This is a genomic window from Streptosporangium sp. NPDC023963, assembly GCF_040639135.1.
GTDB lineage: Bacteria > Actinomycetota > Actinomycetes > Streptosporangiales > Streptosporangiaceae > Streptosporangium.
This window is the reverse complement of record NZ_JBEZZK010000017.1, coordinates 113782-167632: the sequence shown is the minus strand read 5'-3', so window position 1 is coordinate 167632 and position 53851 is coordinate 113782. Positions and strand designations below refer to the sequence as shown.

Sequence of the window (53851 nt, the reverse complement as noted above, 5' to 3'; positions counted from 1 at the left end):
CCCCCGCGCGGTCGACCGATTGCTGGACGGCCTGCGGGAAGTGGGGGCCCACGAACAGGTCACGGCACTGGCCGACCGAGCCGCCCGGCACACCGCGGTCGACGACCCCCGCGCGGTCGACCGGCTGCTGGACGGCCTGCGGGAAGTGGGGGCCCACGAACAGGTCACGGCACTGGCCGACCGAGCCGCCCGGCACACCGCGCTCGACGACCCCCGCGCGGTCGACCGATTGCTGGACGGCCTGCGGGAAGTGGGGGCCCACGAACAGGTCACGGCACTGGCCGACCGAGCCGCCCGGCACACCGCGCTCGACGATCCCCGCGCGATCGGCCGGCTGCTGGACAGCCTGCGAAGAGTCGGGGCACACGGGCAGGTCGCGGCACTGCTCGGCCGCGACCCCGCCCGGCACACCGCGCTCGACGACCCGCGCGCGGTCGGCTGGCTGCTGGACAGCCTGCGAAAGGTGGACGCGCACGAGCAGATCGCGGCACTGCTCGGCCGCGACCCCGCCCGGCACACCGCGCTCGACGACCCGGACGCGGTCGGCTGGCTGCTGGACAGCCTGCGAAAGGTGGACGCGCACGAGCAGGTGGCGATACTGGCCGGCCGAGCCGTCCGGAACGCCACGCTCGACGACCCGGACGCGGTCGGCCGGCTGCTGGACAGCCTGCGGGAGGCAGGGGCGGACGAGCAGATCGCGGCACTGGCCGACCGAGCCATCCGGCACACCACGCTCGACGACCCGGACGCCGTCGGCCGGCTACTTGACCGCCTGCGGAGAGTCGGGGCGGACGAGCAGATCGCAGCACTGGCCGACCGAGCCGCCCGGCACACCGCGCTCGACGACCCCCGCGCGATCGGCCGGCTGCTGGACAGCCTGCGAAGAGTCGGGGCACACGGGCAGGTCGCGGCACTGCTCGGCCGCGACCCCGCCCGGTACACCGCGGTCGACGACCCGCGCGCGGTCGGCTGGCTGCTGAGCAGCCTGCGAAGGGTCGGGGCGGACGGGCAGATCGCGGCACTGGCCGACCGAGCCGCCCGGCACACCGCGCTCGACAACCCGCGCGCGGTCGGCTACCTGCTGGACAGCCTGCGGGAGGTGAGTGCGGACGAGCAGATCGCGGTACTGCTCGGCCGCGACCCCGCCCGGCATGCCACGGTCGACAGCTCGGACGCGGTCGGCCGGCTACTGGACCGCCTGCGGAGGGTAGGCGCGCACGAGCAGATCGCCGTACTGTCTCGCCGCCTTCCTGCACTCGGCCTGTTCGAGTTCTACTGCGACATCGGAGACAGCCCGTCGTTGAAAACGTTCGGCTGCCGGCCTGACGGTTCCCCCGCGCGGCGATGGGACTGGGATGACCTGATGTGAGAGGTGTCGGGAACCGACCCCTTGAAGATCATGATCAACCGATGGCGTCTTCGGCTCCACAGCTTTGTCGATCATGAGTGAGATCGGAGGCGCTCAGCGCGAACACGGGCGCCATCGCCTTTCACGAACGGCACGGCGTCCGCCGCACGGACGAGCGGATGTGCCGTTTCCCGCGGGATTTCGAATCACCCGAGTTCGAGTACGCCCGGCCGATGAACCGATCGGCCAGGCGCGCACCGGGACCCTGTAAGGATCCCGCCGTCTCACAAGCGCCCGCGAGGTTACCGCGGTCCGTCACACCGGTTCGACGGGCAGCCACAGCTCGCATGTCGCGGTGCTGAAGTCGTCCGCCCGCTCGAGGACCGCGACGATCGAGGGACCTGGCCGCAGACGCCACGGGTTGGAGGGGAACCACTCGGTCGCGGTCGCGGCCCAGGCCGTCTGCAGGGCCTGCGGATGCGGTCCGGCGGTGCGGAAGACCGCCCACATGCCGGCCGGCACCTCGATGGCGTCGAGGTCGTCGGGGACCGGCGTGTCCCGAGAGACGGCGACCCCGTGCAGGTAGGTCAGCTCGCTCCCCTCCGCGCTGTCGGGGTCGAGGTCGTCGGAGACCTGCAGCAGGCCCCTCGGTTCGGTGTCGCTGAGGGCCTTCAGCCGGAGATGCTCCTCCTGTGGCAGTGCGGCGATGTGCCGCTGGATGTGCGGGTTGACGCCCCGGTGGATGAGCGGAACCCGGGCTGCGTGTCCGACCAGCCGGAACGCGGGGCGGTCGACGATGCGGGTGTCCATGGGGATGCTCCCTTCGACGGTCAGGCGGAACCTGAGCTGCGGTTGTGTGCGCAGGGGGCCTCCGTCGCGGCGCACGTCGCCGGGACCGGAGCCGTGGACCGCGCGGAACGCGCGTCCGAACGCCTCGGTCGAGCCGTATCCGTACCGGACGGCGATGCTCAGCAGATCGTCCTCGCCCCGGACGACGTCGGCGGCGGCGACGGTCATGCGGCGGCGGCGCACGTACTCCGACAGCGGCATGCCGGCCAACGACGAGAACATCCGGCGCAGGTGGTACTCGGTCGTGCCGAGTTCCCTGGCCAGCCCGTGGATGTCGAACTCCTCGGCGAGATGCTTCTCGACGAGATCGACAAGTTGGTTGAGCGCCGAGATCACGAGGCCCCCTTTCGGTGTCAACCCTGCCGGAAGAACCCCGGCCGTACCCGACCGCTGCGGTCCGATCCGATCAGGTGCCCGGACGGACGTGGGGCCGGCGCAGCTGCTCATGCCGCCTGTCCCTCACGGCAAGTGCCAATGCTGTCAGACGAGCGGGGCGGCTCGGGGATCGAGGTGAGCCGGCGGGGGTTCGGCCGTGAGCTTGGCCAGGCCCGCGCGGGCGAAGCCGGGTACGAGGAACGGCTCGCCACTCGGCGGAAGCGGCGGCCCGTCGCGCCGGCCGCGTTCCGGTGATCCGCCGTGTCCGGCGGCCTGCGCCCCGATGTGCGTGCTGCGGTGCCGGCCACATGCCGTGGCCGACGGTCCCTCGCCGGCGCCCCCTGCGAGCCGGTCGCCGATCACCGGACGTCCCTGCGGGCGATCGCGACGGCCGCCGCGCCGAGGGCCGCGACGACGTACAGGGCCATCACCGCCAGCGCCGCCGCCGGGGACAGCCCGATCCCGCCGGGCGCGTCGCCGAGCCCGACCGCCAGGGGCGGCTCGCCCGCGGCCTGCCGGGTCAGGTCCTCCAGCAGCACCGAGCCGACCCTGGCGTTCCACGGGGCGGGCAGCGCGGTCGCGAACCTCGGCAGGACGTACAGGTACGCGACGACGCCGGTGATCGCCCCGGCGGTGGAGCGCAGCACGGCGCCCGCGCCGAGCCCGACCATGGCGAGCACCACCGCCGACAGCCCTGCGGCGAACATCCCGGGGAACTCCTCGGGCAGCGACGAGGCGAAGCCCGGGATCGGGCGGTCACCGATGATCAGCCGGCCGGCGGCGAACGTCACCAGCCCGCTCCCCTGCCCCACGGCGAACGCGACGGCGGCCACGACCGCCGCCCTGGCCGCCAGCACCGCTCCGCGCTGCGGCACCGCCGTGAAGGTGGTGCGGGCCATGCCGGTGGCGTGCTCGGAGGTGAACGCGAGGACCCCGAGCACGGCCATGCAGATCTGCACCGGCAGCAGCAGGAGCTGCTCGGGCCGCGCGGCGCGCAGGGTGGCCCGCCGTTCGGGAGGCAGCCCGTCCCACAGGCCGCCCACGTAGAGGGTGAACACCGCCATGAGCGCGACGGAGGCGGCGACGGCGGCCAGGACGTACCAGGTGGAGCGGACCGTGCGCAGCTTCAGCCACTCGGCGGCCAGCACGTCGGCCGCCAGGCGGCTCCCCGCCGCCTCGCGCCGCGGGAGACGCGGGAGACGCGGGAGACCGGTCATCGCCCGCCCGCCCGGTACTCGGTGCTGTCGCCGGTCAGCTCCATGTACGCCTCCTCCAGCGAGGCGCCGCGCGGGGTGACCTCGTGCACGGCGAGGCCGGCGGCCGCGGCCAGGTCCCCGATCCGCGCGATGTCCAGCCCCCTGACGACCAGTCCCCCGCCCGGGTCCGTCCCGACCGTCGCGCCGGCGGCCTCCAGCACGCCGGTGAGTTCGGCGGCGCGCGGGGAGCGCACCAGCACACCCCGGTCGCGGCGGGCGGCCAGGTCCCCGGCCGTGGTCTCGGCGACCAGCCGGCCGCGCCCGATGATCACGAGGCGGTCGGCGGTGAGCTCCATCTCGCTCATCAGGTGGCTGGAGAGCAGCACGGTGCGCCCCTCGGCGGCCAGCGAGCGCATCAGGTGGCGGATCCACCGCACGCCCTGCGGGTCGAGCCCGTTGACCGGCTCGTCGAACATCAGCACGCCCGGGTCGCCCAGCAGTGCCGCCGCGATCCCCAGCCGCTGCCGCATGCCGAGCGAGAGGTCACCGGCCCGCCTGCGGGCCACGCCCGCCAGGCCCACCCGCTCCAGGACGCCGGCCACCCGCGAGACCCCGATCCCGTTGCTCCGCGCCAGGCAGCGCAGGTGGTCGTAGGCGCTGCGCCCGCCGTGCACCGCGTTCGCGTCGAGCAGCGCGCCGACCTCGTGCAGGGGGTGCCGCATCGTCGCGTAGCGGCGCCCGTTGACGAGCCCCTGGCCGGAGGTGGGGGCGTCCAGCCCGAGCAGCACGCGCATCGTGGTCGACTTCCCCGCGCCGTTGGGGCCGAGGAACCCGGTGACCAGGCCCGGCCTCACCTGGAACGACAGCCCGTCCACCGCGACGGTCGCGCCGTGGCGTTTGGTCAACTCCCTGACTTCGATCATGTCGTCGAGGCTCTCGCGGGGCGGGCGCCGGGCGCGTCGGGCCAGGGCGGGCACTTCGCGGTCGGCCCCGGGTCCGACGGCGGCGCCCGCGGCGCGGGAGGGTCGGCCCCGGGGATGACGTCCCGTGGGAGGAGGCGGGGACGCGACCTTGGCGGATACGGTCTCATCGTGGACCTCACCGTGGACGACTCGCTCTTCCCGCGGCACTGGAGCCGTGCCCGGCTCGTCCGCCTCGACACCCTGGGGGCGGCGGGGTACGCGCTCGCGCTGCTGCTGTTCGGCGCCGGGCTCCCGGACCCGGCGGTGCCCGCGTGGGCGCGGTTCCTGATCCTGGCCGGGATCACCCTGCCGCTCGCGGTACGGCGGCTGTGGCCGCTCGCCGTCTTCTGCGCCGTCTTCGCGACGTCGCTGGTGTCCCTCGTCGTGCTCGGCACGGTGCACGACAGGTTCGCGGCGGCGGCCTTCGCGCTCTACCTCGTGGCGCTCACCCGGCCCCGGCCCCGGTGGGAGCCCACGATCGCGATCGGCGCCTGCGGCGCGGTGGCCGTCCTGCTGCTGTCGGCGGTGGGCACCCCCGCCCCGGCGCCCGGCGTCGCCGGGCCGCTGCTGGTGGGGGTGGCGTTCATGGGCGGCGCCTGGGTCGCGGGCCGCGCCGTGCGGGAGCGGCGGGCGTACACGGCGCGGGCGGCCGAGCAGCTCGCGGGCCGGGCGGTGGCCGAGGAGCGGCTGCGGATCGCCCGCGAGCTGCACGACGTGGTGGCGCACAGCATGAGCCTGATCGCGGTCAAGGCGGGCGTCGCCCACCACGTCGCCGCCGTGCGGCCCGAGGAGGCCACGGACGCGCTGCGCGTCATCGAGACCGCCAGCAGGGGCGCCCTGGCCGAGATGCGCCAGCTGCTGGGAGTGCTCCGCTCCGACCTCGACGCCGGCCACGACGCCGGCCACGACGCCGATCTCTGCGCGCCGCCCGCCCTCTCCCCCTCCCCCGGTCTCGCGGGTCTCACCGGCCTCGCGGAGCGGGCGTCGATGGCCGGGGTGCGCGTCGAGCTGGACGTCCGGGCGACCGGCCTGCCCGAGGGAGTGGAGCTGTCGGTCCACCGGATCGTCCAGGAGGCGCTGACCAACGTCGTCAGGCACGCCGCCCCCGCCCGGTGCCGGGTCTGGGTCGAGGCGTCCGGGGGCGAGGTCCGGATCGAGGTCGCCGACGACGGGCCCGGCGAGCGGGTGCTGCCCGGCGGGCCGGGGCACGGCCTGATCGGGATGCGCGAGAGGGTGGCCGTGTACGGCGGGAGCTTCACTGCCGGGCGCCGCCCGGAGGGCGGGTTCGGGGTCTCGGCCCGCATCCCGTACGAGGAGACGCGCGTGCCGCACCGGGAGGCGCGCGCACCGGGCGAGGGGACGTGCCCGCCGCCCCTGGGAACCCACCCGGCGCGCGTGCCGCACGGGGAGACGGCCGGGTCACCCGGCCCGGCGCGCGTGCCGCACGAGGAGGCCCGGTGATCCGGGTGCTCGTCGCCGACGACCAGGCGCTGCTGCGCGGGAGCTTCCGGGTGCTGGTGGACACCGCGCCCGACCTGGTGACGGTCGGCGAGGCCGGGACGGGTGCCGAGGCGGTGGAGCTGGCGCGCGGCGAGTCGCCGGACGTCGTGCTCATGGACGTGCGGATGCCGGAGATGGACGGCATCGAGGCGACCCGCCGCATCTGCGGCCCCGCGGGCGTCCCGGGGGTGCGGGTGCTCATGCTCACCACGTTCGACCTGGACGAGTACGTCTACGCGGCGCTGCGGGCCGGGGCCAGCGGTTTCCTGCTCAAGGACACCCCGCCGGGCGACCTGCTGGCCGCGATCCGGGTGCTCGCCTCCGGCGAGGCGCTGCTCGCGCCGACGGTGACGCGCCGGCTCATCGCCGAGTTCTCCCGGCGCCCCGAACCGGCGCGCCCGACGGCCCGCGAGCTCGACGGGGTCACCGGGCGGGAGCTCGACGTGCTGGCGCTCGTCGCCAGGGGACTGTCCAACACGGAGATCGCCGATCACCTGACCCTGAGCCTGGCGACCGTGAAGACGCACGTGGGCCGCCTGCTCGGCAAGCTCGGCGCGCGCGACCGGGCCCAGCTCGTCATCGTCGCCTACGAGACGGGCCTGGTCACGGCGGCCCGTCCGCCCCGCTAGGCCGGACCCCACGGCCCCACCGTGACGGGCCCCTTCCGGTATCGGACCGGCCGGTCCCCCGCCGTCCCCCGCCCTCGCGCGGCGGGGGACGGTCCGGTCAGCGGGGCTCGCCGGTGCCGGTCGCGCGCTCCAGGACCTCCAGGACGGTCCCGGCGAGCAGCGCGAGCTTGTAGGAGTCGCGGGCCGCCGGGGCGCACCGGGCGGTGGCCAGCCCGGCCGCCCGGTCCAGGGACTCGCCCGCCAGGAGCGCCTCCTCGACCTCGGGCAGGCGGACGGGGACGCGGGCGACGCCCCCCGCGGCCACCCTGGCGAAGGTGATCCCGCCGCCGTCGACGACGAGCCGCGCCACTGCCTCCACCAGCGGCCACTCGGCCTCCGACCTGCCGATCGCCCGGTGGTAGGCGGCCCGCTCCCCCGGCACGGGCGGCGGCAGGACGACGGAGAGAAGGATCTCCCCCGCGGCCAGCAGGTGGTCTCGGGAGGGGTCCGAGCCGTCTCCGTACAGCTCGGCGATCGGGAACGCGTCCCTGCCGTGCACCTCGACGGAGGCGTCGCAGGCGAGCAGGGCCACCGCCAGCGACGACGGGTGCGGAGCGACGCACGGGCCGGTGCCGAGGATCGCGGCGTTCGGGGCGAGCCCGGCGCGGGCCGGGCAGTGGTCGCCGCCGTCCTGGTGGCAGGAGAAGGCCGGGTTGCGGAAGTACGTGCAGCGGTTGCGCTGCAGCAGGTTGCCCCCGACGGTGGCCACCTCCCGGATCTGGGGGGTGGCCAGGGCCGCCGCCGTCAGCGCCAGGCAGGGGTGGCCGGCGGCCAGGCGCGCGTCGCGGGCCACTCCCGCGACCGTGGTCAGCGCGCCGATCCCGGCGGAGCCGTCCGGCCGCCAGGTGACGCCGGACAGATCGGGCAGGCCGCGCAGGTCCACGTGCGGCCCCGCCGTGCGGCGGCCCATCAGGTCGGTGCCTCCGGCGCGGAACTCGCCCCCGCGCCGCACGGCCTCGCCGAGGTCGGTGAGTACGGTCATCGAACACCTTCCAGTGCAGGGATCATCGAACACCCTCCGGCGCGGATCCGCGGGAAGGGGATCACCGGGCGATCCCCTCGAGGAGCCGGTCGGGGCGGATGGGCAGGTCGTGGGGGCGCCAGCCGGTGGCGTTGTGGACGGCGTTGCCCACCGAGGCGGCCACGCCGACCGTGGAGATCTCGCCGACCCCGACGCCGTGGCCGTTGACGTGGTCCCATCCCTCCTGGTGGAAGTGGACGGTGATCTCGGGGGTGTCGCCGATGCCGGGGACGCGGTAGTCGTCGAGGTTGGCGGTCAGCACGACTCCCGTCACCGGGTCGACCAGGCGCTCCTCGTACAGGGCGTAGCCGATGCCCTGCACGACGCCGCCCTCGCACTGGCTGCGCGCCAGCCGCTCGGCGTAGATGTGGCCCACCGCGATCCCGGCCCACACCCGCAGCGGCCTGACGACGCCCAGGCGGGTGTCGACCTCGACCTCGGTGACGTGGACCGAGCCGCTGAACCCGCGGCCGATCGCCATGCCGCCCACCGGGAACGGGGTGACGTAGCCGCGCCGGTCGCGGCGGCGCCCGCCGACGGCCCGGGCGCCGTCGGTCACGCCCAGCTTCCGCAGGCGCCGCGCGGCGTCGCGCGCGGCGGGGGCCACCGAGACCGTGGTGCGGCTGCCGATCGAGGCCGGCCCGTGCACGGTGCCCGTCCTGCCGATCTCGACGCGGACGCGCCCGGCGGGCAGCCCGAGCTCCTCGCGCACGACATCGGCGATGACGGTGCGGATGCCGGTCCCGATGTCCTGGGTCGTGGTGCGGGCCACGACCACGTCGCCCTCGACGCGCAGCTCCACCTCCGTGCCGGGGTCGAGCATGTAGGCCCAGTTGGCGGCGGCCACCCCGACACCCCGGCGGAAGCGGCCCGTCTGGGAGCCGGTCCGCGGCCTGGTCGTCCATCCGGGCAGGGCCGCGGCCACGTCGTAGAGGGCGTGCCGCTTGCGGTTGCCGTCCCAGCGGCGGCGCAGCGCGATCGGGTCCTCGCCCAGGCGGTGGGCGGCCTCGTCCACCGCCTGCTCCAGCGCCCAGAGCATGGGCGGCGCCCCCGGCCCGCGGAACGGGGTGCCCGGCGGCTCGTTGGTGACCACGTCGTAGTCGCGGAGCCGCCGGGGCGCGGTGCCGTACATGAGGCGGGCCATCACCGCGACGGCCGACCCGATGGCCACCCCGCCGCGCCCGTGGACGTCCATGGTGAGGGCGGCGAGGTCGCCCCGGTCGTCGGTGAGCAGTTCGAGGGTGGTGCGGGTGCCGGGGCGGTTGCCCGCGTCGGTGAGCTCCTCGGCACGGCTGAACACCACGCGCACCGGCGCGCCGCAGGCCCGCGCGAGCTCGACGGCGGCGATCGTCTCCGTGCCGACGCCGCTCTTGGCCCCGAAGCCGCCGCCGACGTGGTCGGCGACGACGTGCACCCGCCCGGCGGGCAGGTTCCACCGCTTGGCGGCCTGCTCGGCGGCCATGCCCACGGTCTGGGTGGACAGGTGCAGGTGCAGGTCGCCCTCGGCGTCCCAGCGGGCGACGCAGGCGTGCGGCTCCAGCGGGGTGTGGACCTGGACGGCGGTGGTGAAGGTGCCGGTCACCAGGCGGGGGTCGGCGTCGCGGCGGGCGGCCTCGATCCTCTTGACGGCGGTGCGCCCGCGCCAGCTCGCCCTGGTGAAGGGGCCGCGCACGTTGCCGTTCCAGTCGCCGGGCAGCTCCAGCCCCTCGCTGGAGCTGGGGACGTGCTTCTTGGCGGCCTCGTCGTAGACGGGCGGGGCGTCCGGCGCGTCGTCGAGCGCGGCGGGCATCGGGTCGTAGCCGATCTCGGCGGCCTCCGCGATCGCCAGCGCCTCGCGGCGGGTGGGGGCGGCGACGGCGGCGACGGGCTGGCCCGCGTAGCGGACGGTACGGTCGGGCGGCAGCAGGTCGACCACGTGGGCGGCGTCCACCGTGACCGAGGTGACGCGGGCGTGCGCCCTCGTGGAGCGGATGATCACCCCTTCCAGCCGGCCCTCGAGGCGTACGTCGGTGGTGTAGCGGGCGCGGCCTGTGACCTTGTCCATCGCCTCCACCCGGGCGGGCGTCCCCGCGGCGCCGTCGTGCTCTCCCCGGCAGGCGGCGGCGATCGCGGCGTGGATCCCCTCGTACGCGCCGCACCTGCACAGGTGACCGGCGAGGGCGGCGGCGACCCGCTCGCGCGGCGGCGCGACGTCGCCGTGCTCGGCGCGCCAGGCGTCGACGAAGGCGGCGCCCTCGACCGCGAACCCGGGCGTGCAGTAGCCGCACTGCAGGCCGTCGTGGACCGCGAGCGCCCGCTGGACGGGATGGTCGAGACCCTCGGCGGTGGTGATCTCGCGATCCTCCAGCGCGGCGGACGGCAGCAGGCAGCTCGCCTGGGGAACCCCGTCCACCATGACCGTGCACGCGCCGCAGACTCCGGTACGGCAGGCGGCCTTGGCGCCGGTGAGGCCGAGTCCGTCGCGCAGGACGTCCACGGCGGCGTCGTCGGGGCCGGCGTCCACCGTGGCGGGCAGCCCGTTCACCGTGATCTTCATAGCTCTCCGGTTGACGTCGTCAACATCATGTTGACAGTGTCAACCAGGTACGTTGACGTTGTCAACACTCGAGGCCCGGGAAGGTGGACCCGCATGGTGGACGACACCAGGACCCGCCTGGTCGACAGCGCGCTGAGGCTGCTGCGCGAGGGAGGGCTCGACGCCGTGACGCTGCGCGCCGTCGGCGACCTGGCCGGCCTGTCCCGTACGGCCCCCTACCGGCACTTCGACGACAAGACCGCGCTGCTGGCGGCGCTCGCCGTCCGGGTCATCACCGACCTCAGCGCGCACGTCGCCGCGGCGACCCTGGAGGGGACGAGCCCGCGCGACCGGCTGCGGGCCTTCTACCTGAGCTACGTCGAGTACGCCACGACGCACCGCGAGGAGTACCGGCTGGTGTTCGCCGCGGAGTTCCTCGCCGGGCACCACCCGGAGCTGGAGACGGCGATCGACCAGGTGACGAGCGCGCTCGGCATGCGGGGTCCCTGGGACGGGCCGGCGTCCAAAGCCCGGGTGATGGCCCTGCTCTCGACCGCCCACGGCCTCGCGGAGTTCGCGGTGGCGGGACAGTTCACGCACAAGGAGATCGGGTACGCGGACATCGTCGACGTCCTCGTGACCCGCGAGGGCGAGCCGTGACGGGCGGGCCGCCGGCGGGTCAGCCGGGAACGGCGTCCCTGGGCTCGCCGGCGACGCGCACCCCGGAGGCCGGAGCCCGGCCCCCGGGAGGGACGGGCAGGACGCCGCGCTCGGCGGCCTTCGCCACGTTGCGCAGCATCGGCCCGAAGATCAGGCTGTGGAAGGGCGCGACCGACCACCAGTAGAGGTGCCCGGCCAGGCCGTGGGGGTGGAAGATCGCCCGCTGGCCGTAGACGGTCTCCCCCCGGTATGTGAGCACCCGCATCTCCAGCCAGGCGAGGCCGGGCAGGCGCATCTCCGCGCGCAGCCGCAGCAGGCGCCCCGGCTCGACCTCCTCGACCCGCCAGAAGTCGACCGAGTCGCCCACCCGGAGCCGCTTGGGGTCGCGGCGCCCCCGGCGCAGGCCCACGCCGCCGACCAGCCGGTCGAGGAGGCCGCGCAGACTCCAGGCCAGCGGCAGGGAGTACCAGCCCGATTCCCCGCCGACGGCCTCGACGACCGCCCACAGGGCCTCCGGCGAGGCGCCGACCCGGCGGGCCCGCGCGTCGACGTACAGGCTGCCGCCCGCCCAGTCGGGGTCGGTGGGCAGCGGGTCGCTCGGCGCGCCGGGGATGGAGGCCGAGGACCAGCGGGTGACGACCTTGGCCTCCTTGATGCGCTCCAGGGCGAGTTCGATCGCCCGTCTCAGCCCGGTCAGGCCGCCGGGCGGGTCCTCGACGTGGCGGGCGATGTCGTGCTCGCCGCAGACGGCCTCGTTGCGCAGCGACTCCACCAGCGGGCGGGCCAGGCCCGCCGGGACCGGGGTGACCAGTCCCACCCAGTGGCTCGACAGGCCGGGGCTGAGCACCGGGACCGGGATGATCAGCCGGCGGGGCAGCCCGGCGACCTCCGCGTAGACCCGCATCATGTCGGCGTAGGTGAGCACGTCCGGGCCGCCGATGTCGAAGGAGCGGTTCACCTCCTCCTCGACGGAGGCCCAGGCCACGAGGTAGCGCAGCACGTCGCGGATCGCGATGGGCTGCGTCCTGGTGGCGACCCAGCGCGGCGTCGTCATCACGGGCAGCCGCTCGGTGAGGTAGCGCAGCATCTCGAAGGAGGCGGAGCCGGATCCGATGATGACCGCCGCCCGCAGCACCACCGCGGGCGTCGAGGAGCGCAGGAAGATCTCCCCCACCTCGACGCGGGAGCTCATGTGCGGCGAGAGCTTCTCGCCCGGCGCGGGGGCGCCGGGGTGGGGGCGCCCGTCGCCCGGGACCAGGCCGCCGGGGTGGGAGGGCCTCTCCTCCGGGACGAGACCGCCGAGGTAGACGACGCGGCGGACCCCCGCGCGCTCGCACGCGGCGGCGAAGGTGGTGGCCGCCGCGCGGTCGGCGGCGGCGAAGTCGCTCCCCCCGCCCATCGTGTGGATGAGGTAGTAGACGACCTCGATGCCCTCCAGGGCCCTGGCGGCCTGCTCGGCGTCCGACGCGTCCGCCTGGGCGACCTCGACCCGGGAGGCCCACGGCTGGTCACGCAGGCGGCCGGCCGACCTCACCATGCAGCGGACCTCATGACCCGCGTCGAGCAGTTCGGGGACGAGCCGCCCTCCGATGTATCCGGCCGCGCCGGTCACGAGACATCTCATGCCCACATCTTCGTACGGCGCCGCCCGGCGGTTGCGGCCGGGCCGCGTCACGGGCCCGGGGCTCCGCGCAAGGCGCCCGCCCGGCGGTCGCGGCCGGGCGACGTCACGGGCCCGGAGACCCCGCGTTCACCGGTCCCGTGAGCCCCGTTTCCGGATCGTTCAACGATCCCGTGAGGTTTCCGGATCGTTCAACGGTCCCATGAGCCCCGTTTCCTGATCACAGCCTCCGCTGGAACTCCTCGCGGATCCCCAGGAGGATCTCACGGGTGCGCGTGGCCGGCTCGGCCTCGATGCACAGGCGCTCCATGACCTCCAGGTAGCTGTCGACGTCGTCGCGCTTCTCCAGGTAGACGGCGCTGGTGAGCTGCTCCATGTAGACGACGTCGGGCAGGTCGGGCTGGGAGAACCGCAGGATGCTGAAGGGCCCGCCGGCCGCGGCGTGGCCGCCGACGCTGAAGGGCACGATCTGGACGGTCACGTTGGGCAGTTCGAGCGCCCGCAGGATGTGGTCGATCTGCTCGCACATCTCCTGGACCCCGCCGAGCGGGCGGCGCAGCACGGCCTCGTCGAGCACGGCCCACAGGTGGGGCGGGTCCGGGCGGCGCAGCAGCCGCTGGCGTGCCATGCGCAGCTTCACCCTGCGGTCCAGCTCGTCGTGGGAGGCCGAGGGGAAGCCCAGCCGGATGACGGCCCGCGCGTAGCCCTCGCTCTGCAGCAGGCCGGGCACGAACTGCACCTCGTAGTTGCGGATGCCGGCGGCCGACTCCTCCAGGCCCACGTACGTCTCGAACCAGTGGGGCAGCACGTCGTTGTAGTTGTGCCACCAGCCGGTGAGGTTGGCCTTCTCGACGAGGGACAGCAGCGGCTCGCGCTCGGCGTCGCTGGTCACCCCGTACAGGGTGAGCAGGTCGGCCACGTCCCTGATCCGGAAGCTGACCCTGCCGAGCTCCATGCGGCTGACCTTGGAGTGCGAGGCGCGGATGGAGTGCCCCGCCTCCTCCAGCGTGATGCCCCGCTGCTCGCGCAGGCGGCGGAGCTGCGCGCCCAGGACGATCCGCAGCACGGTGGAGCTGCCTCGCGGCGCGGCCATCGAGGTTGGGCTGACCGGCGGGCCGTCGGCGTCGGGTGTGATCATCTGCAGTCCTTCGGGCGCGGAACGCGAGCCTCTGCACACTCTTTGTGGCGATCGCGAGCCTTCACGGTACTCCGCTCACCGCGTCCAGACCATAGAGAGTTTTATTTTTCAACCACGGCCCGGAAACTCAGATGATCAGGTCGTCGAACTCCCCGCCCTTCACCCCGCGGACGAAGTCGCCGGCCTCGCGGCGGGTGTAGATCAGCGCGGGGCCCTCCGGATCGCGGGAGTTGCGCATCGCGACGCTGCCGTCGGGGAGCTCCGCGAGTTCCACGCAGTTGCCGCTGGGGTTGCTGAAATGACTCTTGCGCCACACGACGCCGTCCATCAGGGCGGCCGACATGCCGCTGTACAGCTGGTTCATCCTCGCCTCTCACCGGTCGGGGAGGGAAACAACACTCCGAGCATAGAGCTTTTTGTGCAGATGCACGTGCATCTGTACTTGCCTATGCACATTACGGAGGGCAAGATGACTAGACGGATCAACCTCGCCATACGATCGCCCCCCTCCGCAAGGTCGCCGATGACTGGTTACCAAAGACACGAAGCCACACCTGTCCGAGCTGAGATCGGCGGGTGGGAACGGTGGTTGTCGATGCTTGATCACCTACTTCCCCCGAGCGGCCTGCCCCCCTGGGCCGGCGACGAGGGCCACGCCGGCCAGTTGCAGATGGCCGTGCGCAGCCTTCGTTACGACCCGTGCGCGGCACGGACCGCCCGCGAGTTCACCACCAGGTCGCTGCGGGCCTGGGAGCTGGAGCCGCTGATCGACGACACCGGTGTCGTGGTCTCCGAACTCGTGACCAACGCCCTGCGCCACGGCACCCGCGGCGTCCTGCACGCCCGCCCCTTTCCCGAGGTCAAGGTGATCCTCTGCCACACCGAGCGCTCGGTGCTGTGCGCGGTCACCGACCCCAGCGACCAGGGGCCCTGCCTGCGTGAGCCCGACTACGAGGCGGAGAACGGCCGGGGACTCCAGCTGGTCGACGGCGTCAGCGAGACGTGGGGCTGGGCCCCGCTGGAGAGCCGCGGCAAGGCGGTGTGGGCGGCCTTCGCCCTGCCCCCGTCGGGGGAACGTCACCTGGAGGCCTGCCACTGACGGCACCCGCCCGCCGACGACACCCGAAAGGCCCGCCGCCGGCGGCGCCGGCGAACCCGTCCCGGCGGCCTGCCCGCCACCGGCGAGGGAGACGCGGAGCAGGGGTGCGGAGCGCCGAGTGTTCAAAAAGTGACATGAGCGGAAGGAGGCTCTGGCAAGAAATACAGCACAGCGTGGGCGGAAGGTCGATAATGTCCGCTGGAACCGCATGGCTGGACGGAGGACATCATGGCGTCGCCACAACCTGAGCGCCTCAGGTTCGACCCCACGATCCCGAACGCGGGCCGGATAACCGACTACTTCCTGGGCGGCAAGGACAACTTCGCCACCGACCGGGCCGCCGCGCAGGCGGCACTCGCGATCGCCCCCGAGCTCCCCGCCATGTCGAGGGAGGGGCGCAGGTTCCTCGACCGCGCCGTACGGTTCCTCGTGCAGGCCGGCATCCGGCAGTTCGTCGACATCGGCTGCGGCCTGCCGACCCAGGGCAGCGTGCACCAGATCCTGCGCGGCGTCGCGCCCGAGGCGCGGGTCGTCTACGTCGACAACGATCCGATGGTCGTCGTCCACGCCCAGGCCCTCCTGAAGGAGAACAGCCCGGCCGCGGTCGTCGAGGCGGACATCCGCGACCCGGAGCGGCTCCTGGCGCATCCCGGCCTCACCGACATGATCGACCTCGACGAGCCCGTGGCGATCCTGCTGTTCTCGGTGCTGACCGACCTCTCCGACGACATGCAGGCCATGCAGATCACGGCCGCCCTGCAGAAGGCCGTCGTGCCGGGCAGCTACCTGGCCCTCTCCCACGCGGTCTCGGACCTGTGCCCGGAGAGGACCGCGAGGCTCGCCGCCCTCTTCCAGGACAGCGGGTCGATCACCGGTCCCCGGCGGGCGAACCTGCGGACCAAGGCCGAGGTCGAGCTCTTCCTCGACGGGCTGCGGCCGGTCGAGCCGGGTGTCGTCTACATCCCGGAATGGCGGCCGGAGGGCGCGGCGCCCCACCGGCCGGACTCCATCTGGGTCGTCGGCGGCGTTGCCCGCAAGGAATAGACTTTCTTGGCAAATAACCGCGTTTTTCATGTATAAACCGCGTCTTGACACCTGTTCACGCATCGTGCGGTTCTTTATTGTCACAGGAAAAGGGGGAGCCGACACATGAGCGATGCGTCCCGGCGGCCGGGGGCGGGCCTGGACACCAGCGTGCCCAACATCGCCAGAATGAACAACTACTTCCTGGGCGGTAAGGACAACTTCGCCGCCGACCGCAGGGCGGCCGAGGAGGTGCTGGCCATCGCGCCCGAGGTCAGGGACATGACACGCGAGGCCCAGGCGTTCCTCGGCCGGGTGGTGCGCTATCTCGTCGAGGAGGGCATGACCCAGTTCGTCGTCATCGGCTCAGGGCTGCCCAACCAGCGCAACGTCCACCAGGTGGCTCAGGAGATCGTGCCCGAGACGCGCGTGGTCTACGTCTCCGACGACCAGGTGGTGCTCTCCCACGCCCGCGCCACGCTGGCCACCAACCCCTTCACCGGCGTCGTCGAGGGTGACGTGATGCATCCCGGCGAGCTGCTCGCCGACCCGGAGCTGCTGCGCCTGGTCGACCTGGACCTGCCGGTGGCCGTGCTGATCCTGTCGGCCCTGCAGTTCATCCCCGACGAGGACGACCCGCACAAGAGCGTGGCCGTCCTTCGCGACGCGGTGCCGGTCGGCAGCCACTTCGCCATCGGCCACGTCGTCTTCGACACGCGCCCGGACGCCCAAGGCCCGATAGTCGAGATCTTCAAGCGGATCCTCAGCCGCGGCGAGGACGCCTCGCGGCGGAGCGAGCAGGTGCTGCGCTTCTTCGACGGGCTGGAACTGGTCGACCCCGGCCTGGTCTACGTACGCCACTGGCGCCCCGACAACCCGCTCGCCGCGCAGGGCCGCGACAGGACGTGGACGATGGGCGGGGTGGCCCGCAAGTCCGGGGGCTGACCCGGCTCCGGCCCCGCGGGCCCCGCCCGCCCCGCCCGCCCTGCCCAGCCCGCGACGCCTAGCCCGCGACCAGGAGGTCGTCGCGCTCGACGGCCTCCAGGGAGAGCGTCTTGTAGCCGACCTCGTCGAACAGCACGGTGATCCGGTCGCTCTCCCTGCTCATCACCATCCCCGGTCCCCAGGCGCTGTGCCGCACCCTGGCGTGCATCGCGAAGGGCCCCTCCTCCCCCGCCCCCGTCACGGCCTCCTGCTCGTCGGGGAGGCCGGCGCGGCAGGTGTCGCAGGCGTCGCAGCCGCGCTCGCGCGGCTCGCCGAAGTACTCGAGCAGGAAGCGGCGGCGGCACCCCGTGGTCTCCGCGTACGCGCGCATCATGTCGATCCGGGAGTCGTCGATGCGGCGCCGGGTGTCGTCCAGCTCGACGGCCCGCGCCGCGGCCGCCTCGGGCTCGGGCCCCTCGGGCACCCCGCGCAGGTCGCCCTCGCCGGTGACCTCGATCGCGCTCGCCCGCTCCAGCAGGTTGACCAGCCGGGTGAGCCGGGTGGCGCCGACGCCGAGCAGGGTGCGCAGCTCCCCCGCCGGTACGGTGCCGCCGTGCTCGTGCACCAGCGTGGCGACGCGCAGCAGGAGCTCCTCGTCGGCCCGTCCCCCGGCGAAGAACCTGCGCAGCCCGAGGTCCTCCGAACGGTAGAACAGCACCGCGGCGGCGGGCTCGCCGTCCCGCCCGGCACGGCCGATCTCCTGGTAGTAGGAGTCCGGCGACTCCGGCGGGGCGGCGTGCAGCACGAACCGCACGTCCGGCTTGTCGATGCCCATGCCGAACGCCGAGGTCGCGACCACCACGTCCAGCTCGTCGTCGCGGAACATCTCGTGGATCCTGTGGCGCTCGGCCGCCTTCATCCCCGCGTGGTACGGCTCGGCCCTGCGACCGGCCTCGCGCAGCGCGGTGGCGTACTCCTCGGCGGCGCGGCGGGTGGCGACGTAGACCAGCCCGAGCCCGGAGCGGGACGCCGCGTCCTCCACCAGCGCCCGCCTCAGGTCCTCCTGGGTGACGAAGCGGCGCACCTCCAGGTCGATGTTGGGCCGGTCGAAGCCCCGCACGATCTGGCGGACGTTCCTCAGGCCGAGGGCGGTGATGATCTCCTCGCGCACCGCGGGGGCGGCCGTCGCGGTCAGCGCCACCACCGGCGGATGCCCCAGCCGCTCGATGACCTGGCCCAGCCTCAGGTAGTCGGGCCGGAAGTCGTGCCCCCACGCCGACACGCAGTGCGCCTCGTCCACGGCGATCAGCGAGGGACGCGCGGCGCGCAGCCGCTCGACCGTCTCCGGTTTGGCGAGCTGCTCGGGCGAGAGGAACACGAACTCGGCCGCGCCCGCGCGTACGGCCTCCAGGGACGCCTCGCCGCCGGACTGGGCGGAGTTGACCGCGACCGCGCCGCCCGCGTCGGCCTCGGCCAGCCCGGCGACCTGGTCGCGCTGGAGGGCGATGAGCGGTGAGACGACGACGGTGGGCCCGTCGAGCAGCAGGGCCGGTACCTGGTACACGGCCGACTTGCCGCTGCCGGTGGGCATGACCACGAGGGCGTCGCCGCCGCCCAGCAGGTGGCGCATGGCGTCGAGCTGCCCGGGCCGCAGGTCCCGCCAGCCGAAGACCTTGCGGGCCACCGCCCGCAGCCTCCGCGCCCTCGGCCCGAACCTGTCCTTGATGTTCATGCCCTCCGCCTTCCCTCCGTGTGACGGCCAGTTACCCGTGGATCGGGGCGCTAGTCGCACGACGTCCCCTTGATCGCCGGACGGCACGAGACGGGTATGGGCGGGCGGCGCACACGGATGAGAGACGGACACGGATGAGAGACGGACACGGATGAGAGGCGGACACGGATGAGAGACGCGGGCGGGGCCGTGGGACAGGGCACGCGTGCGGGGCACGGGTGAAGGACGCGCGTCGGGGTCGTGGGGGCGGGGCACGCGGGCGGAGCCGTGGGTGGAGGGCACGCGTGCGGGGCCACGGGTGAGGGACGCCGCACACGGGCACCCCCTCCTTCGGCCGGATCATCCCGGCCGCTCACGACCCGGCCGATCACCAGGCCGGATCACGACCCGGCCGGCCGGGCCACGACGGCCACCGGGACCGTCGTGGCCGTCGCGGCGGTCACTTCGGCATGAGCACCGTGTCGACGAGGTAGACGACGGCGTTGGAGGTCTGGATGTTGCCGCAGACGACCTTGGCGTCGTTGACGGTGAAGTCCTCACCGGAGCCCGTGACGTTCAGCGTTCCTCCCTGCATCGTGGTCAGGTCGCCGCTGCTCAGGTCCTCGGGAGCCTTCTTCCCCTCGACGACGTGGTAGGTCAGGACCTTGGTGAGCTCCGCCTTGTCGGCCAGGAGCTTGTCGAGCGCCTCCTTCGGAATCTTGGCGAACGCGTCGTTGGTCGGCGCGAACACCGTGATGTCCTTGGCGGAGTTGAGCGTCTCGGTCAGACCGGCCTGCTCGATCGCCTGGGCCAGCGTGGACAGGGCGGGGTTGGAGGCGGCCGCGGTGGCGACCGGCTGCGAGGCCATCTCGCTGAGGCTGCCCTCGCCGCTGGCGGGCAGGGACGCGCACCCGGGGCCGAACGGCTCCGTCATCGCGCCCGAGGGCTCGGGCGACATGCTGTCCGTGGGCGAGGCGCTGTCGGTCGGCAGGGCCGTGTCCGTCGGGATCGGTGTGGGAGAGAGGACGCGCGCGTCGGCGGCGACCGCCTGCGCGGCGGGGACGGCGGTCAGGGCGAGCACGGTCAGGGCCGATGCCAGAAGAGACTTCTGCTTCACGGTTATCTCCTTGTTTGGGCGGATGAGCCATCCGGGGTCCGTCGGCGGGTTCCCGAGCCACTCATGTCCTGCATTGGAGATCAATTCCCTGATATTTGGTGTCAAATGCCCCATTAGACGACTCTTGACCACATATCTCCCGAGAAAGAGAGCCATTTTCCATTCGTCAGGGCGTTAATTCGGGCGTGCCACATCCCCCGTAGAGTGGGCATTATGAGCCCGAAGATCGCAACCAACGAGGTCGTCTCCCGCGACCGCCTTCTGGATTTCCTCCGTGACCGCCACCGCGCGCTGGTCATCACGGCGCGGCGCGACGGCAGGCCGCAGGCGTCCCCGGTGACCTGCGGCGTCGACGCCGAGGGCCGGATCGTGGTGTCCACCTACCCCGAGCGGGCCAAGACCTCCAACGCCCGCCGCGATCCCCGGGTCAGCATCGTGGTCCTGTCGGACGACTTCGACGGCCCCTGGGTGCAGGTGGACGGCACCGCCGAGGTCCTCGACCTGCCGGAGGCCCTCGAACCGCTGGTCGACTACTACCGGTCGATCTCCGGCGAGCACCCCGACTGGGACGAGTACCGGGCGGCCATGGCGCGGCAGGGCAAGTCGCTGCTGCGCCTCACCCCGGAGCGCTGGGGCCCCATCGCCACCGGCGGCTTCCCGGCCCGGCTGGCCTGAGGGACGCCCCCCGGGTCAGGCGCCCAGGTCGGCCAGGACGGCGTCGGCGGCCCGGCGCCCCGAGACCAGGGCACCCTGCTGCGAGCCGGTGTCGCGGTGGTCCCCGCACACGTAGCGGCCCGGCGCGAGGCGCACCGGGCGCCGCAGCCGGAACGGCGGCACCATCGCGGGCAGCGCCCCCTTGACGGCGTACGTCGCCAGATGCTCCCAGCCCGAGGTGTCGGTCCCGTAGATCTGCGACAGCCGCGCCCTGACCCGGGGCTCGTCCGCGTCGGAGAGGACCCCCAGCACCGACGTGGAGACCAGCGCCCGGCCTGGCGGGGCGTACTCGGGCGCGGCGTCGCTGATGACCAGGGTGTCGGTGATGTGGCCCTCCGCGTCGACGATCTGCGTGGGGTCGTCCGTGGGAGAGCGGGGGGCGGCGTGGTAGAAGGTCGTCACCGAGCGCATCGCCGGGATCTCCAGCCCCGGACAGAGCGTGGCGGCCATGGCGGGGTCGGTGGCCACCACCACCGCGCGGGCCGGGATGGTCGCGCCCCAGGCCGTCTCCACCCCCTCTCCCGTCACGGCGAGGACCGGGGTGCCCGGCGCGAGCGCCCCCGGGGGGAGGCGGGCGGCGAGCTGCCGGGTGATCTCCCCCATGCCGAGCGCGGGCACCCCGACCGTTCCCCGGGCGAAGGTGCGCCAGACGAGGTGGAAGAAACGGCTGGACGTCTCCAGTTCCCGCTCCAGGACGACACCCGACAGGAACGGGCGGATCAGCTTCTCGACCATCTTCGGCGAGATGCCCCAGTGCCGCAGTTCCTCGCGTGTGGTGCGCTCGCGCCCGCCGCGCAACCGGCTCGCCGGCAGCAGGAGGTCCCGCGCGGTCAGCGCCGCCAGGGCCGCCTTGTCGGCCGGTGAGCCCACGTCTGCCAGGAGCCCGCTGAGCGCCTGGCCCGGGTGGCGCCAGGGCAGCATGAGCCGCTCCCGCCGCCCCCTGTCGAAGGAGATGAGGCCGGACGGGATCGGGCGCAGGTTCAGCGCGGCGACGTCGAGGACCCGCGCGGCCTCCGGATAGGCGGTGTTGAACACCTGGAAGCCGTGGTCCAGCCGAAAGCCGTCCACGACGTCGGTGCGCACCCGGCCGCCCACCTCGTCCGCCGCCTCGACGACGTGGACCTCCACTCCGGCCGAGCGCAGCCGGAGGGCGCACGCGAGACCGGCGAGCCCCGCACCGACGATGACCACCGTGTCCGGCATGACGCATCCCCCCGGGTCGGCGGCGGCGCGGAGCCCGCGGGCCCACCGGTTCGCCGGGTTCGCCGGGTTCGCCGGGTTCACCGGTCCGTGGGTCCGTGGAGTCCCCCCGGGCGCGGGGAGCCGCCGCCTGTGTCTTCGAGAAGGCGGGTGCCGGGGGTTGCGTCCGCCGCTCCGTTCCTCGTACGGCCTACCCCAGCCGTACGGTGATCTCTCCCCCGAGCCGGAAACCTCCGGTCAGTTCCAGGTCGTCGCCGCTCCAGAACCGGCCGGGGTCGTACCAGTTCGGCCGCCGTCCCCCCGGCAGCAGCCCCATGGCCTCGTACGTGACCGCGACGACCTCGGCGCAGTAGGCGCTCTCCAGGGCGCTCTCCTCCGTGCCCCGCTTGAAGATCTTGGGCACCCGCCCCTTCATCCAGCGGCCGGCGAGCCTGGCCGTCGAGGGGAAGGGCGTGCCGTCCAGCCGGGCGACGGTGCGCAGGACGGCGTCCTCCATCTCGCGGGGGGTCTGCGGCTCCAGTTGCCTCAGCCAGCCGCGCTGGCCGTATCTGGTCGCCCAGACCGTGACCGCCTCGCGCAGGTCGTGCAGCTGGACGCCGCGCTGGTGGGTTCCCGACCACAGGTCGGGCAGGGAGCGGCCCAGCTCCGCGTGCCACATCAGGGGCGGCATGTCGTCGATGACGACCGACATGCCGACGTGGTTGACGGGGCTGTTCGTCATGGTCTGGATGGCTCGATCGGGCACCGTTCGACCGCGGAACAGCCACACGTCGCCGGTGCGGGTCAGGTTGACGGCCTCGTCGAGGCTGATGCTCTTGCCGGACATTCCGCTAGCGTAGGCACATGCGATGGTGGAAGGTACTCGGTCTGGCAGGAGTGGCGGGCGTCGCGGCCACGGGGGTCGTGATCGCGCGGGCCGAGCGCCGGCGGCAGGCGTACACCCCGGACGAGATCCGCGCCCGCCTCCGCGCCCGCCTGGAGGAGTCCGCGGGAGAGCCCGCCAAGCCTGAGCTGAAGATCGTCGGCCCCGCCGACCAGGCCCCCTGAACGAACGCGCCCCGACGCGGCCGGGGGCGGGCCGGGCCCGCGGCGCTCGCACCGCCCGGGGGGCGGGCCGAACCCTCGACGGCGCTCACACCGGCCCGTCGGACGCTCACACCGGCCCGTCGGAGGCGAGAGCCGCGGACAGGGCGTCGAGGGCGGCCGGGTAGGCGCGCTCGGACGGGGCGGCGAAGCCGACCAGCAGGCCCCGCGGACGGCCGGCGGGATCGTGGTGGAGTTCGGTGAGACCGCGCAGGGCGACGCCGCGGCGGGCACACCTGGCCAGGAGCCGCTCCTCGGTGGGGCCACCGGGCGCGAGGGTGACGAGGGTGTGCAGGCCGGCGGGGACCCCGTGGACGGTGAGGCCCGGAACGGCGGCCAGCCGGTCGAGGAGGAGTTCGCGGCGGCGGCGGTAGCGCAGGCGGGCGGCGCGGATGTGGCGGTCGTAGGCGTGGGTGGTGATCAGGTCGGCGAGGACGAGCTGGCCCAGGGTCTCGGTGTACAGGTCGGATCGCTCCTTGGCCAGCGTCACCGGTCGCACCAGGTGCGGCGGCAGGACCATCCAGGCCAGGCGGAGGGCGGGGCCGAGGGTCTTGGACGCGGTGCCGCAGTACACGACCTGGTCGGGAGCGACACCCTGGAGGGCGCCGACAGGCTGGCGGTCGTAGCGGTACTCGCCGTCGTAGTCGTCCTCGACGATCGGCCCGCCCGTGGAGCGCGCCCATGCGACCAGTGCCTGACGGCGGCCGGGACGCAGCGGAACGCCGGTCGGGTACTGGTGCGAGGGGGTGAGGAACACCGCTTCCGCGCGCCGTGTCAGCGTCTCCACGCGGGCGCCGTGCGCGTCGACGGGCAGGGCGAGGACGGTGAGCCCCGCGCGCCGAACGACGTCGCGGAAGCTGTTGTGGCCCGGGTCCTCCACGGCCGCGGTGCGGGTGCCGCCCGCGGCCAGCACCCCGCTGAGCAGGCCCAGGCCCTGGTAGTAGCCCGAGGTGATCACGATGCGGTCCGGGGTCGTGATCACGCCGCGGGTGCGGCCCAGGTAGTCGGCGAGCGCCTCGCGCAGCTCGATCCGCCCCTGCGGGTCTCCGGCGCCGAAGACGTCGGGGCGGGCGTGGGCGAGGACGCGGCGGGTGGAGGCGAGCCAGGCCCGGGTGGGGAAGGCGCTGACGTCGGGGCGGCCGGGACGGAGGTCGTGGCGCGGGGTCACCGGCGCGGGCGCGCGGGGCGCGGGAGCCTGGGCGCGTTGCGGCACCTCGGCCACGCTGGTGCCCGATCCCGGTCGCGTGGTCAGGTAGCCCTCCTCGACCAGCTGGTCGTAGGCGGCGCTGACGGTGCCCCGCGAGAACCCGAGTTCCCTGGCCAGCCCGCGCGTGGACGGCAGGAGCGTCCCGGCGGGCAGGCGCCCCTGACGGATCGCCGCCCGTAGCGCGGACTCCAGGCCGGAGCGCCGCCCGCCCGCCGCGTCGGGGGAGATGTACAGGTCGAGCCGGGAACCGGCCCAGGAATTCGGCATGGAACTGGATCTTATTCTTGGTCCGGTGACCTTCTACGTTCGAGGTGAGCCTGGACGGGGAGCACGAGCGCGAAACGGGTCGCCGTCATCGCGATCGGTGCGCGACCAGGGCCGCTCGGCCGTCATCGCGACCGGTGCGCCGGCCGGGGCCGCCCGGCCGTCCTCGCTCACATCCCGCACACCGCGAAGAAGGGACCCCGGTGATGATCGTGATCGCCCACCTCAGCGACACCCACATCGACGGCGGGCGGCGCAGCGCCGAACGCACCCGGGCCGTCATGGACCACCTCGAAGACCTCCCCTACGACCTGGACGCCGTCCTGGTCACCGGCGACATCGCCGACCACGCCCTGCCGGAGGAGTACGAGCGGGCCCGCCGGCTTCTGACCTCCCGGCACCCGGTCATGATCTGTCCCGGCAACCACGACGAGCGCGCCGCGTTCCGGCGGCACCTGCTCGGGCAGCCGGAGACGACGGCACCGATCAACCAGGTGCACCACGCGGCCGGCGTCGTCATCGCCCTGTGCGACTCCTCCGTGCCGGGCAGGGACGAGGGCTTCCTCGAGGACGAGACGCTGGCGTGGCTGGAGGACATCCTGGTCCGGGCCCCGGCCGGGGTGCCCGTGCTGGTCGGCTTCCACCACCCGCCGGCCCGGCTGCACGTCACCTTCGTCGACGGCATCCGCCAGTTCGGAGCGGAGCGGCTCGCCGCGATCGCGGACCGCCACCCCGACCTCGCGGCCTTTCTGTGCGGGCACGCCCACACCCCGGCGGCGACCACCTTCGCCGGACGGCCGCTGCTGGTGGCACCGGGAGTCGTCTCCACCCTCCGGCTCCCCTGGGAGCACCGGGCCCACCCCGAGGACCACGTCCACCTCGACCAGCCGCCCGCGCTCGCCTTTCACGTCCTGGACGACGATGGACGGCTGACGACCCACTACCGGTGCCTCCCCATGCCGGGGGTGGGGTAGAGGCCGGAACGGGGGTCGTGGAGCCCGGCCAGCGCCTGGTAGACGTTCATGATCACCAGCATCAGGACCGAGAAGACCCCGTACTGCAGGCCGCTCAGCCCCACGGCGAGGTCGATCGGGAGGGTCAGGGCGATCACCACCCGGACGGCCGCGTCGGCCAGCGCCCCGACGCCCCAGACGACCGTGGAGACCCGCCACACCCGGCGGAAGCGCGGCGACCCGTTCCAGAGATCGTCCCACGACACGTCCCTGGCACCGGTCCGGCCCTCCAGCAGCGGCCGGGAGAACTGCAGGGCCAGCGGTCTCGGCCCCCGGGCGGTGGCCAGGAACCAGCCGCCGACCACGACCATCAGCAGGGCGCCCTTGAGCAGCAGGAAACGGGGACTGCCGCCGACGACCGACAACCCGGCGCTCACCAGCATGGCGCTCACCATGAAGAGACCCACGGAGTCGAGGCGGCGCTCCCTGACGAGGGTGACGACCGTTCCGGCGCCGGGCACCAGGGAACCGGCGACCAGGGCGGCGACGTAGCCGACGTCAGCCGCGCGCAGGGCGTAGTAGAGCCCGATGGGCAGGACGAGGTCCACGAGCATCAGGACGGCGGCGGCACGGCGGCCCGCCCTCGTCCTCGTCTCCGCCCTCACCTCGGCCCCCGTCCCCGCCTCCGGCTCCGGCTCCGGCTCCGCCCCTGCCCCCGGCTCCGTCCCCGGCTCCGCCCCTGCCCCCGGCTCCGTCCCCGGCTCCGCCCCTGCCCCCGGCTCCGTCCCCGGCTCCGTCCCCGGCTCCGCCCCTGCCCCCGGCTCCGCCTCCGTCCCCGGCTCCGTCCTCGCCTCGCGTTCCGCCCTCATCTCCCGCTCCGCGTGGCCAGGTCGAAGACGGTCACCAGCTCGGCGGCGTAGAGAGCGGTGTCGACGTCCGGGTCGGCCTCCAGCAGGAAGGGCAACCCGTCCACGGACCGCTGGATGCTCATCGCCATCACCCTCGGTTCGAAGGCGCGGAACTCGCCCTCCCGCTGGCCCCAGCGCAGGATCTCCTCGATGTGGGAGAGGGTTCCCAGGTCGGTGGCCGCGTCGTGGGAACGCTCACCGTCCTCGCCCCGGTGGTTGACGAAGATCTCGTACAGCGCCCTCATCCGGACGCGGTGGGTCGCGATGAACTCGACGTTGCCCGCGATGTAGGCCCGGATCGCCCCGCCGGCCGTGGACTCCGCCCGCACCCGCTCGGACATGAACTCGCCGATCTCCCGGTGGACCTCGGCGACGACCTGGGCGATCAGCTCGTTCTTGCCCTGGAAGTGGTACGAGATCAGGCGGGTGCTGCTGAGCCCGGCCCGCTCGGCGATGCGCGCGAAGGAGGCCTGCCCGTATCCCAGGTCGGCGATCGTCTCGATCGCCGCCTCGACGATCTGGGCGCGTCGCGCGGTGGCCGCGATACTCGGAGGCTTCGTTACTTGCATAAGTAATAAATAACTCGGACGAGTAACAAGAGCAAGGGGTGGACCGGAAAACGGTCCACCCCTCGCGTCTTCGCCGTCGGGCCCCCGGGCCCGGAGCCGTCAGTCGAAACGGATCGCGGCCGGGTCCCACCCCTCGGGCAGCGGGGCCGGTACCGGGCAGGTGCTGCCGATCTCCACGAACTCGGCCCGCTCCGCGGACTCCGCGACGGCGATCATCGTGTCGAGGACGTGCAGGCCCAGCTCGCCGGTGGCCCGGTGCGGCCTTCCCTCGCGGATGGCCTGGGCCATGTCGAGCACGCCCAGGCCGCGACCGGCCTCGGTGCCCTTCGTGGGGACCGGCACCCACTCGTCGTCGGCGGCCCGGCGCAGCCGCACCTCGCCGCCGAAGGTGTTGGGATCGGGCACCTGCATGGTCGCCTCGGTGCCGGTGATCTCGACGAACCCGGTGCGGCGCAACGGCGAGTCGAAGCTGAAGACCATCGTGGCGGCCTGTCCCGCGGCGAACTCCAGGAGCGCGCTCGTGTGGGTGGGCACCGCCACCGGAAAACGCGCCCCGGCCTTGGGACCGGAGCCGACGACCCGCTCGTCCCTGGCCCTGCGGCCGACCGCGGTCACCCGCGCCGCCGGGCCGAACAGGGTCACCAGGGTCGTCAGGTAATAGGGGCCCATGTCGAACAGCGGCCCGGCTCCCGGCTGGAAGAAGAACTCCGGGTTTGGGTGCCACGACTCGGGGCCCGGCGTCTGGAACAGGACCAGGCCGGTGAGCGGGGTGCCGATGGCCCCCTCGGCGACGAGCCTGGCCGCGGTCTGCAGCCCGGCGCCCAGGAAGGTGTCGGGGGCGCTGCCCAGGAGCACCCCCGCCGCGGCGGCGGCCTCGACGAGCCGCGCGCCGGACTCCCGGTCCACGGTGAACGGCTTCTCGTTGTAGACGTGCCGTCCGGCCCGGACGGCGGCGAGCGCCACCTCGGCGTGCGCGGCGGGGACCGTGAGGTTCACCACCAGTTCCACGTCGGGGTGCGAGATCGCCTCCTCGGGGGAGGTTGCCACCGGCACGCCGTACCGGGCGGCGACCTCCGCGGCGCGGTCCAGGTCGAGGTCCGCGCACGCCACCACCCGCACGCCGGGGAAGGAGGTGAGGTTGCCCAGGTACTGGTGGCTGATGTTCCCGCAGCCGACGATCGCCACCCCGAGCGGGCCGGTCACGGGCTCACCCGCCCGGCGGCGGCGAGACCGGTCAGGTAGGCGTGGCTGTCGGCCAGCGCCTGGAGCATGTCGGTGGCGCAGTGGTCGAGCTCCACGATCCGCACCGCGTCCGGCGCGGTGTTCAGCGCGTCCACGATGGGCACCCGGCCGGAGCCGACCGCGGTCATCGGGCCCTCCTGGGTGGCGGGACCGTCCTTGACGTGCAGGTGGCTCACCCGCTCGCCGAGCCGGGTCAGCAGTCCCGACGGGTCGACGCCGCCGGTCGCCGCCCAGTAGAGGTCCACCTCCAGCAGCACCGAGGGGTCCAGCAGCTCCGCGAGCACCTCCAGCGCGGGACGGCCGTCCACCCGCTGCTCCAGCTCCCACCAGTGGTTGTGGTATCCGAGCCGCATCCCGTGGTCGGCCGCCTCGCGGGCCGCCTCGCCGATGGTCCTGGCGGCCAGCTCGACCCCCTCCCGGTCGGCGAACCACTCGGCGGGGGCGGAGGGCACGATGACGGTCTCCGCGCCGACGGTGACGGCCCCGGCCAGCGCGGCCGCGCGCCGCTCGTCCAGGAGCGGGGCGTGCACGCTGCACACCGAGAGCCCCGCCTCCCGCAGGTCGTCGCGGAGACCTTCCGGATCGAGATGCACGTCGTACGGCTCGACCGCGCCGTAGCCCATGTCGGCGATGCGGCGCAGCACGGCGCGGCGGTCGACGGCCGCCTGTTCGCGCACGGAGTACAGCTGGACGGCGAGTGAGCTCATCAGTTCTCCTTAGCGTGGACACCTCCGCCTGCGGGCGAAGGAGAGAACGCGGTCCTCTACCCCGCGACGGGGAGGACCAGGGCCGCGGCGCCGTACAGGCCGGCGTCGCGCTCCAGGGAGGTACGTTCGACGTTCAGGCCGCGCAGGAAGCCGAGGCCCGCCCGCTTGGCGACCGCCGCGCGCAGCGGGGCGAGCAGGGTCTCCCCCGCCCCGGAGACGCCGCCCCCGATGACGACGTCGTCGAGGTCGAAGAGCGCCGCCGTGGTGAGGATCGCCACGGCCAGCGCGTCGGCGGCCCGCTGGAAGGCCTGCCGGGCGACGGGGACCCCGCGCGCGGCGTCGGCCGAGAGCGCGCGGGCGTCCGGGTGCGCACCGGGTGAGCTCCAGCCGTTCTCCAGCGCCCAGCGGACCATGCTCGGGCCGCTGGCGATCGTCTCCAGGCAGCCGGTCGCCCCGCAGGGGCAGAGCCGTCCGTCGCTGTCCACCGCGATGTGCCCGATGTGCCCGGCGTTTCCGGTCGGTCCCACGTACGGCACCCCGTCGAGGACCAGGCCCCCGCCCACGCCGGTGGACACCACGATGCCCAGCAGGGCCCGGGAGCGCGAGTGCCCGCCCCGCCACCACTCCCCCAGCGCCATGCACTGCGCGTCTCCCGCGAGCGTGACGGGAAGGCCGGGAAGGAGCTCGCTCACCGCGCCGACCAGCGGGAAGTCACGCCAGGCGGGGATGTTGACCGGGCTGACCGTACCGGCGACGGCGTCGAGGGGACCGGCCGAGCCGATGCCGACCCCGGTCAGATCTCCCAGGTCCCCGGTCTCTCCGGCGGCGCCCTCGGTGCCGCCGATGTCCGGGACATCGCGGATGTGCCGGACGAGCGAGGCCAGCGTCGCCTCGGGATCCGGGCCGACCGGCAGTTCCGCCCTGCGTGCCACGGTCCCGTCCGGCCGGACCAGCGCCGCGGCGAACTTGGTGCCGCCGATGTCGATCGCGAGGGCGGTCATCGGCCGGCCTTTCCGGCGTGCCGGAACCCGGAGGGACGGCAGGCGGCCGCCAGGGCCACCACGCGGCTGTACAAGGGGATCCTCCGCTGATCAATGGCACAAAGGGTGTATCACCCAAGTGACCGGGCAAACAGGCTGACGGTACGACGTTGATGACAACGTTGTCAACGGCATGCGGGGCGGGCGGGGCCACCGGTTCGCCACAAGCCCTTCATGAGTTGTGCAGGCTTATCCGATTTGGGGGCAGATACGGTTAGCTCAGGTGTGATGTGAGGAGACTGCGATGACGCACGAACACGCGGGACAGCCCGCCAGGCCGTCCGACCTTGTCGACGTGGCCCGCCTGGTGACCTCCTACTACGCCCTGCATCCCGACCCGGGCGAGGTGGGCCAGCGGGTGGCGTTCGGGACGTCGGGACACCGGGGCTCCTCGCTGAACGTCGCGTTCAACGAGGACCACATCCTCGCGACCAGCCAGGCCATCGTGGAGTACCGGGCGGCGCAGGGCATCGACGGCCCGCTGTTCCTGGGCGCCGACAGCCACGCCCTGTCGGAACCGGCGCAGGTGTCGGCGCTGGAGGTCTTCGCGGCCAACGGGGTGACGGTCATGATCGACGACCGTGGCGGCTACACCCCGACCCCCGCGGTCTCCCACGCGATCCTGGCCCATAACCGGGGGCGCTCCTCGGGACGGGCCGACGGCGTGGTGGTGACCCCCTCGCACAACCCGCCCGGCGACGGCGGGTTCAAGTACAACCCGCCGCACGGCGGCCCGGCCGACACCGACGCCACCTCGTGGATCCAGGACAGGGCCAACGCGCTGATCGCCGACGGCCTGAAGGAGGTCAGGCGGGTCCCGTACACCAGGGCGCTGGCGGCCGACACGACCGGCCGGTACGACTTCCTCGGCCACTACGTGGACGACCTGCCCTCGGTGCTGGACCTCGACGCCGTCCGGGAGGCGGGGGTGCGCATCGGCGCCGACCCGCTGGGCGGGGCGAGCGTCGCGTACTGGGGGGAGATCGCCGAACGGCACCGGCTGGACCTGACGGTGATCAACCCGCTGACCGATCCGACGTGGCGGTTCATGACGCTGGACTGGGACGGCAAGATCCGGATGGACTGCTCGTCGCCGTACGCGATGGCCTCGCTCATCGCGGGCCGCGACGCCTTCGACGTCTCCACGGGCAACGACGCCGACGCCGACCGGCACGGCGTCGTCACGCCCGACGGGGGGCTGATGAACCCCAACCACTACCTCGCCGTGGCGATCTCCTACCTCTACTCCCACCGGCCCGGCTGGCCCGCCGCCGCCGGGATCGGCAAGACGCTGGTGAGCAGCGGCATGATCGACCGGGTCGCCGCCGACCTGGGCAGGCGGCTGATGGAGGTCCCCGTCGGGTTCAAGTGGTTCGTGCCGGGCCTGCTGGACGGCTCGCTGGGCTTCGGCGGCGAGGAGAGCGCCGGGGCGTCGTTCCTGCGGCGCGACGGCTCGGTGTGGACCACCGACAAGGACGGCCTGATCCTGGCGCTGCTCGCCTCGGAGATCATCGCGACCACCGGCCGCTCGCCGAGCGAGCACTACCGCGACCTGGTGGCCCGGTTCGGCGACCCCGCCTACGCCCGCGTCGACGCCCCCGCGACCCGGGAGGAGAAGGCGGTGCTCGCCAGGCTCTCGGCCGAGCAGGTCACCGCCGGCAGCCTCGCCGGGGAGGAGATCACCCAGGTGCTCACCTCGGCGCCCGGTAACGGCGCCGCCCTCGGCGGGCTCAAGGTCTCCACCGACAGCGCCTGGTTCGCCGCCCGCCCCTCCGGCACCGAGGACGTGTACAAGATCTACGCCGAGTCCTTCAAGGGGCCCGAGCACCTGGCGCGGGTGCAGCAGGAGGCGCGCGACCTGGTCTCGGCGTCCCTGGGCTGACGGCGACGACGCGCGACCGGCGGGCGCCTCCCCGAGCGGGCGCGGGCTCAGGTGAACATGCGCCAGGCGGCGGGCACGACCGTCCAGCGGCGCCGGGTGACCCGGCCGGTCAGCTCGCCGTCGGCGTTCACCGGGACGGGGCCGCCCTCCACGGTCACCTCCCCGCCGCGAGTGGTGATGACGTCGCGCAGGCCGAGGTGGGTTCCCTTGCGCAGCCGGAGGGCGTAGACGAGCCTGTCCAGCGGACCGGTCGTCAGCGAGACGACGACGTCGGCCATGCCGTCGTCGGGCCTGGCCCTGGGGGCCAGCGGGGTGCCGCCGCCGATGGTGACGCCGTTGCCGATGCCCACCATGAGCGCCGGGCGCCCGTCGCCGACGGGGCGGCCGTCCACGGTGACGCGCAGCCGCCAGCCGGGGCTGCGCACACCCGCCAGCAGCGCTCCCACCGCGTAGGCGAGCCGTCCGAGCACCGGCTTGAGCGGCGTGGCGCCCTCGGAGGCCTCGGCACCGATGCCGAGGTGGACCATGTTGACGATGACCCCGCCCTCGTCGTCCACCAGGAGGTCGAGCGGCCGGGGCCGGCCGGCGAGCACGACGCGGGCCGCGACGGGCGGGTCCAGCGGGATGCCCAGGCCGCGGGCGAAGTCGTTGCCGGTGCCCAGCGGCACGAGCCCCACCGTGCGGGCGTCCAGCTCGCCGCGCCGGTGCAGGGTCGCGACCACCACGTGCAACGTGCCGTCGCCGCCCAGCACGACCACGTCCCTGCCGGGACAGGCGTCGAGCATCTCGTCCAGGTCCTTCTCCCCGGCGGGCGCCTCGATCACGTCGGCGCCGCCGCCGCGCAGCGTTTCGAGGGCGGTGGTCCTGGCCGCGTCGTCGGCGCTCCCCGCGCTCTCGTTGTAGATCGCCAGCAACTCGGCCATGTCGTTCCTCCAGGTGGTCGTCCCTACGGTCCCTGCCCACCGGAGTCACGATCACGCGGGTCCCTGTCCATCCGCCACCAGCGCAGCGACACCCAGAGCCCGGTTCCGACGCCGATCAGCGCGGCCAGGACGTACACCGCGCCGATCGTCGTGTCCGAGGTGTAGCCGTTGCCGGCCACGAGGACGGCCATGAGCAGCGCGGCCAGCAGCCCCACGCCCGCGCCCCCGGCGAGACCGAGCAGGCCCACCTTCAGCGCGCGTGACAGGCCGCCCGCGCGGCGCGGCACCGGCGTCATGACGGTCATGAGGCGGCCCACGACGAGTGCGGGGTCGTCGTCGACCCCGCCGGCGACGAGCTGGACGGTCACCCCGCCCCGCTCGGGCTCGCTCAGGCAGATCCAGTGGCGTTCCTCGAGGAAGACGGTGGCGCCTCCCGCGCCGGGAACGGTCAGCCACAGGAACGGCGTGCCCTCGGGAAACGTCCTGACGCCGTGCCTGGCCGCCGGGGCGTGCACGTCGAGTGCCGCGCCGAGGGCCCGCAGCGCCACCTCCTGGCCGGATCTCCCCACGGCAGCCTCCCTTCCTCATCCCTTCGCGCCTCCGTGGCGCACGACGCGGCGGTCGCCTCCCGGCGGCCGGCCGAGGGGCGCCCGGAGGATCGGGACCGTGCGGCGGGATCGCGGACGCCGTACGGCGGATCCTGGGGACCGGGGCCCGAGGTCCCCGGCGAGCGGTCAGGCGGATCTCACACGGATCTCACACGGCTCTCACACGGTGGACCTGCCGAGAGAACCGGCCCCGGCGAGGGACGGGGAGCAGATCTCGTCCAGCACGTCGCGGAGCCGGCCCCGGTACTCCTGGTCGGCGAGCCTGCCGGCGGCGTCGAACCGGTCCGGGGCCGGGGAGACGGCCAGTTCCGCGCCGCACACCACCGCCCCCGCCGCGCCGAGGGCCCTGCGCAGCTGGATCTGCGTCCACATCCCCTCGTGGGCGCGCGGGCAGGCGGTCACCACGCCCACCGGCTTCCCCACCAGGACCGCGCCGCCGCGCGCGGACGAGATCCAGTCGAGCGTGTGTCCCAGCTGCGCCGGGAGCGCGCTGTGCGCCGGCGCGGTGATCAGCACACCGTCCGCGGCGGAGAGGCGGTGCCACAGGTCGGCGACCGGCCTCGGGAGCTCGCCCTCCTCGAAGGACGGCACCTGGTCCAGGCCCCGCCAGATCTCGAAGTCCACCGTCTCGGGCAGTTCCCGTGCCGCCGCCTCCAGGAGCCTCCAGACGTACGCCCCCGGGCGAAGGCTTCCCGCGATCCCAACGATCCTCATTCCCGGCCCCATCCCTGTCGCCATACCGCGACGTTACGAGTGAGGAAGGTCCCGCCTTCGGTCACGCGGTAGCGGCCGTCAGCGGGGCGCTCCCCCGAACTCACCGACAAAAACCGCTACTCGACGCCACCGTGACGCGGAGAGAGTGGTCCGCTCGCGGTACCGGTCGAGCCGCCCCGCTCACGAACCCCGGGACGGCGGTCACGCTTCCGCTGGCCGGCACCGCGACGGCGGTGCCGGCGAACCTCACGCTCCATCACACTCGGGGGCCTGCCCTCAGTGAGGGGTGACGAACATGATCAGGCGTATCGTTCGCGAAAAAAGCGGTTATTTCTCCGTCAAGCGCGGCGAGGACGCTGGCGGGGAGGCCCCGCCCCGCGCTACGTGGCCTGCGGCCAGGTGCGGGGAGCCGCCCGGTCGGTGACCCGCTTGAGCTCGAAGAACGCCTCCTCGGTGGCGAGCACCTTGAACGCGTCCCAGAGCCGCCCGGCCCGCTCGCCGGCCGGGATCTCGCTGATGACGGGACCGAACTGCCCCGCGTGCCCGTTCACCGAGATGGTCGGGACACCGATCAGCGACGGGTTCCGCCTCCCGGCGGGCACCAGGGCGTGCGAGGCGTGGATCGCCTCGTCCCAGGTGCCGTCGGTCCTCGCGTCGAGCAGTCCGGCGGGCAGCCCGGCGTCGGAGAGCGCGGCGGCGATCACCGGTTCCAGGGCCTCCATCGCGGCCCGCCAGCCCGCGAGACCGCCGTCCGGCGTCGTGTCGCGGGGCCGCCGGAACAGGCCGTCCTCGCCGTGGTAGCGGGTGCCGAGCGTGGTGTAGAGGTCGCCGACGGCTGCGTCCCCGGCCGCCGCACGCGCCGCCGCGAACACCCGCATGGTGCCCCGGCCCAGCTCGACGATCTCGCGGTACTCCTCGGACATGTCCTGCTTCTCGTTGAGCACCGCCAGGCTCATCTCCCGCCAGTTGATCGTGATGGGGCGCACCTCGCGCACCTCCAGGATCCAGCGGGAGGTGATCCAGGCCCAGGGGCAACCGGGATCGAACCAGAAGTCGACCAGATCCTCGCTCATGAGGGTCCTCTTTCCTCGGGGGTCCCCCCCAGGATGAGACCTCAACCCCGCTCAAGGTCAAGCCCGATCGGCCCCGGCCGGGGCGCGGTTCCCCCGCCGGTTCAGGAGGCGGTGTAGACCCAGGCGCGCACGCCGGAGGCGAGCGTCACCGGCACCCGGCTGTAGTCGGCCACCTCGTAGCCGTCGGCGGCGGCCAGCTCCGCGCCGGTGATCTCGAACACCGTTCCCTCGACCCGATCCGAGGGGTCACCGGTGGCCCGCACGATCGGATGGCGGTCGGCGCCGCTGACCGCGACGACGTCCGGGTCGGTTATCGCCACCGTCGACAGCGTGTGGCCGGGCAGCAGATCCGGCCTGCCGTCCAGCTCCCGGCCGAAGGTGGACAGCTGCACGTCGCGCTGCCGCAGGGTCCCGTAGGAGAACAGGTACGTGCGCCCCTGCGCGGCCTGACCGTCCTCGGACAACGAACACCCCTCCCCGCGCGGACGTGGACTCCCTCACCGAAGTCTAGGACGTGCCGGTCACCGTCCTTTGGCGGGGAGACCGCCCTGGCGACCGGCCCGGCCTCCGGCGGGCTCCCGCCCTCACCCGCTCCGGCCGCCCCGCGCGGGGGACGGCAGGCGGGCGCCGGAGGCGAGCGCCCCCACGAGGCGTGGCGCGAGGGCCGCGGCCTGGGCGCGGATCTCCGGGATCGCCGTCGTCTCGTACAGGCTTCCGCGCAGCATCGGGCCCAGCGTGAAGATCCGGTCGTCGGGGTCTCCCGCCGCGTCCAGGACCGCGCCGCCGGGAGCGACGTCCAGCCCGAGCCGCAACGGGTCCGGCCGGACCACACCGTCGGCGACGAGGCCGGCCAGGAGGGGGTCGCGGGTGATGTCGGCCCCGGGCCCGGTGGCGTTGACCAGCCAGCCGACGTCGAGTTCCCGGATGGCGCCGTCCGCGCTCACCTGGACGCGCAGCCCGCCGGGACCGGCCTCGGCCCGGAGCATCCGGCCGCGCAGCACCCGGAGGCGGCCGGCGGCCCGCAGATCGGCGATCCTGGCGGCCGTGACGGGAGGGATCCGGTGCCGGTGGACCTCCCAGTAGCGGGCCGCCAGGCCGAGGAACCGCCGCCGGTCGTCCGGGGAGAGCCGGGTCCACAGCCTCTGGGCCTGGGGCCGCAGGCCGTCGACCACGCCGTGCCAGTCGCCGCCGTTGTCCCGCACGGCGAGGCGTACGGCGCGGAGCAGGTCGCCGACCCCCAGCGGCCCGTCCGGGATCGGCGTCGGGACCGGGGGCGGCACGGGCCGGGGGTGCGGCCGCGGCAGCAGGGCGTGCCGCGACACCGCGTGGACGACGGTGTCCGGGTGCGCCCGGGTCACGGTGATCGCCACGTCCACCATGGTCAGCCCGGTCCCCAGCACGAGCACCGGCGCGCCGTCGCGGATCCCGGCCAGCGCGTCCGGCGCCCACGGATCGGCGACGTAGCCGGGGCTCGCGGCGTCCACGATCGGCGGCCGGGCGGCCTGGGAACGGTTGCCCAGGGCCAGGACGGCGGCGTCGGCGTCGACCCGGCCGCCGCCGGACAGGTGGATCCGCACCCCCCGGCCCCGGGTCAGGGCGCTCACCGTGCCCGTCACCTTGCGCACCACCCGGACGGGCCACTCCTCGGCACCGGCCAGCAGGTCGCGGAGGTAGCGCCCGTACGTCCGTCTCGGCAGGTAGTCGGAGGCGGAGACGTCCAGCCCGCCCTCGAGGGCCCAGCGCAGGAAGTGACCGGGGTCGTCGTCCAGCCCGCTCATCTTGTTCGCGCAGGCGTTGAGGAGGTGGTGCGGATCGGTGGTCGAGTACGCCTGTCCCAGCGCGTGCCGCCCGTACCGGTCGATCAGCACGACCTCCAGCGGCATGGCCCGCGCCCGCGCCTCGCGGAGAAGGTGGACCGCCGCCAGCGTGCCGCTCGCGCCGCCGCCCACGACGGCGACCGATGAGGAACCTGACACGCGACCCAGCATAACCCACTATTCCTGTAGGGTATACAGGATAGCGGGAGCGTGAACCGTTCCATTCACGATCTTGACGTTCGCGGCGGGCCCCCGCTCGACCGCCACGACGCCCGCCCCCTCCCGGCCCGGAGGCCGCGCCCGGCCGGAGGGACGCCCCCACGACCTATCCGGCCGCCCCCGCCGGGGTGAGGCGCAGGCGGCGGGGTCCCTCACCGAGGGGTTCGGGCAACCTCAGCGCTCCGGCGCCGGGAGTGATCGCGCCGAGGAGGCGGGGGCCGGACGCGCCCGTGCAGCCGGGGACCGTCGCGGGCAGCCCGTGCGCCGCCAGCCAGCCGAAGAGCGAGAAGGCGATCGCCTCCTTGGCTCCGGCGGGGACGCCGAGCTCGTCGCTCGGCACGATGCGCGCGCTCCCGGCCCGCGCGGCCAGCATCGCCATCAGGACCGGGTTGCGCACCCCTCCCCCGGAGACGACCACCGTCTCGAGGCGGTGGCGCCGGATCTCCGCCGCGACGGTCTCCGCGGTGAGCGCGGCCAGCGTCGCCAGCAGGTCGGGCAGGTCCGGCCGGTACGGCGACGTCTTGCCGTCCAGGTAGCCGGGGTGGAACAGCTCCTTGCCGGTGCTCTTCGGCGGCGGTGCCCGGTAGTACGGCTCGGCCAGCAGGTCCGCCAGCAACCCCTCGTGCACCTCCCCCGAGGCGGCGAGGCGGCCGTCCTCGTCGTAGGGCGCGCCCGTGGCGGCCGACACCGCCGCGTCCATCAGCGCCGACGCCGGGCCGATGTCGTAGGCCGTCCCGGCGTCCCGCACGGTCAGGTTCGCGATCCCGCCGAGGTTGAGCGCGCCGCTCGGCCCCGGCAGCCCGTCCAGGAGCAGCAGGTCGAAATAGGAGACCAGCGGCGCGCCCTGCCCTCCGGCGGCCACGTCCCTGGCCCGCAGGTCGGAGACCACCGGCACGCCGGTCCGCTCGGCGATCCAGGCGGGCTGGCCCAGCTGCAGCGTGCCGCGCACCCGGCCGTCCTCCACCCAGTGGAACATCGTCTGCCCGTGCGAGCAGATGAGATCCACCGGCCCGCACGCCTCGGCGGCGTCGGCGAACGCCTGGCCGACCAGGGTGTCGAGCCGGCACACCTCGGCCATGTCGGCCGGGTTGGGCGGCAGCGCGCGGGCGATGCGCTCGCGCAGCCGTTCCTCGTACGGCCGCGTGCCGGTGTGCCCGACGGCACCGGTGAGCACGTCGCCGTCCGGGGACCAGTCCACGACCGCGCTGTCGATCCCGTCGTGGGACGTTCCCGACATCAATCCCAGCACGCGCACGCCCTCACCCCCTCACGATCCCCCCGGATCCCCCGTATCCCCCTGTATCCCCCCGGTCCGTCACCGCGCGCGGCAGGCGTCGCTGGGCGGGCTCAGGCGGCCGGCCCGGTCGACGGCCACCACGTGGTAGTACGCGCGCCCGGTGCCGCCGGGGCCCGCCGGGTCCGTCCAGCGCATGTCGCGGGCGGCGGGGACGACGGCGATCAGGTTCCGGGCGTCGGTGAAGTCCCCGGGTCCGGCCGGCCAGTCGAACCGGAAGATCGCGAACTGGAACGGGACGCGCCGGCCGGCGGCCAGGATGCGCAGCTCGACACCACCGGGCACCCGGCGCGCCACGGGGAGGAGCGGGCGCTCCGGGGCCTGGCCCGAGGCGAGCCTGGGCAGCAGCGGGGACAGCGCGGGGCGGGTGTAGTGGCCGGTCACCACGGCGCTGATCGAGCCGATCCGGTCGTCGCGGACGTCGCCGGAGTTGTACCAGATGTCGCCGCCGACCTCGGGGTGGCCCTCGTTGAGGGTGAGGTGCCTGCTGAGCTCGTCGGGCCGGGACCACTCGGCGGGCTGGCCCGCCGCCCCGGCCTTGTAGGCCGCCTGGCCGATCCACAGCTGGGTGCCCGTGCCCGCCGCCACGTCGGACCACCAGGGGACCAGCTTGGCGTAGTCGGCGTTGGACTGGCCGATGTACCAGTAGAGCTGCGGCGCGATGTAGTCGAGCCAGCCCTTCCTCACCCAGCCGCGCGTGTCGGCGTGCAGGTTGTCGTAGGACTGGCCGCCGCTGGTCTCCGACCCCAGGGGGTCGGTGGCCCGGTTGCGCCAGATGCCCGAGGGGCTGATGCCCCAGGCGATCTCGGGCTTGGCCCGCCGCACCCGCCGCTGCATCTCCCGTACGAGAAGGTCGACGTTCTCGCGCCGCCAGGCCGCGAGGTCGGGGAAGCCGGCGCCGTACCGGGCGTAGGCCTCGGCGTCGTCGAAGGCGGTGGTGTTGACCGGGTAGAAGTAGTCGTCGAAGTGCAGGCCGTCGATGTCGTACCTGGTGACCGCGTCCATCATCGCGAGCTGCACGAACCCGCGGACCTCGGGTATGCCGGGGTTGTAGTAGAGCTTGCCGCCGTAGGGGACGATCCAGTCGGGGTGCCTGCGGCCGGGGTGGTCGGGGTGCAGCAGGGCAGGGTCGTCCTGCATCGACACCCGGTAGGGGTTGAACCACGCGTGGAAGGCCAGGCCCCGCCGGTGCGTCTCCGCCACCAGGAAGGCCAGCGGGTCGTAGCCGGGGTCACGTCCCTGCACGCCGGTCAGATACTGCGACCAGGGCTCGTACCGGGAGGGCCAGAAGGCGTCGGCGGTCGGCCGGATCTGCACGAACACCGCGTTGAGCCCGCGGGCCCGCGCCAGGTCGAGCCAGCCGAGATACTCGGCCTTCTGCTGCTCGGCGCTCAGCCCGGCCCTCGACGGCCAGTTGATGTTGGCGACCGAGGCGATCCACATGCCGCGCATCTGGCGCAGCGGCGGCACCCGCCCGGCCCCGGAGGAGCCCCCGGTCTCGTACGAGATCCCGGAGGCGGCGGCCGAGGCCCGGCCGGGCAGGGAGACGGCGGTCGCCGAGACGGCGAGGGCGAGGCCGCGCAGGACGGCTCGCCGGCTGGATGAGCTCATGCGGACTCCAGGGGTGTTCGGCCCCGGACGGCGGGCCGGGGACCGCGGTCCGGACGCCACCGGGCCGACGTGAGGGCGGGCACCGGGGCGGGCACGAAGACGAACATGAGGACGGACGCGAAGCGGGCACGACGGCGGAAGTGCGGACGGACGTGCGAGCGCGAAGCGGGCACGACGGCGGAAGTGCGGACGACGGACGTGCGGACGGACGCGGAAATGATCGCGAGACCGGCACGGGATCACAAGGTCACGATGTCACGGGTTCTCGATCGCGAGAATGACAGAAAGCTACTTTGAAGGCAATGACAATGAAGGAAATTGTCATTGATGTGTAATCTACCTTGAGACACCTCCTCCCGCCGCCCTGTCGAAAGACGCCTGCCTCGATCGAGAAGGTGACCGCATGCCCCATCGCAGCCCCGACCTGGCCCGGCTGGCCATGACCGTCCTCCAGCCGGGTTTCGACGGCACCGAGCCGCCCGGGTGGCTGCTCCGCGCGCTCGGCGACGAGGGCCTCGGCGGGGCCGTGCTGTTCGCCCGCAACCTCGACGGCCTCGGCCACACCGCCGATCTGGTCGCCCGGCTGCGCGCGGAGAACCCCGCCGTGGTGATCGCGGTGGACGAGGAGGGCGGATCCGTCACCCGCCTGCAGGCCGCGCGGGGCAGCTCGTGGCCGGGCAACCGGGCGCTGGGCGTGGGCGACGACGTCGAGGCGACCCGGCTGGTCGCCCAGGAGATCGGCCGCCTCCTCGCCTCGGCCGACATCACCCTCGACTACGCCCCGGTGGCGGACGTCAACGCCAACCCGGTCAACCCGGTGATCGGCGTCCGCTCCTTCGGTGCCGATCCCGACCTGGTCTCCCGGCACACCGCCGCCTGGATCTCCGGGCTCCAGGGAGCCGGGGTGGCCGCCTGCGCCAAGCACTTCCCCGGCCACGGAGACACCCACACCGACTCCCACCACGCACTGCCGACCCTGCACGCCTCCCCGAGGCTCCTCGCCGAGCGTGACCTGCCGCCCTTCCGCACGGCGGTGGCCGCCGGGGTACGGGCCGTCATGTGCGGGCACCTGCTGATCCCGGCCCTCGACCCGGAGAACCCCGCGACGCTGAGCCGGCGGATCACGACCGGGCTGCTCCGCGAGGAGATGGGGTTCACCGGGATGATCGTCACCGACGCCATCGAGATGCGCGCCGTCGCGGCCCTCCACCCGCCGGGGGAGATCGCGGTCCGCGCCCTGGCGGCCGGGGCCGACGCGATCTGCGCGGGCATCTCCTCCCCCGGGGGCGAGAACGTCCACGAGCTGCGCGACGCCGTCGTGGACGCCGTGCGGGAGGGCAGGCTGACCGAGGACCGGCTGGCCGAGGCCGCCTCCCGCGTGCTCGCGCTGTCCGGCTGGTACGCCGCGAACGCCGCCGCGCGGGCGGCGGGGAGCGCGGCCCGGGGCTCGGGGGACGAGGGCGAGGAGCTCGGCCTGCGAACCGCCCGGGCGGCCATCCGCGTGACCGCCACGGACGCCCCGGCAGCGCTGTCCGTGCTCTCCGGGCCGCCGCTGGTCGTCGACATCGCCCCCCGGCTGAGCGAGGCGGTCGAGCCGGGCATGCTCACCGGTCTCATCGGCGCCCTCACCGAGGTGCTGCCGGGCACCGTCGGCCACGTCGTCACCGTGGAGGCGCCCGAGCTGCCCGACCTGGGCGACGGGAGCCGCCCGCTGGTGATGGTGGTGCACGACGCCAGGCGCCACCCCTGGGTCGGTGAGCTGCTGGCGCGGGCCGTCGCGCTGCGCCCCGACACCGTGGTGGTCGAGACCGGGATGCCCGGCGAACCCTCGGGGGCCGTGTACGTGACCACGAACGGCATCTCCCGGGCTTCGGCCCGCGCCGTGGCCCGCTGGTTGACCGGCGACCAATAGGCTGATTTATGACATGAAAGGCGCTTAATGAACGTCCTCGACGGCCCCACCCCCGTGAACCTGGTGGCCACGGTGAGGGCCGTCCTCCCCTCCCTCACCCCCGCGGCCCAGTCCATCGCCCGTCTCATCCTCGACGACCCCGGGGTGGTGGCCCGCAGCACCATCACCGAGTTCAGCGCGGCCTCCGGCACCAGCGAGGCCACGATCGTGCGCACCGCCAGGGCCCTGGGCTTCGCCGGATACTCCCAGCTGCGCTTCGCCCTGGCCGCGGCGGTGGCCAGGGACGAGCCCGAACGGCTGGTCCCGGGCGACCTCGGCCCCGACGACCCGCTGACCGACGTGATCGCGAAGGTGGCCAGGGCCGAGTCGGAGGCGCTGGCCGACACCGCGGCGCAGCTCAACCCCGACCGGCTGGGCATGGTGGTGGAGGCGATGGCCGGGGCGCGCAAGGTCGACGTCTACGGGGTCGGCGCCTCCGGGCTGGTGGCGGCCGACATGGTGCAGAAGCTGATGCGGATCGGCCTGCCCGGCCACGCCTACACCGACGCGCACCTCGCGCTGACCAGCGCGGCGCTGGTACGTGAGGACGACGTCGCGGTGGCGGTGAGCTGCACCGGCGAGACCCCCGACGTGCTGGCGCCGATGCGCGTCGCGCGGCGGGCGGGCGCGACCACGGTGGCCATCACCAACAACCCGCGCTCCTCCCTGGCCGGGCTCGCCGACCACGTCCTGGTCTCGGCGGGCAGGGAGACCGCCTTCCGCCCGGGGGCGCTGGCCAGCCGGATCAGCCAGCTCCTGATCGTCGACTGCATCTTCGTCGGGATCGCCCAGCGCACCTTCGAGACCTCGGACGCGGCGCTGCGGGCCACCAGGGACGCCATCGACGGCTTCAGGACCGACTACCCCCGCCGGAGCAGGTCCTCCTAGCCCGTGCCGCTCCGTACGGGGCGTCCGGACACCCCGTTCACAGGCAGCCGTAGAGCGCTTCCAGGATCGGGGGCCAGCGAGGGTCGGGGCCCGCGGGGGCGATGATCGTGCGGCTCGGCGTGTAGCCGAATCCGACGCCGGCCACCGGGTCGGCGAAGGCGAGCGCGCCGCCCGACCCGCTGTGCCCGAACGCCTCCGCCCGGGGCGCGAAGGGGCGGACCTCGTTGGGGAGCATGTATCCCAGGCCGAAGCGGGTCCGGCCGCGCAGGACCTCGTCGAACCCGTCGCTGTGCGCCGTCGTGGCGCGCGCCAGCATCCCGGGGGCGAGGAGGTCGCCCGACAGGAGCCTGCCGTACAGGGTCGCCAGGGCCCTGGCGGAGGCGTGGCCGTTGGCGGCGGGGATCTGGGCGGCACGCCAGCGCCCGGTGTTCGGCAGGCCGGGCACGAGCTGGTCGGCCGGGTTGAGGAACGCCCTGGCGGTGACCGACGCGGGATCCGCCATCGCCTCGGCCAGCGGGGAACCCGCGGGCATGGGCGGGCTTTCCGGCGGGAGCACGAACGCCGCCCGGTGCGCGTCCTCCCCGGGAAGGCCGATCGAGAGGCCGGGGACGCCGAGTTCCCCGGAGACCAGATCGCGGATCTCCCTGCCGGTGACCCGGCGGAGCAGCTCGCCGACCAGCCAGCCGAACGTGACCGCGTGGTATCCGTGCCGCTCCCCCGGGGTCCACCACGGCTCCTCGGCGGCCAGCGCGGCCGCCATGGCGTCCCAGTCGTAGAGGCTTCCCGGCGGCAGCGGGGAGCGGACCGCGGGCAGCCCCGCGCGGTGGGAGAGCAGCTGGGCGACGGTGGCCTCCGAGGTGAACTCCGGCCAGTAGCGGGCCACGGGCGCGTCGAGGTCGACGAGCCCGCGCTGCGCGCACAGCAGGGCCACGGTCGCGACGACGCCCTTGGAGACCGAGAAGACGTTGACGACCGTGTCGCGGCGCCACGGGCGGCTCCCGCCCTCGTCGGCCGTGCCGAACCAGACGTCCACGACGGGACGGCCGCCCGCGGTGACGGCCAGTGCGGCGCCTCCGGGACCCAGTCCCTCCCTGAGCGCCTCGACGACCGGGGTGAACGCGGGATCACAGAACATGATCTCCTCCTCCGATTACTAAACCTTAGTTGCGCAACCATGGTTGAGTATTTGATGGTGGACCACGTGACGTCAAGCCCGGTCGATCCCGGCGCAGCCGGAGACCTCTCCCTGCTCTTCACCGCCCTGGCCGCCGCCTGCGACGCCGAGGTGCGCGGGCGCATGGCCGCGGCGGGTCACGCCGAGGTGCGCACCGTGCACGGCTACGTCTTCCAGCACCTGCTCGGCGGCCCGGTCCGCGTCAGCGACCTGGCGGGACTGCTCGGCATGACGCCGCAGGGCGCGTCCAAGGTCGTGGCGGAAATGGAGCGGATCGGCTACCTCACCCGCAGGGCCGATCCGGAGGATCAGCGGGCGCGCGTCGTCGAACTGACCGGGCACGGCAGGGACGCCGTCGAGGCCGGCCGCACGGCACGCGCCGCCGTCACCGCCGAGCTTCGCGCGGTCCTGGGCGAGACGGCGGCGGGCGATCTGGTGTCGTCCCTCGATCGGCTGGCCGACCACACGGGCGCCATGCGCGAGCTTCTCGCCCGCCGCCTCCGGCCCCGCTACACGTGAGCCCCCGGTGAGCCCCCGGTGAGCCCCCGCGTTCCGTCGCGCGAGCTCAGGACAGGCGCAGGGCCTCGGCGGCGACGGCGTGGCGCAGGTCGCGGATGCCCGCGCGGCCGCGCAGGGGGTGGACGTTGTTGGTCAGCAGGACGACGGTGAGGGCGCGCCCTGGATCGACGACGAGCGAGGTGCCGGTGAAGCCGGAGTGACCGTAGGCGTCGGCCAGCGGGCCGACGATCGCGGGGTCGCCGATCCGCGCGCCCAGGCCGTGGCGGAAGTCCGCGCCCCGCACGCCGTGGTCGCGGGTGATCTCGGCGACCGCGGCGGGGCCCAGCACCGGCGCTCCCCCGGTGCGCAGCGCCTCGGCGAAGCGTACGAGGTCGTCGGCGGTGGAGAAGATCCCGGCGTGCCCGGCGACCCCGCCCAGGCCGTGCGCGGTCTCGTCGTGCACCTCGCCGCGCACGCATCCGGTGCCCGGGCGCTCGGGCTTGTGCTCGGTGGCGACGATCCGGGGCAGCAGGGACGCGGCGGGACGGTAGCCGGTGTCGGGCAGGCCCAGCGGGTCGATGACCCGGGCGCGGGCGAGTTCGTCCAGGGAGGCCCGCCCGGCGATCTCCGCCACCCGGCCCGCCGTGATCAGCCCGACGTCGGAGTAAAGGTAGCGCTCGCCCGCGGGACCGATCGGCGCCGTCGAGAGGATCCGCTCCATGCGCGTGGCGTGGATCTCCGGGCCGTCGCCGGGGATCTCCTCGTGGGCCCTGCGTCCCGGCGGCAGGCCCGCGGTGTGGGTGAGCAGGTGCCGCAGGGTGACCTCGGGGGCGCCTCCGTAGCGGCCGGGCAGCCAGGCCGCGACGGGCTCGTCCAGGCCGAGAAGGCCGTCCTCGGCCAGTGACAGGATGACGGCCGTGGTGAAGAGCTTGGTGATCGAGGCGAGATCGAAGATCGAGTCGCGGAGGGCGCGCGGCCGGTCCTCGGCGAGTTCCCCGCAGGCCGACGCGTAGCGCACGGCCTCCCCGGCCGCGGCGGCGGCCACCGTGACCCCGCCCACGGCGATCGCGGCCACCGCCGCCGAGCAGACGCGCGGCACCGCCGCCCCGAGGATCCCGGCGAGCCGGGCGTCTTCCGCGGAATCGGTCACCGCTCCCGCTCCATCCCTCGGTCCCGCTCCCGGACCCGCTCTCGACCCCGGCCCTGGTTCCGGTTCTGGTCCCGCTCTCGACCCCGGCCCTGGTTCCGGTTCTGGTCCCGATCCCGCTCCCGGCCCTGGTTCCGGTTCTGGTCCCGATCCCGCTCCCGATCCTGGTTCCGCGGCCGGCGCCGGTTCCCCCTCCGCGGGAGGTTCAGGCACCCCTGGCCTGTCCCGCCGCCTCCAGTGCCGCATCGAGCTGGTCGCCGTGCCGCTCCAGCAGGATCCGGGCGCCGCCGGCGTCGAGGCCGTGCTCGATCATCAGTACCGCGACCTTCACGTGCCATCCGGCGGCCTCCAGCGCGGAGCGGGCGGCGGAGAGGGCCGCCCCGGTGATGTCGCTGACCATCCTGGCGGCCCGGTCGGCCAGCTTGGAGTTCATCGCCGACACCTCGATCATGGTGTTGCCGTAGGTACGGCCCAGCTTGACCATCGCGATCGTGGAGATCATGTTGAGGACCAGTTTCTGCGCGGTCCCCGCCTTGAGCCTGGTGGAGCCGGTCACCACCTCCGGGCCGACGATCACCTCGATGGGGTGCAGCGCGGCCGCCGACAGCGGGGTCGCGGCGTTGCACGACAGTCCCACGGTCAGGGCGCCACGGCGGCTCGCCTCGGCGAGCGCGCCGAGCACGAACGGCGCGCGACCGCTGGCGGAGACGCCCACCACCGCGTCGAGCGCGCCCACCCCCCGTTCCCTGAGGGCGGCCGCTCCCCCGGCGTGGTCGTCCTCCGCGCCCTCGACCGAACGGGTCAGCGCGGGAGTGCCCCCCGCGATGACGCCCTGGACGAGCTCGGGATCGGTGCCGAAGGTCGGCGGGCATTCGGAGGCGTCCAGCACGGCCAGCCGGCCCGACGTCCCCGCGCCCACGTAGAACAGGCGCCCCCCGGACTTCATCCGGGCCACGACCGCGTCCACCGCGGCCGAGATCTCCGGGATCGCCTCGCCCACCGCCGCGGGTACCGCGGTGTCCGCCGCGTTCATCAGCCGGGCCACCTGGTCGGTGGGAAGCCGGTCGATCCGGCTGTAGCGCGGATCGCTCTGCTCGGTGGAGAGCGTGGACAGTGTGGCTAGTTGATCACTCATGACGTCCCATGTCGTTAGTTTTCCTGATCTCACTACCGCTAAGTAGATGATCTTCTGACAGTGAGGCCGTTACAGGCACATACCCGGTGGGAGCCCGCCCATCGGCCCGCCCCGGCGGGCACGGGCCGTCACGGCAGGCCACGGCGGTAGAGCCAGAAGACACGCTCGGCGTACGCGCCGACCGCCCTGGCGTAGAAGCGCAGCGGCCCCACCCAGCCGATCTGGGTGCTCGACATGCCGGCGGCCCGCTGCTCGGCGAGGCAGCGGCGTACGAGCACCCGGCCGACTCCCAGACCCCGCGCGGCCGGCGCGGTGCCCATCGGGCCGAACCAGGAGGGCCTCGAGCCCCAGGCGGCGAAACCGAGGATCTCGCCCTCCCTGACGGCGTAGTGGCAGCCGGTGGCCTGCTCCGCCTCCCAGGCCCACCTGTCGTTCCACTGCTCCTCGACGAAGGCGGACACGGCGGCGCGCTCCCCGGGGGCGGCGGCGCGCACGGTGACCCCCAGGGCCGCCAGCCGCGCGAGGTCGGCCTCGACGGAGAGGTCGCCGGTGAGGTCGGCGGTCATGTTCCAGGCGACCCGGTAGCGCTCGTAGCCGAGGCTCTCGGCCAGGCAGGCGGCCTCGGTGTAGCGCACGTCGACGCCGGGCCAGGCGTAGCAGGGCGGGTTGCCGGCGAGGCGGACCTCGGTCGCCCCCTGGCCGCGCAGCCAGTCCTCGGCCGCGGTGACCAGTGCCCGGCCGAGGCCCGTCCCCCGGGCCTCGGGACGCACCGCGAGCAGGTCGACGTGGCCCGCCCGCGGGTCGCGCGCCGACATGGAGGCGAACGCCACACCGTCGAGGCCGCCTGTCACCAGTGCCGTCCAGGACCGTCGCGCGGGCGGCGTGGCGAGCCTGGCGACCAGGCTCGCGGCCTCCCCCGCGTCATGGGTGAGCGCGGCCCCGGCGATCCCCGCGAGCGCCGCCGAGTCGGCGGCGACGGCCTCGCGGATCCCGGACGCCGCGCCCGCGCGCCCCGCCCCGGGACCGTCTCCCAGCGGGCTCACGGGTGGCCGACCGGCATGGCGACGACGTTGCGGGGAGCGGGGTGGAAACAGGCGTGCTCCTGGGGCGTGCCGCCGCCGTGGCCGAGCGGCGGGTGTTCCGACTCGCAGCGGCCGGTACGGAACGGGCAGCGCCGGGCGAACAGGCAGCCCGCGTCGAGGCGGCTCTCGTCGAGCGCCCCGGTCGGCGTCACCGGCTCCTCGCCGGGCCGCTCCAGGCCGTGCAGCACGGGGATGGCCGACAGCAGCGACTGGGTGTACGGGTGCACGGGGCCGGAGATGATCGTCTCGACGTGGCCGCGCTCGACGACCTCGCCCCGGTAGATGACGTACAGCTCGCCGTCGTCACCGATGTAGCGCGCGGTCGCCACGTCGTGGGTGATGAACAGCACGCTCACCCCGAGGCGCTCGCGAAGGTCCTTGAGCAGGGCGAGGATGCCCAGCCGCAGCGATACGTCGATCATGGAGACGGCCTCGTCGGCGACGAGCATCTCGGGGTCGACGGTGAGGGCCCGGGCGATGACGACCCGCTGGCGCATGCCGCCGGAGAGCTGGTGGGGGTAGCGCGACAGCACGTAGCCGGGGTCGAGGCCGACCAGTTCCAGCAGCTCCTGCGCGCGCCCGTCCACCCATGCCCGCGAGCGGCCGGTCTGCGCGGCCCGCAGCGACAGCGGCGCGTCCAGCGTCTGGTGCACCGTGCGGGTCGGGTTGAGCGCCGAGTACGGGTCCTGGTGGATGAGCTGGATACGGCGGAAGTAGGGCTCACGCTGCTTGGGGCGCAGCGACGACATGGGCGTGCCGTCGATGGTGATCTCTCCGGAGTCGTGTCCCTCCAGCCCGGCGATGATCCGCCCGAGTGTCGTCTTGCCGCAGCCCGACTCCCCGATGAACGACGCCGCCCCGCCCTTCGGGATGGCGAAGTCGACGCCGCGCAGCGCCTTCACCTCCCGTCCGGCGAGGATGCCGCCCCGCTGTTTGAAGGTCTTCGTGATTCCCCGACCAGTGATCACGTTTTCTCCCTCGGTCCGTGTGTCCGGGCGGCGACGGCGTGGCAGGCCACGATCCACTCACCACGCGAGACGGCGGGCGGCTCCTCGGTCTCGCAGACGTCCATGCGCAGCTCGCAACGCTCCCTGAAGACGCATCCCCGCGACGGAACGGTCCCAAGCGTCGGCGGGCGGCCGGGCAGCGCCCTGGCCTCCCCGATGTCGCCGATCAGGCGCGGGATGGCCCGGATCAGGCCCTGGGTGTAGGGGTGGCGGGGGCCGCCGAGCACCTCGGTGGTCGGCCCCTGCTCCACCACGCGCCCGCCGTACATGACGGCCAGCCGGTCGGCGACCTCGGCCACCACGCCGAGGTCGTGGGTGATGACGAGCGTGGTGAGCCCGCGCTCCTCGTGGACCTCCCTGACGATCCGCAGGATCGTGGCCTGAGTGATCATGTCGAGGGCGGTCGTGGGCTCGTCCAGGATGACGAGGTGGGCGTTGAGCACCAGCGCGAGCATGATGCCGACCCGCTGGCGCATCCCGCCGGACAGCTCGTGCTGGTGGGAGTCGAGCACGCGCGCGCCGTCCATGCCCATCCTGCCGAGCAGGTCCTTCGCGTCCCTGACCAGCCCTCGCAGGTCCTGGATGTCGTGCGAGCGGCCCAGGTCGAGGAGCTGCTTGCCGACCGTCTTGAGCGGGTTGAGGGAGTTCTGGGCGGCCTGGAAGACGTACCCGATGTGCCGTCCCCGCGCCCGGCGCAGATCGTCGCCCCGCAACCCCACGACGTCGCCGAGCCCGTCGATCTCCACGCTGCCCGAGCGGATCCTGCCGGGGGGCTGGACCGCGTTGAGCAGCGACAGGGCCAGGGTGGACTTGCCGGAGCCCGACTCGCCGACCACCCCGGTGATCGTCCCGGGCACCAGCTCGAGATCGATCCCCGCCACCGCGGGCAGTTCCCCCGCCGACGTCCGGTAGACGACGGACAGGCCGTTGACGCGCACTCCCGGCGGGCCGCTCCTCCCCGCCTCGCGGAGGCTCGCGGTGCCTGCGGTGTCTACGGTGCCTTCGGCGTTCTCGACGACCCCGACACCCTCCGCGCGCCGGGCGCCCCAGGCACCCCAGGCGCGCCGGGGCCGCACGGCGGCGGACCGCCGCTCGCCCGGTGTCACGGACACCTTCTCCGAACGTGTGAACATCTGTTCAGTCCTCCCGCAGCCGGGGGTTGAAGATCTCGTCCATGGCGTCGACGACGAGGACGATGCCCAGGGTGAGCAGCAGGATCGCCAGCAGCGGCGCCAGCATGTACGGCAGCGCGGTGGTCGTCGTCAGCGCGCCTCCGCCGAACACGGCGAGGTTGAGCATGACGCCCCAGTTGTTGGCGTCGAACGGCAGGACGCCCAGGAAGAACAGGCCCACCTGCGCGTACACCGCGCCGGTCACCGCGATGAGCATGTTCATCGCGATGAAGGGCGCCATGCTGGGCAGCAGTTCCCTGCCGACGATGTGCCGGCCGGACAGGCCGAGCCCCCTGGCCGCCTCGATGAAGCCGCGCTCGCGCAGCGAGAGGGTCTGCGACCGTACGGCGCGCGCCACGCCGCCCCAGCCGAGGAGGCCGAGCACCAGGCCCATCTCGATCGCGCTGGTGAACTTCCAGACGGTCGACAGGACCAGCAGCAGCGGGAGGGCGGGGATGGTCAGCTTCATGTCGGTGATCCGCATGAGCACGCTGTCCCAGCGCCCGCGCCGAAAGCCCGCGAACAGCCCGACGGCGGTGCCGAGGGCCACCGTGATGACGGCGGTGACCAGGGCGGTCATCAGGACGTACCGGGAGCCGGTGACCACCAGGGCGAGCACGTCGGTGCCCTCGAAGTCGGTGCCGAAGGGGTGCGCCAGGCTCGGCGCGGCGTAGAGCGCGTTGTCGTCGCGCGGCAGCCGCGCGGGGTAGAGCAGCGGCCCGAAGATCCCCATGAACGCGAACACGCCCAGGATGGCCACGCCCACGATCCGGCTGGGCTTGCGCCGCAGGACCCGCCAGACGCCGCGCCAGAAGTTGCGCCGCTGCGCCGCGCGGGTGCCGGGGACGCCGGGGACACCCGGGGCGCCCGGAGTCCCGGGAGCGCCGGGAGCGGTGATGACAGGCGCCGTCATGCGACCACCTCCGCCACCGGTGTGACCTGCGGGCCGTCTCCTGCGGCTCCCCTGATTCGCCCGGTCATGACGCCTCCTGTCCGGAACGGACCCGTGGGTCGATGGCGGTGTAGAGCATGTCGGCCACGATGTTGGCGATGACGATCGCCACGGTGATCAGCAAGAAGGCCCCGCCCATCAGCGCGTAGTCGCGGTCGGTGATGCTGTTGAGCAGCAGCAGACCCAGCCCCGGGTAGGTGAAGATCCGCTCGATGAAGATCGCGCCACCGAACAGCAGGCCCAGCGAGAGCGCCAGGATGGTGAACAGCGGCAGGATCGCGTTGCGCGCCACGTAGCGGAAGATGATCCCGCGCTTCATGCCGCGCAGCTCGGCGGCGAGGATGAAGTCGTCGCCCAGCACGGTGACCACGCTCGACTTCATCGCCAGGATCCAGCCCCCGTACCCGGCCAGCGCGTAGGTCAGGACCGGCAGCGTGGCGTACTGGACCAGCGAGCCGATGTAGGCGGCGTTGAGGCCGGGTTCGAGCGTGACGTCCGCGGTGCCGCTGGAGGGGAAGATCGGCAACAGGGTCGTGAAGACCGCGCTCAGCAGCAGCGCGAGGACGTACTGCGGCAGGCCGTGCAGGAGCGAGCCGGAGACGGCCAGGATGTCCCCCAGCTTGCTCGACCGCTTGATCGCCGCGTAGACGCCCAGGATGACGCCGACCGCGAAGCTGAGCAGGGTGCCGACGAGGACCGGCAGGATCGTCCAGGTGGCCGCCGAGCCGAGCAGGGTGGTCACCTCGGCGCCGGGGACGCTCAGCGACTGGCCGAGGTCGAGGTGGAGCAGGCCCCGCATGTAGTCGAGGTACTGCTCCCACATCGTGCCCTTCGGCATGAACCCGTACAGCACCGCGACGGCGCGCTCGGCCTGGTCGGGCGACATGCCCTGCTCGACCAGCTTCTCGTAGCGGGCCCGCATGGGATCGCCGGGGATGTTCCTGATGATCACGAAGCTGATCGTGGTGACCACCAGGATCATGGCGAGCCCGCGGGCGAGGTGGCCCGCGAGGCGGCGTGCGATGACCGTCATATGTGGCCTTTCCTCTTGACCATGCCGAGCTGGAGCCAGACCCCGGAGGTGAGGCGCAGCGCGTCGCTGTCATCGCCCGGGAATCCGGTGAAACGGGTGGTGTTGACGACCTGGGTGTTGACGTAGTCCCACAGCTGGATCACCGGGAGGTCCTGGTTGGCGGTCCTGGCGAGGGCCGAGACGATCCGCCGCTGCTCGGCCTCGGGGACGGAGTTCAGCTTGACCGCCAGCTCGCCGGGGTTGACCATGCCCACGCCCCTGACGTCGATGAGCTCGGCGCCGCCCATCCAGTTGCCCTCCGTGCCGGGGGCGACGTGCTTGAGCCTGCCGCCGAAAAGCTGCCAGCCGTTCTGGGCCCCGTACAGGCGCTGGAAGATGTTGTACGGCGCGGGGCCGAGCGCCACCAGCCAGAAGCCGAGGTCGTACTTCCCGGCCGCCATCTCCTCAAGGTAGAGCGGGTAGTCGGCGGTGGTGACGACCTGCGCGTCGATCCCGGCGTCGTTGAGCTGGCTGGTGACGGCCTTGGCGCCGGCCAGCCAGTCGGAGAAGGAGGCGGGCACGTTGATGGTCATCTTCCAGGGGCTGCCGTCGGGCATCGCCCACTTTCCGTCGACCTTCCGCATGCCCGCGGCCCGCAGCTCGCCCTCGGCCCTGGCGGGGTCGTGCCGGTACGGCTCCAGGGCGGCGAGGCCGTCGCCCAGCCACGCCTTCGCGGCCTGCTGGTGCAGGCCCGAGGTGGTGACCGAGGCGGTGCCGCCCTCGGGGGAGGCCACCTTGGTGACCTGCCTGCGGTCGATCAAATAGGCCAGCGCCCGGCGGACGTGCACGTTGTCGTAGGGCTTCCTGGACTGGTTGAACGCCAGTCCCTCGCTGACGGGCGAGTATCCCCTGACGACGGCGTTGCCCGAGGTCTCGGTGATCCGCCGCATCACGCCGGCGGGGACCGCGGTGAACGGCGCGCTGTCCAGCCTGCCGGCGACCAGGTAGTTCCAGACCTGCTCGTTGCCGGTGTAGTTGAGGATGCGCACCTGGTCGGCGGCGACGTTGGCCGCGTTGTAGAAGTTCTTGTTCTTGACCAGCAGCGCCTCGCCCGGGTTGACGCGCTTCAGGACGAACGGCCCCGCGGAGACGTCCCTGGCCGGGGCGAAGGAGATGACCTTGTCCGCGAGGCTGGTGATCCCGGCCCGCGCCGCCTCGGCCCCGGGGGCGGTGCTCTGCGCGAGCTTCAGCTTCTGCCAGAAGTCGGCGGGCAGCACGCCGCGCCAGACGTGCTCGGGGACGATGACGGTCTCCATGACGCTGCGGACGAAGGAGGAACTGGGGTTCCTCGCCGCCTGGGTGATCTTGATCGTCCTGTCGTCGACGATCGTGATGTCGGAGGCCGTACCGGCCGCGGAGGGGTCGAGAGCGTAGGCGGTGCCGCCCTGGGTGTACGCCAGGCCGATGGAGAACTTCACGTCCTCCGCGGTGATCGGCTCGCCGTCGGACCACTTCCCGCCCGGGTGGAGCTTGAGGGTGATCGAGGACTGGTCGGGGGCGATCTGCCAGCTCTGCGCGACCCCTGGGTAGAACTGGTTCGGATCGGTCAGGTGGTTCTTGGTCCACCCGAGCCACTCGGCGTTGTAGCCCCGGAAGGCGTTGCCCTTGGGGTTGTACGGGTTGATCGGCGCGTTCGCGTCGATACCCGGCTTGAGCGCGTCGATCGTGGTGAAGACGCCACCGGCGGAGCTGTCGCCGCCGCCGCCACACGCCGCGGCACCGGCGGCGAGGCAGAGGGAGACCACTGCCGCTGCTAGTCGCTTCATGAACCGCTCCGTTGGGTGTTCTTCGAGGTCAAGGCACCAATACCGAGGCTTCGGCGTTGTCCGGACAATACGTTCGACCCACCGTTCGCGTCAATTATCTCCACTTCTGTGATACTCCCTGTAACTTTCCTTCACCGACCGGCCGCCCCCGGCGCCGCCCCGCGCCGATCGTCGCCGGCCCCCTGCGGGACGGGCGATCCGGGCCGGACGGCGGAGTGGACGATCTCGGCCGGGCGGGCGCGGGACGGGATG

General features: G+C 73.6%; 50 protein-coding genes. 14 read left to right on the top strand and 36 right to left on the bottom strand.

Features of this window, described 5'->3' with window-relative positions; translation table 11 throughout:
* Positions 1-1369 (top strand): hypothetical protein (locus AB0F88_RS36045; protein ID WP_362694919.1); only part of this gene is annotated, 1369 nt, incomplete at its 5' end.
* A 294-nt stretch (positions 1370-1663) separates the two neighbouring features.
* Here AB0F88_RS36045 and AB0F88_RS36040 read toward each other — a convergent pair.
* The 4 genes from AB0F88_RS36040 to AB0F88_RS36025 all read right to left on the bottom strand — a co-directional run bounded on the left by AB0F88_RS36040 (position 1664) and on the right by AB0F88_RS36025 (position 4691).
* The gene (locus tag AB0F88_RS36040; RefSeq protein WP_362694916.1) at positions 1664-2533 is read right to left on the bottom strand and encodes an AraC family transcriptional regulator; all 870 of its coding nucleotides are present in this window, start codon (positions 2531-2533) and stop codon (positions 1664-1666) included.
* Between the two features lie 144 nt (positions 2534-2677).
* Positions 2678-2935 carry a hypothetical protein gene (locus AB0F88_RS36035; RefSeq protein ID WP_362694913.1) on the bottom strand — a complete coding sequence of 86 codons (258 nt, stop codon included), beginning with the start codon at positions 2933-2935 and terminating at the stop codon, positions 2678-2680.
* Positions 2932-3789 carry an ABC transporter permease gene (locus AB0F88_RS36030; RefSeq protein ID WP_362694910.1) on the bottom strand — a complete coding sequence of 286 codons (858 nt, stop codon included), beginning with the start codon at positions 3787-3789 and terminating at the stop codon, positions 2932-2934. Before AB0F88_RS36030 ends, AB0F88_RS36035 begins: the two co-directional genes overlap by 4 nt.
* Positions 3786-4691 carry an ATP-binding cassette domain-containing protein gene (locus tag AB0F88_RS36025; RefSeq protein WP_362694907.1) on the bottom strand — a complete coding sequence of 302 codons (906 nt, stop codon included), beginning with the start codon at positions 4689-4691 and terminating at the stop codon, positions 3786-3788. Before AB0F88_RS36025 ends, AB0F88_RS36030 begins: the two co-directional genes overlap by 4 nt.
* Before the next feature lie 168 nt (positions 4692-4859).
* Between AB0F88_RS36025 and AB0F88_RS36020 the strand changes: the two genes are divergently transcribed.
* Positions 4860-6191: a sensor histidine kinase gene (locus AB0F88_RS36020; RefSeq protein ID WP_362694904.1), complete on the top strand. Its 1332-nt coding sequence runs from the start codon at positions 4860-4862 to the stop codon at positions 6189-6191.
* Positions 6188-6859 carry a response regulator transcription factor gene (locus AB0F88_RS36015; protein WP_362694901.1) on the top strand — a complete coding sequence of 224 codons (672 nt, stop codon included), beginning with the start codon at positions 6188-6190 and terminating at the stop codon, positions 6857-6859. Before AB0F88_RS36020 ends, AB0F88_RS36015 begins: the two co-directional genes overlap by 4 nt.
* Before the next feature lie 97 nt (positions 6860-6956).
* Here AB0F88_RS36015 and AB0F88_RS36010 read toward each other — a convergent pair whose 3' ends face one another.
* A complete protein-coding gene (locus AB0F88_RS36010) occupies positions 6957-7880 on the bottom strand; it encodes an FAD binding domain-containing protein (RefSeq protein ID WP_362694898.1) in 924 nt (307 codons plus the stop codon).
* A gap of 61 nt (positions 7881-7941) precedes the next feature.
* Positions 7942-10455: a molybdopterin cofactor-binding domain-containing protein gene (locus AB0F88_RS36005; RefSeq protein WP_362694895.1), complete on the bottom strand. Its 2514-nt coding sequence runs from the start codon at positions 10453-10455 to the stop codon at positions 7942-7944.
* 93 nt (positions 10456-10548) lie between these two features.
* Here AB0F88_RS36005 and AB0F88_RS36000 point away from each other — a divergent pair, with 93 nt between their 5' ends.
* Positions 10549-11094 carry a TetR/AcrR family transcriptional regulator gene (locus AB0F88_RS36000; protein WP_362694892.1) on the top strand — a complete coding sequence of 182 codons (546 nt, stop codon included), beginning with the start codon at positions 10549-10551 and terminating at the stop codon, positions 11092-11094.
* A 19-nt stretch (positions 11095-11113) separates the two neighbouring features.
* On the opposite strand, the gene AB0F88_RS35995 is transcribed toward AB0F88_RS36000, so the two are convergent.
* The 3 genes from AB0F88_RS35995 to AB0F88_RS35985 form a co-directional block, all read right to left on the bottom strand.
* Complete coding sequence (locus AB0F88_RS35995) at positions 11114-12718, bottom strand: SDR family oxidoreductase (RefSeq protein WP_362694889.1); 1605 nt, start codon at positions 12716-12718, stop codon at positions 11114-11116.
* A gap of 217 nt (positions 12719-12935) precedes the next feature.
* Entirely contained in the window at positions 12936-13853 is a 918-nt protein-coding gene (locus AB0F88_RS35990; protein ID WP_362694886.1) for a helix-turn-helix transcriptional regulator, read from the bottom strand.
* Between the two features lie 127 nt (positions 13854-13980).
* Positions 13981-14217 carry a DUF397 domain-containing protein gene (locus tag AB0F88_RS35985; RefSeq protein WP_362694883.1) on the bottom strand — a complete coding sequence of 79 codons (237 nt, stop codon included), beginning with the start codon at positions 14215-14217 and terminating at the stop codon, positions 13981-13983.
* 231 nt (positions 14218-14448) lie between these two features.
* On the opposite strand from AB0F88_RS35985, the gene AB0F88_RS35980 reads away from it, so the two are divergent.
* The 3 genes from AB0F88_RS35980 (at position 14449) to AB0F88_RS35970 (ending at position 16920) form a co-directional block, all read left to right on the top strand.
* Positions 14449-14952, top strand: coding sequence for an ATP-binding protein (locus AB0F88_RS35980; protein ID WP_362694880.1), 504 nt, complete (start codon positions 14449-14451; stop codon positions 14950-14952).
* A 228-nt stretch (positions 14953-15180) separates the two neighbouring features.
* The gene (locus AB0F88_RS35975; RefSeq protein ID WP_362694877.1) at positions 15181-15996 is read left to right on the top strand and encodes an SAM-dependent methyltransferase; all 816 of its coding nucleotides are present in this window, start codon (positions 15181-15183) and stop codon (positions 15994-15996) included.
* A gap of 105 nt (positions 15997-16101) precedes the next feature.
* On the top strand, positions 16102-16920 hold the full coding sequence (locus AB0F88_RS35970) for an SAM-dependent methyltransferase (protein WP_362694874.1): 819 nt from the start codon (positions 16102-16104) through the stop codon (positions 16918-16920).
* A gap of 58 nt (positions 16921-16978) precedes the next feature.
* Here AB0F88_RS35970 and AB0F88_RS35965 read toward each other — a convergent pair whose 3' ends face one another.
* Positions 16979-18631, bottom strand: coding sequence for an ATP-dependent DNA helicase RecQ (locus AB0F88_RS35965; protein WP_362694871.1), 1653 nt, complete (start codon positions 18629-18631; stop codon positions 16979-16981).
* Positions 18632-19070: 439 nt separating this feature from the next.
* Positions 19071-19727 (bottom strand): fasciclin domain-containing protein, encoded by a 657-nt coding sequence (locus AB0F88_RS35960; protein ID WP_362694868.1) that lies wholly within the window; start codon positions 19725-19727, stop codon positions 19071-19073.
* Positions 19728-19940: 213 nt separating this feature from the next.
* On the opposite strand from AB0F88_RS35960, the gene AB0F88_RS35955 reads away from it, so the two are divergent.
* Complete coding sequence (locus AB0F88_RS35955) at positions 19941-20402, top strand: PPOX class F420-dependent oxidoreductase (RefSeq protein ID WP_362694865.1); 462 nt, start codon at positions 19941-19943, stop codon at positions 20400-20402.
* A gap of 15 nt (positions 20403-20417) precedes the next feature.
* Here the strand turns inward: AB0F88_RS35955 and AB0F88_RS35950 are convergent, their stop codons facing one another.
* Positions 20418-21644: an NAD(P)/FAD-dependent oxidoreductase gene (locus AB0F88_RS35950; RefSeq protein ID WP_362694862.1), complete on the bottom strand. Its 1227-nt coding sequence runs from the start codon at positions 21642-21644 to the stop codon at positions 20418-20420.
* A 187-nt stretch (positions 21645-21831) separates the two neighbouring features.
* The gene (locus tag AB0F88_RS35945) at positions 21832-22467 is read right to left on the bottom strand and encodes a hypothetical protein (protein ID WP_362694859.1); all 636 of its coding nucleotides are present in this window, start codon (positions 22465-22467) and stop codon (positions 21832-21834) included.
* A gap of 17 nt (positions 22468-22484) precedes the next feature.
* Between AB0F88_RS35945 and AB0F88_RS35940 the strand changes: the two genes are divergently transcribed.
* Positions 22485-22688 (top strand): hypothetical protein, encoded by a 204-nt coding sequence (locus AB0F88_RS35940; RefSeq protein ID WP_362694856.1) that lies wholly within the window; start codon positions 22485-22487, stop codon positions 22686-22688.
* Positions 22689-22794: 106 nt separating this feature from the next.
* On the opposite strand, the gene AB0F88_RS35935 is transcribed toward AB0F88_RS35940, so the two are convergent.
* Positions 22795-24198, bottom strand: a complete 1404-nt coding sequence (locus tag AB0F88_RS35935) for a PLP-dependent aminotransferase family protein (protein WP_362694853.1) — start codon at positions 24196-24198, stop codon at positions 22795-22797.
* Between the two features lie 203 nt (positions 24199-24401).
* On the opposite strand from AB0F88_RS35935, the gene AB0F88_RS35930 reads away from it, so the two are divergent.
* Positions 24402-25169, top strand: a complete 768-nt coding sequence (locus tag AB0F88_RS35930) for a metallophosphoesterase (protein ID WP_362695034.1) — start codon at positions 24402-24404, stop codon at positions 25167-25169.
* On the opposite strand, the gene AB0F88_RS35925 is transcribed toward AB0F88_RS35930, so the two are convergent.
* The 5 genes from AB0F88_RS35925 to AB0F88_RS35905 all read right to left on the bottom strand — a co-directional run bounded on the left by AB0F88_RS35925 (position 25136) and on the right by AB0F88_RS35905 (position 29575).
* Positions 25136-25813 carry a VC0807 family protein gene (locus tag AB0F88_RS35925; protein WP_362694850.1) on the bottom strand — a complete coding sequence of 226 codons (678 nt, stop codon included), beginning with the start codon at positions 25811-25813 and terminating at the stop codon, positions 25136-25138. The two genes, AB0F88_RS35930 and AB0F88_RS35925, sit on opposite strands and share 34 nt — an antisense overlap.
* A 200-nt stretch (positions 25814-26013) precedes the next feature.
* Positions 26014-26625 (bottom strand): TetR/AcrR family transcriptional regulator, encoded by a 612-nt coding sequence (locus AB0F88_RS35920; protein ID WP_362694847.1) that lies wholly within the window; start codon positions 26623-26625, stop codon positions 26014-26016.
* A gap of 99 nt (positions 26626-26724) precedes the next feature.
* On the bottom strand, positions 26725-27828 hold the full coding sequence (locus AB0F88_RS35915; protein ID WP_362694844.1) for a Gfo/Idh/MocA family oxidoreductase: 1104 nt from the start codon (positions 27826-27828) through the stop codon (positions 26725-26727).
* The gene (locus tag AB0F88_RS35910; RefSeq protein ID WP_362694841.1) at positions 27825-28574 is read right to left on the bottom strand and encodes a sugar phosphate isomerase/epimerase; all 750 of its coding nucleotides are present in this window, start codon (positions 28572-28574) and stop codon (positions 27825-27827) included. Before AB0F88_RS35910 ends, AB0F88_RS35915 begins: the two co-directional genes overlap by 4 nt.
* A gap of 56 nt (positions 28575-28630) precedes the next feature.
* Positions 28631-29575, bottom strand: coding sequence for an ROK family protein (locus AB0F88_RS35905; RefSeq protein WP_362694838.1), 945 nt, complete (start codon positions 29573-29575; stop codon positions 28631-28633).
* A 283-nt stretch (positions 29576-29858) separates the two neighbouring features.
* Here AB0F88_RS35905 and pgm point away from each other — a divergent pair, with 283 nt between their 5' ends.
* Entirely contained in the window at positions 29859-31496 is a 1638-nt protein-coding gene (gene pgm, locus AB0F88_RS35900) for a phosphoglucomutase (alpha-D-glucose-1,6-bisphosphate-dependent) (protein ID WP_362694835.1), read from the top strand.
* A 47-nt stretch (positions 31497-31543) separates the two neighbouring features.
* On the opposite strand, the gene AB0F88_RS35895 is transcribed toward pgm, so the two are convergent.
* The 8 genes from AB0F88_RS35895 to AB0F88_RS35860 form a co-directional block, all read right to left on the bottom strand.
* Positions 31544-32419 carry a diacylglycerol kinase family protein gene (locus tag AB0F88_RS35895; protein WP_362694832.1) on the bottom strand — a complete coding sequence of 292 codons (876 nt, stop codon included), beginning with the start codon at positions 32417-32419 and terminating at the stop codon, positions 31544-31546.
* 23 nt (positions 32420-32442) lie between these two features.
* Complete coding sequence (locus AB0F88_RS35890) at positions 32443-32988, bottom strand: hypothetical protein (RefSeq protein WP_362694829.1); 546 nt, start codon at positions 32986-32988, stop codon at positions 32443-32445.
* Positions 32989-33186: 198 nt separating this feature from the next.
* The gene (locus AB0F88_RS35885) at positions 33187-33741 is read right to left on the bottom strand and encodes an NAD(P)H-dependent oxidoreductase (RefSeq protein ID WP_362694826.1); all 555 of its coding nucleotides are present in this window, start codon (positions 33739-33741) and stop codon (positions 33187-33189) included.
* 380 nt (positions 33742-34121) lie between these two features.
* Positions 34122-34814, bottom strand: a complete 693-nt coding sequence (locus AB0F88_RS35880; RefSeq protein WP_362694823.1) for a DsbA family protein — start codon at positions 34812-34814, stop codon at positions 34122-34124.
* A gap of 101 nt (positions 34815-34915) precedes the next feature.
* The gene (locus tag AB0F88_RS35875) at positions 34916-35278 is read right to left on the bottom strand and encodes a gamma-glutamylcyclotransferase family protein (protein ID WP_362694820.1); all 363 of its coding nucleotides are present in this window, start codon (positions 35276-35278) and stop codon (positions 34916-34918) included.
* A gap of 120 nt (positions 35279-35398) precedes the next feature.
* Positions 35399-36790 carry an FAD/NAD(P)-binding protein gene (locus tag AB0F88_RS35870; protein ID WP_362694817.1) on the bottom strand — a complete coding sequence of 464 codons (1392 nt, stop codon included), beginning with the start codon at positions 36788-36790 and terminating at the stop codon, positions 35399-35401.
* A 166-nt stretch (positions 36791-36956) separates the two neighbouring features.
* Positions 36957-38105: an anhydro-N-acetylmuramic acid kinase gene (locus tag AB0F88_RS35865; protein WP_362694814.1), complete on the bottom strand. Its 1149-nt coding sequence runs from the start codon at positions 38103-38105 to the stop codon at positions 36957-36959.
* A gap of 60 nt (positions 38106-38165) precedes the next feature.
* Positions 38166-39755 carry a family 10 glycosylhydrolase gene (locus tag AB0F88_RS35860; RefSeq protein WP_362694811.1) on the bottom strand — a complete coding sequence of 530 codons (1590 nt, stop codon included), beginning with the start codon at positions 39753-39755 and terminating at the stop codon, positions 38166-38168.
* Between the two features lie 403 nt (positions 39756-40158).
* On the opposite strand from AB0F88_RS35860, the gene AB0F88_RS35855 reads away from it, so the two are divergent.
* Both AB0F88_RS35855 and AB0F88_RS35850 read left to right on the top strand, forming a co-directional pair.
* Positions 40159-41667 (top strand): glycoside hydrolase family 3 N-terminal domain-containing protein, encoded by a 1509-nt coding sequence (locus AB0F88_RS35855; protein WP_362694808.1) that lies wholly within the window; start codon positions 40159-40161, stop codon positions 41665-41667.
* Positions 41668-41694: 27 nt separating this feature from the next.
* The gene (locus AB0F88_RS35850; RefSeq protein ID WP_362694805.1) at positions 41695-42594 is read left to right on the top strand and encodes a MurR/RpiR family transcriptional regulator; all 900 of its coding nucleotides are present in this window, start codon (positions 41695-41697) and stop codon (positions 42592-42594) included.
* A gap of 37 nt (positions 42595-42631) precedes the next feature.
* On the opposite strand, the gene AB0F88_RS35845 is transcribed toward AB0F88_RS35850, so the two are convergent.
* Complete coding sequence (locus tag AB0F88_RS35845; RefSeq protein ID WP_362694802.1) at positions 42632-43729, bottom strand: serine hydrolase domain-containing protein; 1098 nt, start codon at positions 43727-43729, stop codon at positions 42632-42634.
* A gap of 39 nt (positions 43730-43768) precedes the next feature.
* On the opposite strand from AB0F88_RS35845, the gene AB0F88_RS35840 reads away from it, so the two are divergent.
* Positions 43769-44287, top strand: a complete 519-nt coding sequence (locus tag AB0F88_RS35840; RefSeq protein ID WP_362694799.1) for a MarR family winged helix-turn-helix transcriptional regulator — start codon at positions 43769-43771, stop codon at positions 44285-44287.
* Positions 44288-44333: 46 nt separating this feature from the next.
* On the opposite strand, the gene AB0F88_RS35835 is transcribed toward AB0F88_RS35840, so the two are convergent.
* The 8 genes from AB0F88_RS35835 to AB0F88_RS35800 form a co-directional block, all read right to left on the bottom strand.
* Positions 44334-45416: a serine hydrolase domain-containing protein gene (locus AB0F88_RS35835; protein WP_362694796.1), complete on the bottom strand. Its 1083-nt coding sequence runs from the start codon at positions 45414-45416 to the stop codon at positions 44334-44336.
* Between the two features lie 202 nt (positions 45417-45618).
* A complete protein-coding gene (gene murQ, locus AB0F88_RS35830; RefSeq protein ID WP_362694793.1) occupies positions 45619-46548 on the bottom strand; it encodes an N-acetylmuramic acid 6-phosphate etherase in 930 nt (309 codons plus the stop codon).
* 128 nt (positions 46549-46676) lie between these two features.
* On the bottom strand, positions 46677-47591 hold the full coding sequence (locus tag AB0F88_RS35825; protein ID WP_362694790.1) for a GNAT family N-acetyltransferase: 915 nt from the start codon (positions 47589-47591) through the stop codon (positions 46677-46679).
* Positions 47588-48598: an ABC transporter ATP-binding protein gene (locus tag AB0F88_RS35820; RefSeq protein ID WP_362694786.1), complete on the bottom strand. Its 1011-nt coding sequence runs from the start codon at positions 48596-48598 to the stop codon at positions 47588-47590. Before AB0F88_RS35820 ends, AB0F88_RS35825 begins: the two co-directional genes overlap by 4 nt.
* Positions 48595-49770, bottom strand: a complete 1176-nt coding sequence (locus AB0F88_RS35815; protein WP_362694783.1) for an ABC transporter ATP-binding protein — start codon at positions 49768-49770, stop codon at positions 48595-48597. The genes AB0F88_RS35820 and AB0F88_RS35815 overlap by 4 nt, the downstream gene beginning before the upstream one ends.
* 4 nt (positions 49771-49774) lie before the next feature.
* Positions 49775-50722 (bottom strand): ABC transporter permease, encoded by a 948-nt coding sequence (locus tag AB0F88_RS35810; RefSeq protein WP_362694780.1) that lies wholly within the window; start codon positions 50720-50722, stop codon positions 49775-49777.
* 64 nt (positions 50723-50786) lie between these two features.
* Positions 50787-51794: an ABC transporter permease gene (locus AB0F88_RS35805; protein WP_362694777.1), complete on the bottom strand. Its 1008-nt coding sequence runs from the start codon at positions 51792-51794 to the stop codon at positions 50787-50789.
* Positions 51791-53599 (bottom strand): ABC transporter substrate-binding protein, encoded by a 1809-nt coding sequence (locus AB0F88_RS35800; RefSeq protein WP_362694774.1) that lies wholly within the window; start codon positions 53597-53599, stop codon positions 51791-51793. Before AB0F88_RS35800 ends, AB0F88_RS35805 begins: the two co-directional genes overlap by 4 nt.
* Positions 53600-53851: the final 252 nt, after the last annotated feature.

What these genes read in the sequence shown, in the direction of transcription:
- AB0F88_RS35945 (WP_362694859.1), bottom strand. Translation starts at nt 22,467, where the DNA reads ATGTCCGGCAAGAGCATCAGCCTCGACGAGGCCGTCAACCTGACCCGC.
- AB0F88_RS35895 (WP_362694832.1), bottom strand. Translation starts at nt 32,419, where the DNA reads ATGGCCGAGTTGCTGGCGATCTACAACGAGAGCGCGGGGAGCGCCGAC.
- AB0F88_RS35905 (WP_362694838.1), bottom strand. Translation starts at nt 29,575, where the DNA reads ATGACCGCCCTCGCGATCGACATCGGCGGCACCAAGTTCGCCGCGGCG.
- AB0F88_RS35880 (WP_362694823.1), bottom strand. Translation starts at nt 34,814, where the DNA reads ATGAGCGAGGATCTGGTCGACTTCTGGTTCGATCCCGGTTGCCCCTGG.
- AB0F88_RS35975 (WP_362694877.1), top strand. Translation starts at nt 15,181, where the DNA reads ATGGCGTCGCCACAACCTGAGCGCCTCAGGTTCGACCCCACGATCCCG.
- AB0F88_RS35980 (WP_362694880.1), top strand. Translation starts at nt 14,449, where the DNA reads ATGCTTGATCACCTACTTCCCCCGAGCGGCCTGCCCCCCTGGGCCGGC.
- AB0F88_RS35955 (WP_362694865.1), top strand. Translation starts at nt 19,941, where the DNA reads ATGAGCCCGAAGATCGCAACCAACGAGGTCGTCTCCCGCGACCGCCTT.
- AB0F88_RS35995 (WP_362694889.1), bottom strand. Translation starts at nt 12,718, where the DNA reads ATGAGATGTCTCGTGACCGGCGCGGCCGGATACATCGGAGGGCGGCTC.
- AB0F88_RS36025 (WP_362694907.1), bottom strand. Translation starts at nt 4,691, where the DNA reads ATGATCGAAGTCAGGGAGTTGACCAAACGCCACGGCGCGACCGTCGCG.
- AB0F88_RS36005 (WP_362694895.1), bottom strand. Translation starts at nt 10,455, where the DNA reads ATGAAGATCACGGTGAACGGGCTGCCCGCCACGGTGGACGCCGGCCCC.
- AB0F88_RS35910 (WP_362694841.1), bottom strand. Translation starts at nt 28,574, where the DNA reads ATGAGCTCACTCGCCGTCCAGCTGTACTCCGTGCGCGAACAGGCGGCC.
- murQ (WP_362694793.1), bottom strand. Translation starts at nt 46,548, where the DNA reads ATGAGTGATCAACTAGCCACACTGTCCACGCTCTCCACCGAGCAGAGC.
- AB0F88_RS35860 (WP_362694811.1), bottom strand. Translation starts at nt 39,755, where the DNA reads ATGAGCTCATCCAGCCGGCGAGCCGTCCTGCGCGGCCTCGCCCTCGCC.
- AB0F88_RS35815 (WP_362694783.1), bottom strand. Translation starts at nt 49,770, where the DNA reads ATGTTCACACGTTCGGAGAAGGTGTCCGTGACACCGGGCGAGCGGCGG.
- AB0F88_RS35920 (WP_362694847.1), bottom strand. Translation starts at nt 26,625, where the DNA reads ATGCAAGTAACGAAGCCTCCGAGTATCGCGGCCACCGCGCGACGCGCC.
- AB0F88_RS35845 (WP_362694802.1), bottom strand. Translation starts at nt 43,729, where the DNA reads ATGTTCTGTGATCCCGCGTTCACCCCGGTCGTCGAGGCGCTCAGGGAG.
- AB0F88_RS35970 (WP_362694874.1), top strand. Translation starts at nt 16,102, where the DNA reads ATGAGCGATGCGTCCCGGCGGCCGGGGGCGGGCCTGGACACCAGCGTG.
- AB0F88_RS36010 (WP_362694898.1), bottom strand. Translation starts at nt 7,880, where the DNA reads ATGACCGTACTCACCGACCTCGGCGAGGCCGTGCGGCGCGGGGGCGAG.
- AB0F88_RS35950 (WP_362694862.1), bottom strand. Translation starts at nt 21,644, where the DNA reads ATGCCGGACACGGTGGTCATCGTCGGTGCGGGGCTCGCCGGTCTCGCG.
- AB0F88_RS35805 (WP_362694777.1), bottom strand. Translation starts at nt 51,794, where the DNA reads ATGACGGTCATCGCACGCCGCCTCGCGGGCCACCTCGCCCGCGGGCTC.
- AB0F88_RS35930 (WP_362695034.1), top strand. Translation starts at nt 24,402, where the DNA reads ATGATCGTGATCGCCCACCTCAGCGACACCCACATCGACGGCGGGCGG.
- AB0F88_RS35850 (WP_362694805.1), top strand. Translation starts at nt 41,695, where the DNA reads ATGAACGTCCTCGACGGCCCCACCCCCGTGAACCTGGTGGCCACGGTG.
- AB0F88_RS35800 (WP_362694774.1), bottom strand. Translation starts at nt 53,599, where the DNA reads ATGAAGCGACTAGCAGCGGCAGTGGTCTCCCTCTGCCTCGCCGCCGGT.
- AB0F88_RS36030 (WP_362694910.1), bottom strand. Translation starts at nt 3,789, where the DNA reads ATGACCGGTCTCCCGCGTCTCCCGCGTCTCCCGCGGCGCGAGGCGGCG.
- AB0F88_RS35840 (WP_362694799.1), top strand. Translation starts at nt 43,769, where the DNA reads ATGGTTGAGTATTTGATGGTGGACCACGTGACGTCAAGCCCGGTCGAT.
- AB0F88_RS35810 (WP_362694780.1), bottom strand. Translation starts at nt 50,722, where the DNA reads ATGACGGCGCCTGTCATCACCGCTCCCGGCGCTCCCGGGACTCCGGGC.
- AB0F88_RS35940 (WP_362694856.1), top strand. Translation starts at nt 22,485, where the DNA reads ATGCGATGGTGGAAGGTACTCGGTCTGGCAGGAGTGGCGGGCGTCGCG.
- pgm (WP_362694835.1), top strand. Translation starts at nt 29,859, where the DNA reads ATGACGCACGAACACGCGGGACAGCCCGCCAGGCCGTCCGACCTTGTC.
- AB0F88_RS35935 (WP_362694853.1), bottom strand. Translation starts at nt 24,198, where the DNA reads ATGCCGAATTCCTGGGCCGGTTCCCGGCTCGACCTGTACATCTCCCCC.
- AB0F88_RS35985 (WP_362694883.1), bottom strand. Translation starts at nt 14,217, where the DNA reads ATGAACCAGCTGTACAGCGGCATGTCGGCCGCCCTGATGGACGGCGTC.
- AB0F88_RS35885 (WP_362694826.1), bottom strand. Translation starts at nt 33,741, where the DNA reads ATGAGGATCGTTGGGATCGCGGGAAGCCTTCGCCCGGGGGCGTACGTC.
- AB0F88_RS35965 (WP_362694871.1), bottom strand. Translation starts at nt 18,631, where the DNA reads ATGAACATCAAGGACAGGTTCGGGCCGAGGGCGCGGAGGCTGCGGGCG.
- AB0F88_RS36000 (WP_362694892.1), top strand. Translation starts at nt 10,549, where the DNA reads ATGGTGGACGACACCAGGACCCGCCTGGTCGACAGCGCGCTGAGGCTG.
- AB0F88_RS35990 (WP_362694886.1), bottom strand. Translation starts at nt 13,853, where the DNA reads ATGATCACACCCGACGCCGACGGCCCGCCGGTCAGCCCAACCTCGATG.
- AB0F88_RS35855 (WP_362694808.1), top strand. Translation starts at nt 40,159, where the DNA reads ATGCCCCATCGCAGCCCCGACCTGGCCCGGCTGGCCATGACCGTCCTC.